This is a genomic window from Streptomyces sp. NPDC002779 (assembly GCF_042888685.1).
In the GTDB taxonomy this organism is placed as follows: Bacteria; Actinomycetota; Actinomycetes; order Streptomycetales; family Streptomycetaceae; genus Streptomyces.
This window is the reverse complement of sequence record NZ_JBIAQC010000015.1, coordinates 1-57483: the sequence shown is the minus strand read 5'-3', so window position 1 is coordinate 57483 and position 57483 is coordinate 1. Positions and strand designations below refer to the sequence as shown.

46 protein-coding genes (1 of these 46 only partly in view) are annotated in these 57483 nt (G+C 72.8%); 21 read left to right on the top strand and 25 right to left on the bottom strand.

The window, feature by feature from the left end:
- The 3 genes from ACFYW5_RS31475 to ACFYW5_RS31465 form a co-directional block, all read right to left on the bottom strand.
- Positions 1-513: the 5' portion of a LacI family DNA-binding transcriptional regulator gene (locus tag ACFYW5_RS31475; protein WP_389420521.1), read on the bottom strand. It extends 519 nt beyond the left edge of the window; the window shows 513 of its 1032 coding nt (coding positions 1-513); the start codon lies at positions 511-513; its stop codon lies beyond the left edge, outside the window.
- Positions 514-576: 63 nt separating this feature from the next.
- On the bottom strand, positions 577-2166 hold the full coding sequence (locus ACFYW5_RS31470) for an AMP-binding protein (RefSeq protein WP_389420520.1): 1590 nt from the start codon (positions 2164-2166) through the stop codon (positions 577-579).
- A complete protein-coding gene (locus ACFYW5_RS31465) occupies positions 2163-3830 on the bottom strand; it encodes an AMP-binding protein (protein WP_389420519.1) in 1668 nt (555 codons plus the stop codon). Before ACFYW5_RS31465 ends, ACFYW5_RS31470 begins: the two co-directional genes overlap by 4 nt.
- Positions 3831-3944: 114 nt before the next feature.
- Here ACFYW5_RS31465 and ACFYW5_RS31460 point away from each other — a divergent pair, with 114 nt between their 5' ends.
- The 3 genes from ACFYW5_RS31460 (at position 3945) to ACFYW5_RS31450 (ending at position 9183) form a co-directional block, all read left to right on the top strand.
- Positions 3945-4775: a response regulator transcription factor gene (locus tag ACFYW5_RS31460; RefSeq protein WP_389420518.1), complete on the top strand. Its 831-nt coding sequence runs from the start codon at positions 3945-3947 to the stop codon at positions 4773-4775.
- Between the two features lie 170 nt (positions 4776-4945).
- Positions 4946-8173, top strand: a complete 3228-nt coding sequence (locus ACFYW5_RS31455) for an AAA family ATPase (RefSeq protein ID WP_389420517.1) — start codon at positions 4946-4948, stop codon at positions 8171-8173.
- 215 nt (positions 8174-8388) lie between these two features.
- The gene (locus ACFYW5_RS31450) at positions 8389-9183 is read left to right on the top strand and encodes a S1 family peptidase (RefSeq protein ID WP_389420516.1); all 795 of its coding nucleotides are present in this window, start codon (positions 8389-8391) and stop codon (positions 9181-9183) included.
- A gap of 122 nt (positions 9184-9305) precedes the next feature.
- Here the strand turns inward: ACFYW5_RS31450 and ACFYW5_RS31445 are convergent, their stop codons facing one another.
- Positions 9306-10412, bottom strand: coding sequence for a winged helix DNA-binding domain-containing protein (locus tag ACFYW5_RS31445; RefSeq protein ID WP_389420515.1), 1107 nt, complete (start codon positions 10410-10412; stop codon positions 9306-9308).
- A gap of 115 nt (positions 10413-10527) precedes the next feature.
- Between ACFYW5_RS31445 and ACFYW5_RS31440 the strand changes: the two genes are divergently transcribed.
- The gene (locus ACFYW5_RS31440) at positions 10528-11655 is read left to right on the top strand and encodes a magnesium and cobalt transport protein CorA (protein ID WP_389420514.1); all 1128 of its coding nucleotides are present in this window, start codon (positions 10528-10530) and stop codon (positions 11653-11655) included.
- A 70-nt stretch (positions 11656-11725) separates the two neighbouring features.
- Here ACFYW5_RS31440 and ACFYW5_RS31435 read toward each other — a convergent pair whose 3' ends face one another.
- Positions 11726-12187, bottom strand: coding sequence for a hypothetical protein (locus ACFYW5_RS31435; RefSeq protein ID WP_389420513.1), 462 nt, complete (start codon positions 12185-12187; stop codon positions 11726-11728).
- Between the two features lie 342 nt (positions 12188-12529).
- Between ACFYW5_RS31435 and ACFYW5_RS31430 the strand changes: the two genes are divergently transcribed.
- The gene (locus ACFYW5_RS31430; protein WP_389420512.1) at positions 12530-12832 is read left to right on the top strand and encodes a hypothetical protein; all 303 of its coding nucleotides are present in this window, start codon (positions 12530-12532) and stop codon (positions 12830-12832) included.
- 24 nt (positions 12833-12856) lie between these two features.
- Here ACFYW5_RS31430 and ACFYW5_RS31425 read toward each other — a convergent pair whose 3' ends face one another.
- The 3 genes from ACFYW5_RS31425 to ACFYW5_RS31415 are packed head-to-tail and all read right to left on the bottom strand — an operon-like array spanning position 12857 to position 14671.
- Positions 12857-13711, bottom strand: coding sequence for an aminoglycoside phosphotransferase family protein (locus tag ACFYW5_RS31425; protein WP_389420511.1), 855 nt, complete (start codon positions 13709-13711; stop codon positions 12857-12859).
- An 11-nt stretch (positions 13712-13722) separates the two neighbouring features.
- Positions 13723-14196: an iron chaperone gene (locus ACFYW5_RS31420; protein WP_389420510.1), complete on the bottom strand. Its 474-nt coding sequence runs from the start codon at positions 14194-14196 to the stop codon at positions 13723-13725.
- A gap of 25 nt (positions 14197-14221) precedes the next feature.
- The gene (locus tag ACFYW5_RS31415) at positions 14222-14671 is read right to left on the bottom strand and encodes a carboxymuconolactone decarboxylase family protein (RefSeq protein WP_389420509.1); all 450 of its coding nucleotides are present in this window, start codon (positions 14669-14671) and stop codon (positions 14222-14224) included.
- 183 nt (positions 14672-14854) lie between these two features.
- Here ACFYW5_RS31415 and ACFYW5_RS31410 point away from each other — a divergent pair, with 183 nt between their 5' ends.
- From ACFYW5_RS31410 to ACFYW5_RS31395, 4 genes are all read left to right on the top strand, one after another.
- The gene (locus ACFYW5_RS31410) at positions 14855-17299 is read left to right on the top strand and encodes an ATP-binding protein (protein WP_389420508.1); all 2445 of its coding nucleotides are present in this window, start codon (positions 14855-14857) and stop codon (positions 17297-17299) included.
- Between the two features lie 74 nt (positions 17300-17373).
- Positions 17374-18144: a polysaccharide deacetylase family protein gene (locus tag ACFYW5_RS31405; protein WP_389420507.1), complete on the top strand. Its 771-nt coding sequence runs from the start codon at positions 17374-17376 to the stop codon at positions 18142-18144.
- A gap of 15 nt (positions 18145-18159) precedes the next feature.
- Positions 18160-18600: an SRPBCC family protein gene (locus ACFYW5_RS31400; protein ID WP_389420506.1), complete on the top strand. Its 441-nt coding sequence runs from the start codon at positions 18160-18162 to the stop codon at positions 18598-18600.
- A gap of 24 nt (positions 18601-18624) precedes the next feature.
- Positions 18625-19938, top strand: coding sequence for a lanthionine synthetase LanC family protein (locus ACFYW5_RS31395; RefSeq protein ID WP_389420505.1), 1314 nt, complete (start codon positions 18625-18627; stop codon positions 19936-19938).
- Here ACFYW5_RS31395 and ACFYW5_RS31390 read toward each other — a convergent pair.
- The 5 genes from ACFYW5_RS31390 to ACFYW5_RS31370 form a co-directional block, all read right to left on the bottom strand.
- Positions 19890-21041, bottom strand: coding sequence for an XdhC family protein (locus tag ACFYW5_RS31390; protein ID WP_389420504.1), 1152 nt, complete (start codon positions 21039-21041; stop codon positions 19890-19892). The genes ACFYW5_RS31395 and ACFYW5_RS31390 overlap by 49 nt on opposite strands.
- Before the next feature lie 40 nt (positions 21042-21081).
- Positions 21082-22539: an NCS2 family permease gene (locus ACFYW5_RS31385; RefSeq protein WP_389420503.1), complete on the bottom strand. Its 1458-nt coding sequence runs from the start codon at positions 22537-22539 to the stop codon at positions 21082-21084.
- Positions 22540-22725: 186 nt separating this feature from the next.
- Positions 22726-25122, bottom strand: a complete 2397-nt coding sequence (locus tag ACFYW5_RS31380; RefSeq protein ID WP_389420502.1) for a xanthine dehydrogenase family protein molybdopterin-binding subunit — start codon at positions 25120-25122, stop codon at positions 22726-22728.
- Between the two features lie 2 nt (positions 25123-25124).
- Positions 25125-25709: a (2Fe-2S)-binding protein gene (locus ACFYW5_RS31375; protein ID WP_389420501.1), complete on the bottom strand. Its 585-nt coding sequence runs from the start codon at positions 25707-25709 to the stop codon at positions 25125-25127.
- Positions 25709-26599: an FAD binding domain-containing protein gene (locus ACFYW5_RS31370; RefSeq protein ID WP_389420500.1), complete on the bottom strand. Its 891-nt coding sequence runs from the start codon at positions 26597-26599 to the stop codon at positions 25709-25711. Before ACFYW5_RS31370 ends, ACFYW5_RS31375 begins: the two co-directional genes overlap by 1 nt.
- Positions 26600-26986: 387 nt before the next feature.
- Between ACFYW5_RS31370 and ACFYW5_RS31365 the strand changes: the two genes are divergently transcribed.
- Together ACFYW5_RS31365 and ACFYW5_RS31360 are read left to right on the top strand one after the other, a co-directional pair.
- Positions 26987-28660, top strand: coding sequence for a PucR family transcriptional regulator (locus ACFYW5_RS31365; RefSeq protein WP_389420499.1), 1674 nt, complete (start codon positions 26987-26989; stop codon positions 28658-28660).
- 156 nt (positions 28661-28816) lie between these two features.
- The gene (locus tag ACFYW5_RS31360; protein WP_389420498.1) at positions 28817-29587 is read left to right on the top strand and encodes a hypothetical protein; all 771 of its coding nucleotides are present in this window, start codon (positions 28817-28819) and stop codon (positions 29585-29587) included.
- Between the two features lie 308 nt (positions 29588-29895).
- On the opposite strand, the gene ACFYW5_RS31355 is transcribed toward ACFYW5_RS31360, so the two are convergent.
- Entirely contained in the window at positions 29896-30681 is a 786-nt protein-coding gene (locus tag ACFYW5_RS31355; RefSeq protein ID WP_389420497.1) for a GntR family transcriptional regulator, read from the bottom strand.
- Positions 30682-30836: 155 nt separating this feature from the next.
- On the opposite strand from ACFYW5_RS31355, the gene ACFYW5_RS31350 reads away from it, so the two are divergent.
- Together ACFYW5_RS31350 and ACFYW5_RS31345 are read left to right on the top strand one after the other, a co-directional pair.
- A complete protein-coding gene (locus ACFYW5_RS31350) occupies positions 30837-31685 on the top strand; it encodes a (2Fe-2S)-binding protein (protein WP_389420496.1) in 849 nt (282 codons plus the stop codon).
- Between the two features lie 301 nt (positions 31686-31986).
- Complete coding sequence (locus tag ACFYW5_RS31345) at positions 31987-33039, top strand: DUF2637 domain-containing protein (RefSeq protein WP_389420495.1); 1053 nt, start codon at positions 31987-31989, stop codon at positions 33037-33039.
- Positions 33040-33119: 80 nt separating this feature from the next.
- Here ACFYW5_RS31345 and ACFYW5_RS31340 read toward each other — a convergent pair whose 3' ends face one another.
- Positions 33120-33503, bottom strand: a complete 384-nt coding sequence (locus ACFYW5_RS31340; protein WP_389420599.1) for an ATP-binding protein — start codon at positions 33501-33503, stop codon at positions 33120-33122.
- Between the two features lie 314 nt (positions 33504-33817).
- Complete coding sequence (locus tag ACFYW5_RS31335) at positions 33818-34435, bottom strand: hypothetical protein (protein ID WP_389420494.1); 618 nt, start codon at positions 34433-34435, stop codon at positions 33818-33820.
- Between the two features lie 191 nt (positions 34436-34626).
- On the opposite strand from ACFYW5_RS31335, the gene ACFYW5_RS31330 reads away from it, so the two are divergent.
- A complete protein-coding gene (locus tag ACFYW5_RS31330) occupies positions 34627-36204 on the top strand; it encodes a helix-turn-helix domain-containing protein (RefSeq protein ID WP_389420493.1) in 1578 nt (525 codons plus the stop codon).
- On the opposite strand, the gene ACFYW5_RS31325 is transcribed toward ACFYW5_RS31330, so the two are convergent.
- Together ACFYW5_RS31325 and ACFYW5_RS31320 are read right to left on the bottom strand one after the other, a co-directional pair.
- Complete coding sequence (locus ACFYW5_RS31325) at positions 36201-37943, bottom strand: pyruvate dehydrogenase (protein WP_389420492.1); 1743 nt, start codon at positions 37941-37943, stop codon at positions 36201-36203. The genes ACFYW5_RS31330 and ACFYW5_RS31325 overlap by 4 nt on opposite strands.
- A 71-nt stretch (positions 37944-38014) precedes the next feature.
- A complete protein-coding gene (locus ACFYW5_RS31320; protein ID WP_389420491.1) occupies positions 38015-39208 on the bottom strand; it encodes a PP2C family serine/threonine-protein phosphatase in 1194 nt (397 codons plus the stop codon).
- Positions 39209-39363: 155 nt separating this feature from the next.
- Between ACFYW5_RS31320 and ACFYW5_RS31315 the strand changes: the two genes are divergently transcribed.
- Positions 39364-39846 (top strand): DUF456 domain-containing protein, encoded by a 483-nt coding sequence (locus ACFYW5_RS31315; protein WP_389420490.1) that lies wholly within the window; start codon positions 39364-39366, stop codon positions 39844-39846.
- Positions 39847-39848: 2 nt separating this feature from the next.
- Here the strand turns inward: ACFYW5_RS31315 and ACFYW5_RS31310 are convergent, their stop codons facing one another.
- From ACFYW5_RS31310 to ACFYW5_RS31290, 5 genes are all read right to left on the bottom strand, one after another.
- A complete protein-coding gene (locus tag ACFYW5_RS31310; protein WP_389420489.1) occupies positions 39849-40373 on the bottom strand; it encodes a methylated-DNA--[protein]-cysteine S-methyltransferase in 525 nt (174 codons plus the stop codon).
- Complete coding sequence (locus ACFYW5_RS31305; protein WP_389420598.1) at positions 40370-41767, bottom strand: DNA-3-methyladenine glycosylase 2 family protein; 1398 nt, start codon at positions 41765-41767, stop codon at positions 40370-40372. Before ACFYW5_RS31305 ends, ACFYW5_RS31310 begins: the two co-directional genes overlap by 4 nt.
- 69 nt (positions 41768-41836) lie before the next feature.
- Positions 41837-42928, bottom strand: coding sequence for a ribosome small subunit-dependent GTPase A (rsgA, locus tag ACFYW5_RS31300; protein ID WP_389420488.1), 1092 nt, complete (start codon positions 42926-42928; stop codon positions 41837-41839).
- 237 nt (positions 42929-43165) lie between these two features.
- Complete coding sequence (locus ACFYW5_RS31295) at positions 43166-44665, bottom strand: cellulose binding domain-containing protein (protein ID WP_389420487.1); 1500 nt, start codon at positions 44663-44665, stop codon at positions 43166-43168.
- A 139-nt stretch (positions 44666-44804) separates the two neighbouring features.
- On the bottom strand, positions 44805-46124 hold the full coding sequence (locus ACFYW5_RS31290; RefSeq protein ID WP_389420486.1) for a radical SAM protein: 1320 nt from the start codon (positions 46122-46124) through the stop codon (positions 44805-44807).
- Positions 46125-46300: 176 nt separating this feature from the next.
- Here ACFYW5_RS31290 and ACFYW5_RS31285 point away from each other — a divergent pair, with 176 nt between their 5' ends.
- The 6 genes from ACFYW5_RS31285 (at position 46301) to ACFYW5_RS31260 (ending at position 54920) form a co-directional block, all read left to right on the top strand.
- Positions 46301-47551, top strand: coding sequence for an FAD-binding protein (locus tag ACFYW5_RS31285; RefSeq protein ID WP_389420485.1), 1251 nt, complete (start codon positions 46301-46303; stop codon positions 47549-47551).
- Between the two features lie 92 nt (positions 47552-47643).
- Positions 47644-48873 carry an ROK family transcriptional regulator gene (locus tag ACFYW5_RS31280; RefSeq protein WP_389420484.1) on the top strand — a complete coding sequence of 410 codons (1230 nt, stop codon included), beginning with the start codon at positions 47644-47646 and terminating at the stop codon, positions 48871-48873.
- A 137-nt stretch (positions 48874-49010) separates the two neighbouring features.
- Positions 49011-50276: an ABC transporter substrate-binding protein gene (locus ACFYW5_RS31275; RefSeq protein WP_389420483.1), complete on the top strand. Its 1266-nt coding sequence runs from the start codon at positions 49011-49013 to the stop codon at positions 50274-50276.
- Positions 50277-50298: 22 nt separating this feature from the next.
- Entirely contained in the window at positions 50299-51210 is a 912-nt protein-coding gene (locus tag ACFYW5_RS31270) for a carbohydrate ABC transporter permease (RefSeq protein ID WP_389420482.1), read from the top strand.
- Positions 51207-52049 (top strand): carbohydrate ABC transporter permease, encoded by an 843-nt coding sequence (locus tag ACFYW5_RS31265; RefSeq protein WP_389420481.1) that lies wholly within the window; start codon positions 51207-51209, stop codon positions 52047-52049. The genes ACFYW5_RS31270 and ACFYW5_RS31265 overlap by 4 nt, the downstream gene beginning before the upstream one ends.
- Before the next feature lie 12 nt (positions 52050-52061).
- Positions 52062-54920, top strand: a complete 2859-nt coding sequence (locus ACFYW5_RS31260; protein ID WP_389420480.1) for a glycoside hydrolase family 2 TIM barrel-domain containing protein — start codon at positions 52062-52064, stop codon at positions 54918-54920.
- A 15-nt stretch (positions 54921-54935) separates the two neighbouring features.
- On the opposite strand, the gene ACFYW5_RS31255 is transcribed toward ACFYW5_RS31260, so the two are convergent.
- Both ACFYW5_RS31255 and ACFYW5_RS31250 read right to left on the bottom strand, forming a co-directional pair.
- Positions 54936-55451, bottom strand: a complete 516-nt coding sequence (locus ACFYW5_RS31255) for a hypothetical protein (RefSeq protein ID WP_389420479.1) — start codon at positions 55449-55451, stop codon at positions 54936-54938.
- Positions 55448-57157, bottom strand: a complete 1710-nt coding sequence (locus ACFYW5_RS31250) for a PHP domain-containing protein (RefSeq protein WP_389420478.1) — start codon at positions 57155-57157, stop codon at positions 55448-55450. Before ACFYW5_RS31250 ends, ACFYW5_RS31255 begins: the two co-directional genes overlap by 4 nt.
- Between the last annotated feature and the right edge of the window lie 326 nt (positions 57158-57483).

The following is a 57483-nucleotide window of genomic DNA, read 5'->3' as shown; positions in this document are numbered from 1 at the left end:
GTTGTCCGCGTCCACGTAGGTGACGTGCTCGTCGCCCGAGCGGCGGCCGAGCAGCACCGTGGGCAGTCCGGCCTCGGCGAGCATGTCCGGCAGCCGGTCCTCGGCCCGTACGGACATCAGCAGGACCCCGTCCACCCGCCCGCCGCGCGCGAACTCCACGAAGCGCCGCCGCTCGACGTCCGTGCGGACCAGGGTGAGCAGCAGTTGCATCGAGGTGTCCGCGAGGGCGTCCCCGACCGAGCGGATGATCTCGGAGAAGAAGGGTTCCCCGAACTGCCGCCAGTCCCGTTCGGTCAGCGCCAGCGCCACCGCGTCGGCGCGCCGCCCGGCCAGTGAACGGGCCGCCAGATTGGGCACGTAGCCCAGTTCGTCGATGGCCCGCTCGACGGCCCGGCGCGTGGACTCCTTCACGCCCGCCGCGTTGTTGATGACCCGCGAGACGGTGCCGCGTCCGACACCGGCGAGAGCCGCGACTTCCTCCAGCGTCGGCGAACCGGGGCGCTGCCTGCCCATAACCACCCCCAAGGGCACCCGATCTTACGGGCCGCGCCCGCTGTGATCGAAGACCCCGCAGGATCAGCCGGTGTACCGCTCCCGCAGCTCGATCTTGCGCACCTTTCCGGACACCGTCATCGGGAAGGAGTCGAGCACCCGCACCCCGGCCGGGATCTTGTAGTGGGCCAACTGACCTTCGCAGAACGCCCGTACGTCCTCCAGCGTCGGCGGGTCGGCCGGATCGCGGGGGATGACGCAGGCCAGCACCTGTTCGCCGTACCGCTCGTGCGGCACGCCGATCACCTGGACGTCGGCGATCTTCGGGTGGCCGTGCAGGAACTCCTCGATCTCGCGCGGGTAGATGTTCTCGCCACCCCGGATGATCATGTCCTTGATGCGGCCGACGATCTCGACATAGCCGTCCTCGCGCATCACCGCCAGGTCGCCGGTGTGCATCCAGCGGGCGGGGTCGATGGACTGCGCGGTCTTGTCGGGTTCGTTCCAGTAGCCGAGCATCACGCTGTAACCGCGGGTGCACAACTCCCCTGCCGTGCCGCGCGGTCGGGTGACTCCGGTGGCGGGGTCGACGATCTTCACCTCGACGTGCGGCAGGACGCGGCCGACGGTTCCGGTGCGGTGTTCCAGGTCGTCGTCCATCCGGGTCTGCAGCGAGACCGGGGAGGTCTCGGTCATGCCGTAGCAGATCGACACCTGCTCCATGTGCATCTCGGCGACCACCCGTTTCATCACCTCCACCGGGCAGGGCGAGCCCGCCATGATGCCGGTGCGCAGCGAGGAGAGGTCGTACCGCGCGAAGTCGGGCAGGTTCAGTTCCGCGATGAACATGGTCGGGACGCCGTACAGCGAGGTGCAGCGCTCCCGCCGGACCGCCTCCAGGGTGGCCGCCGGGTCGAAGGAGGGGGCGGGGATGACGATGCAGGCGCCGTGCGTGGTGGCCGCCAGGTTTCCCATGACCATGCCGAAGCAGTGGTAGAACGGCACCGGCAGACAGATCCGGTCCTGCTCGGTGTAGGCGATCGACTCCCCGACGAAATAGCCGTTGTTGAGGATGTTGTGGTGGGAGAGCGTGGCTCCCTTGGGGAATCCGGTGGTGCCCGAGGTGTACTGGATGTTGACCGCGTCGTCGCAGCTCAGGTCGTCCGGCAGGGCGCGTGGGAGGGCGCGGCCGAGCAGCGCCTGCCAGCTCGGGTCGCCGAAATACACGGCCTCGCGCAGATCGGGGCAGTTGCCCCGCACCTCGTCCACCATGGCCCGGTAGTCGCTGCTCTTGTGGCCCAGGGAGGCGAAGAGCAGGCGGATCCCGGCCTGCTTGAGCACGTACTCGACCTCGTGCACCCGGTACGCCGGGTTGATGTTCACCATGATCGCGCCGATGCGGGCGGTGGCGTACTGCACGAGCACCCACTCCGGGCAGTTGACCGCCCAGATCCCGACCCGGTCGCCCTTGCCGACCCCGCTCGCCAGCAGCGCGTACGCCAGCTCGTCGACGTCCGCCATGAGCCGGGCGTACGTCCAGCGCCGCCCCGACGGGACGTCGGCCAGCGCCTCCCGCTGCGGCCAGGTGGCGGCGGTGCGCGCCAGGTTGTCCCCGATCGTCTCGCCGAGCAGCGCGGTCGCGCCGGTTCCGTGCGTGTACGACAGTGCGGTCACCGGAAGTCCTCCTCGCGGTACTCGTCGTGCGAACCGGCCGCGGTGGCCTCGCGCAGTTCGATCCGGCGGATCTTGCCGGAGACGGTCTTGGGCAGCGGCGCGAACTCCAGCCGGCGGATGCGCTTGTAGGGGGCGAGGACCTCCCGGGAGTGCTCGAAGAGGACCTTCGCGGTGCCGGCACCCGGCTCCCAGCCGTCGGCGAGGACGACATAGGCCTTGGGGACGGCGAGGCGCAGCTCGTCCGGGGCGGGCACCACGGCGGCCTCGGCGACCGCCTCGTGCTCCAGCAGGGCGCTCTCCAGCTCGAAGGGACTGATCTTGTAGTCGCTCGCCTTGAAGACGTCGTCACTGCGCCCGACATACGTCAGGTAGCCGTCGTCGTCCCTCGACGCGATGTCCCCGGTGCGGTAGTAGCCGCCCGCCATCGCCTCCGCCGTACGGTCGGCGTCCCCGTGGTAGCCGGTCATCAGGCCGACCGGGCGGGCCGACAGGTCGAGCGCGATCTCGCCCTCGGCCGCGCCGGGCGCGCCGGTCACCGGGTCCAGCAGCTCCACCCGGTAACCGGGGCTGGGGCGGCCCATCGCGCCCGTCTTCAGCGGCTGGCCCGGACTGTTGGAGACCTGCACGGCGGTCTCGGTCTGCCCGAAACCGTCCCGGACGGTGACGCCCCAGGCCCTTCGGACCTGCTCGATGACCTCGGGGTTCAGCGGCTCCCCCGCCGCCACGGCCTCGCGCGGAGGGGTGCGCAGGGCGGTCAGGTCGGCCTGGATGAGCATCCGCCACACCGTCGGCGGGGCGCAGAAGGTGGTGACGCCCGCCCGGTCCATCTCCGCCATCAGGCGGGCCGCGTCGAAGCGCGTGTAGTTGTGCAGGAAGACGGTCGCCTCGGCGTTCCACGGCGCGAACAGGTTGGACCAGGCGTGCTTGGCCCAGCCCGGCGAGGAGATGTTCAGGTGCACGTCGCCGGGGCGCAGTCCGATCCAGTACATGGTGGCGAGGTGGCCCACCGGGTACGAGACGTGGGTGTGCTCGACGAGCTTGGGGCGGGCGGTGGTGCCGGAGGTGAAGTAGAGCAGCAGCGGATCGTCGGCACGGGTGGGGCCGTCCGGGACGAAGCCGGCGGGGGCCGCGTAGGCGTCCTCGTACCGGTGCCAGCCCTCGCGGGCGCCGCCGACGACGACGCGGGTGCAGGTGCCGGGCACCTCGGCGAACTTGCCGGTGTCCGCGGACCGCACGATCACCTGCCGGACCCGCCCGCGCTCCACCCGGTCCCGCAGGTCGGCGGGGCCGAGCAGCGGGGTGGCCGGGATGACGACGGCCCGCAGCTTCATGGCGGCCAGCGCGGTCTCCCACAGCTCGGTCTGGTTGCCGAGCATGACCAGGATCCGGTCCTCGGCGCCGACGCCCCGCTCACGCAGCCAGTTGGCGACCCGGTCGGACCGGGCGGACAGCTCGGCGAACGACAGCCGCACCTCGGTGCCGTCCTCCTCGACGAGGTGCAGCGCGGTGCGGTCATTGCCGTCCGCGATGACGTCGAACCAGTCCAGCGCCCAGTTGAACCGCTCCGGCCGGGGCCACTCGAACCCTTCGTAGGCGGTGGCCCAGTCCTCGCGATGCGCCAGCAGAAAGTCCCGTGCCCCGCGGAAGTCGTCGGTGGCCGTCATGTGTCCTCCTCTGTCCCGGACCATTGCCCGGCGGCTCCCTGCCATCGTGTAATCCGTGATGCAGGTCTCACCACCCCCGAACGGGGGTGTACGCCGCAGAGGGAGGGCGGGCAGTTGGCAGCAGATGTCACCGCGGCCGCGGAGATCCGGGGTGCGCTGGTCCGGCTGCGGCGCTCGACCGGTCTCCCGGTCGCGTTCGGCGGCCTGATGGAGCCCGCCCGCCCGCGGATGCTCATCAGCGAACTCAACGGCACCGCCACGCACGCGCTGAGCCGGCTCACCGTCGCCTCCGGCAACGGCCTCGGCGGTCGTGCGGTCGCCCTGGCCCGCGCCTGCGCGGTGACCGACTACTCCTCCTCGCGGCAGATCAGCCATGAGTACGACACCGCCGTCGCCGCCGAGGGCCTGCGCTCGGTCCTCGCGGTCCCGGTCGTCGTACGCCGCCGGGTGCGCGGTGTCCTCTACGGCGCCCTGCGCACCCCGCAGCCGCTGGGCGACCGCACGCTGAGCGCTGCGGTGGCCGCCGCGCGCGAGGTGGAACAGGCGCTCGTCGTGCGGGAGTCGGCGCAGGAGCTGCTGGAGGCGGCGCGGCCGCGCCCGGAGCGGGACGGCGAGGGAGCCGTGCGGGAACAGGTGCGGGAGGCTCATGCGGCCCTGCGGGCGCTGGCACCGCGGATCTCCGATCCGGGGTTGCGCGCGGAGCTGCTGGAGGTGTGCGGGCTGCTGACGCCCGAGGGGCCGGTCGAGGGGGTGCGGCTGGCGCCCCGGGAGGTGGATGTGCTGGCCTGGGTGGCGGCAGGGGCGACCAATGCCGTGGCCGGCGAGCGGTTGGGGCTGCGGGCCGAGACGGTGAAGGGGTATCTGCGGTCGGCCATGCGGAAGCTGGGGGCGCACACCCGGGGGGAGGCGGTGGCCGCCGCGCGGCGGGCGGGGCTGCTTCCATAGGGCTTCCGCAGGGCTTCCCGGCCGCGCTGGCGTGCGCTCCCCCATTCATTCACCCGCACCCTGAATTTACCTATGCTCCCGGGCTGTTATTTCCCTCACCCGGCAGGCACTCCGAAATTCAAAGACCTGTTGCCTAATATTGGCCAGGACACGACACACGGAGGGGAGCGGTGACCGTGCCACGGGACTTCACGGAACCTGCCCGATCCCGCCCCGACCTGGTCATCGGCCGGGACGAGCCGTTCACGGCGGCGCGTCGGCAGCTCGCCCGGGGCGGCAGCGTCCTGCTCCACGGGCCCGCCGGAACAGGAAAGTCGACCGTCCTGCGGGCATTGGCCGCGGAATACGGCGCGGCGGCCCGGACGGTGTTGCGCTGCTCGGCGACCGAGTCCGAATCGCATCTCCCCTTCCTCGCCCTCGCCGACCTCCTCGGCCTGGTCCTGGACGACGTCTGCGGCCGGCTGCCCGCCGCCCAGCGCACCGCCCTGGAGTCGGCGCTCACCGGCCGCGGCGAGTCCACCCTGCAGCGCGACGGCCTCGCCCTGCGGCTGGCCGTCCTGTCCGCCCTGCGCGCCCTCGCCGCCGAGGGCCCCGTCCTGATCGTCGCCGACGACCTGCAATGGCTGGATCCGGCCAGCGCCGAACTCCTCGGCTTCGCCGCCCGGCGCCTCGGCGACACCCCCGTGCGGATGCTCTGCGCGGCGCGGACCGAGCACGAGGAGTACGACCGCCATCTGGGCGCGTCCCCGCCGGACACCCTGGCGCTCCGGCTCGGCCCTCTCTCCCGCACCCAGGTGGCCGCCCTGCTCGACCACCGCGGCTACACCGGGCTGTCCCGCTCCACAGTCCGCGACATCCACCGCACCAGCGGCGGCAACCCGCTCTTCGCCCTGGAACTCGGCCGTGCGCTCGCCGAGAACCCCACTCCGCCCCGGCCGGGCGAGCCGCTGCCGGTGCCGACCTCGCTGCGCGCCCTGGTGCTCAACCGGCTCGGGATGCTCTCCCCCGACGCCCGCCACACCCTCCTCGTGGCCAGCGCCGGCGCCCGCCCCACCCTGGCCACCCTGCGCGCGGCGGGGCGCGCCGACGCCGAGGCGGAGACCGCGCGGGCGGCCGAACTGGGACTGCTGGCGACGGAGACGGAGGGGCCGGCCGTACGCTTCGCGCATCCGCTGATCTCTGCGGCGCTGTACGCGGAGGCGCCCGCGCAGGAGCGGCGGGCCGCGCATGCCGCGCTGTCCACGGCCGCCTCGGACCCGATCGAACGGGCCCGGCATCTGGCGCTGGCGACCATCGGCACCGATCCGGAGGTGGCGGCCTCACTGGCGGAGGCGGCGGCCCTGGCCCGCGACCGCGGAGCGCCCGCGGTGGCCGCCGCCCTGGGCCGCCTGGCCGCCCGCCACGCACCCACGCCCACGGAGAGCCCGACGAAACGGACACGGCGCCCCGGCGACGCCGCCGCCATCGGGGGCACCGGGGGCACCGGGGGCACCGGGGGCACCGGGGGCACCGGGGGCACCGGGGGCACCGGGGGCACCGGGGGCACCGGGGGCACGGTCCAGGAAGACCACGACACCGCGGCGCCCGTCGGCGAAGCCCATGGCCCGGCCGCCGACGACCCCGAGTCCACGACCCCGGGAGAACGACGACACCGGGACCACGGCACCGAAGCCCATGCCCCGGCCCCAGGAGAGCCGCGACGCCCGGACCACGCCTCCCTCGAAGCCCACGCCGCCCACCCCGACACCGACGCGCGATCCCCGGCCCCCACAGAACCGCAACACCCCGACCCCGCCACCGCAGCACCCACCCCCGAACCCCCCGCCGAGCGGACACCCCCCGGTCCGCAGGATCTGCTGCTTCAGGCTGCCGAGGACGCCATCACCGCCGGGGAGCTGGACCTCGCCCGGGACATCGCGCGCGAGGTGCTGTCCGGCTCGACCGTGCCCGCGCAGCGGGTGCGGGCCTGGATCGTGGTGATCGAGACCGCGGGCCACGCCATGTCGGAGGTCGACGCCGTCTTCCCGCAGGCGCTGGCCGACGCGGGCGACGACCCGCGGCTGCTCGCCCTGATCCACTATCAGCTGGCCTGGCGGGCGCTGCTGGTGGACGGCGACTTCGACCCGGCCCGGGAGGAGGCCGCCTACTCCGCGGAGCTGGCCGCGCGGGGCGGTGACCGGTACACCGAGCTGATGGCGCTCGCCTTCGAGGCGCAGATCGAGACCCTGATGGGGCACCCGGACGCGCCCGCGACCATCAAGCGCGCCCTGCGGGAACCGCAGGACCCGCGGGTGGCCTGCCACCACAACGGCGCCGGGTACGCCCGCTTCCGCTGGCTGGTGATGAGCGACCAGCTGCCCGAGGCCCGCGCCACCGTCACCGCGCTGCTGCGCGAGGTGCGGCGGCGCGGCTCGGTGGAGAGCGAGGTGCACTTCCTGCGCGGTCTCGCCGAGACCGAGCTGCGCACCGGGCACTGCGCCCGCGCCCTCGACCTCGCCCGCGAGAGCCTGCGGCTGGCCCGGGACACCGGGATCGGCGAGGTCGCCTCGGCCGTGCTCACCTCCCTCGCGGAGGCCGCGGGCGGCGAGGTGGACCGGGCGCTGGCGCTGGCCCGGGAGGCGCTCGACCACGCCGAGCAGGACGGCGACCAGATGTACGTCTCCCGCGCCCTGGCCGCCCTCGGCCATGCCCAGCTGGTGGCCGGGGACGCCCCCGCGGCGGTGGCCTCGCTGCGCCGGGTGCGCGAGCTGGAGCAGGGCCTCGGCATCACCGACCCGGCACGCGGGCGCTGGCACGGCGATCTCGCCGAGGCGCTGGTCCGCGTCGGCGCGACCGAGGAGGCGCAGGACGTCATCGACACGGCACGGGCCCGCGCCCTGCGCCTGGGCCGGGAGAGCGTGCTCGCGGTGCTGGACCGCGCGGAGGCCCTGGTGTGCGCCGCCCGCGGCGAACGGGAGTCCGCCGCCGAACGGCTGACCTCGGTGCAGGACCGGCTCGCCAAGCTCGGCTACGGCCTGGAGGAGGCCCGGGCGGCCTTCGCGGCGGCGGCGCTGCGCACCGGCAGGCCCGGACCGGTCTCCTACGACGAGGCGGCCCGGCTGTTCCGGCGGTGCCGCGCGCTGCCGTGGCTGCGCCAGGTGGAGGCGGCCGCGACGGCGCCGGCGGCCGAACCGGCACCCGCGCCGGCCGCCGCCCTGGACGCGCTGGACTCCCTCGCCTCGATGGAGCGTCAGGTCGCGGCGCTGGTCATGGAGGGTGCGACCAACCGGGAGATAGCGGCGCGGCTGTTCATCAGCGTCAAGACCGTCGAGGCGACCCTGACCCGGGTCTACCGCAAACTCGGGATCCGGTCGCGCGTCGACATCGTCCGGCTGGCGGCGGGCCGTCCCGGCGGCTGAGATCCCGCGCGATTCACCGCAGCGGCGGGTTCGGCCGGGGCCGACCGAGGGTTTTCCCTGCCCAACTGCCCTAGGGGGTTCCCTCATTGGGAAGGTGACCTGCGGGTTCTAGCGTAAGGGCGTGCCGCTCGCCGGGCACACGGGGGCCTGTCCCGAGACCCCCGTGCAGCGCCCCCACCCGCGAGACCCCCACCGGCCACCCAATGAGGAGACTCATGCTCGGGCTCATCCGCGCCAAGAAGACCGCCACCGCGCTCGCGGCGACCGCCGCCGCCGCGGCCACCGCACTGATCGGCGTCGCCCCCACCGCCGCCGCGGCTCCCCAGCCCATCGTGGGCGGTTCGACGACCACCACGACCGCGTACCCGTTCATGATGCAGATCACGGACTCCGCGCAGAACCAGTTCTGCGGTGGCACGCTCGTCTCCGCCACCAAGGTCGTCACCGCGGCCCACTGCCTGGTCGGCGAGTCCATCGGCAGCGTCAGAGTGGTCGGCGGCCGCACCTACCGCAACGGCACCGACGGCACGGTGGCCCGGGTCAGCGGCATCTGGATCCACCCGGGCTACACCGACGCCACCAACGGCGACGACGTGGCGGTGCTGACGCTGTCGACGTCGATGCCGTACACCCCGGCGCCCTACGTCTCCGCCGCGCAGACGGGCGTGTACGCGGCCGGCACCACCGCCCGCATCCTCGGCTGGGGCACCACTTCCGCGAGCGGCAGCTCCTCGAACCAGCTGCGCACGGCCACCGTGCCGATCGTGTCCGACGCCGGCTGCGCGAGCTCCTACGGCACGGACTACCTCGCGTCCGACATGGTCTGCGCCGGTCACACCTCCGGCGGGGTGGACACCTGCCAGGGCGACAGCGGCGGTCCGCTGCTGGTCGGGGGCGTCCTGGCGGGGATCACCTCCTGGGGCGAGGGCTGCGCGGCGGCCGGCTACCCGGGCGTGTACACCCGGCTGACGTCCTTCTCCGGTCTGGTGGCCGCGCAGGTCGCCTCGTGACCCGTACCGACTCCTGAGTACCCCTCAGGTGCACTGCCAGGGGGCGGGGGGGGGGGGGGGGGGGGGGGGGGGCCGGCCCCCCCCCCCCCCCCCCCCCCCCCCCCCCCCCGATCCATGTCCGGCTACGGCAGCACGGTCCCGAAGCGGATGTCGTACGACGACTGCGGGTGCATGACGTCCAGCAGGTACGCGCCCTCCGCCAGGACCTCGGCGCGCTGGGTTTTGGTGAGGTCGTCGAAGGGCTCGATGACGAGGGCGTCGTCGATGATCCGCCAGACGCCCGCGAGGAAGCCGTCGACGAGGAACGGGCAGTAGACGGTGTTCACCTGCCAGGTGCGGCCCCGGTTCGCGGGCGGGATCACCCGGGTGCGGTCGGCGTGGGAGAGCAGGAGGTTGTCGAACTCGGGCAGGAAGCGGGGCGGGGCCGGGGTGTCGGGGTCGGGGCGCGGGGCGTCGGGGAGGTCGAAGAGCTCGACGCCGTTGTCGTCGCGGAAGGTGACCAGTTCCGGGCGGAGCCGCTCGAAGACGGGGCGCATCCGGGTCAGACCGCACCAGGTCTGCAGGTCCTTCACGGAGGCGGGCCCGAAGGCGGCCAGATAGCGCAGGACGGTGGCGTCCGGGGAGGCGGGCGGCTCGACGGGGCGGCCCAGCCAGTGCTCGACGGTGGTCAGGCAGACCTGGGCGCTCTTTCCCCACACACCGCGCGGGGTGATCTGGACCAGCGGCAGTTTGCAGCGGGCGGCGATGGCGAGGGCCGCCGGATCGGCGTCCGGCCATTCGGCGCCCAGCGCCTCGCGCAGCTGCTTCATGGTGCGCGGTGTCTCTTCGACGAGGTCGCGGGCGAGGGCGGCGAGCCGGTCCAGGTCGACGCCGACGAGGCCCTTGCGGAAAATGTTGATCTCCCGGTCCCGGGCGGGCTGCACCAGCGGGCGCAGCGCGAGGCTGTCGTCGGCGGTGTGCAGGTGGATGGTCGAGCGCATGCTGACGATCCGTACCGCCTCCCGCCGCTCCAGCAGCCCGGCCGGCTCCTCGGTCCGGAAGCCGTCGAGGCGGGCGGCGAGCGCGTAGTACGGCGGCTTGACCTCCTGGGCCTGGAGGCCGACCAGATGCTCCACCGCCGCCTTCGCCGACATCGGGGCGCGGCGCAGCAGCAACTGCCGTTCCAGGGTCGCGCGGTTGAGGGCGCGGGTGCCGAGAACGGGGCCCGGGGCGGTCGTCGTCTTCGTCATGACCCGCACGCTAGTAGGACTTGCGGACAGCCCGGGTCCGCAACTGTGGATCTCTTGCGAAGTGCCGCGTATAACCTGCTCGGAGATCACTGGCGTCGGCCGAGGGGCAGCCACGATGTCGAAGCGCAACCGGAAGTCCGTCTGGCGCCGCGCCCTGACACCGCAGTCCGGCCCGCCGGGGCCCCCGCGGCAACGAACCGGGCCCGCCCCCGAACCGGAACCGGCGAGCATCGTCCAGGCGGTCCTGTACCGGGACGGCGTGCGCGTGGCCTCTCCCGCCACGCTCGCCGACACCTACCGCGAGCTGCACGAACAGTCCGGCGGCATGGCCTGGATCGGCCTGGCCCGCCCGACCGAGTCCGAACTGCTGTCCCTGGCCGCCGAGTTCGATCTGCACCCGCTGTCCGTCGAGGACGCGATGGAGGCCCATCAGCGGCCGAAGCTGGAGCGCTACGGCGAGACGCTCTTCGTCGTCCTGCGCGCGGCCCGCTATCTCGACGCGGTGGAGGAGGTCGACTTCGGTGAGCTGCACGTGTTCGTCGGCCCCGACTTCGTGATCACGGTCCGCCATGGCGCGGCGCCCGATCTGTCGGCGGTCAGGCGCCGGATGGAGGAGACCCCGGAGCTGCTGAAGCGGGGCCCGGAGGCGGTGCTGTACGCGATCCTCGACGCCGTGGTCGACGGGTACGCGCCGGTCGTCGCGGGCGTGCAGAACGACATCGACGAGATCGAGACGGAGGTCTTCCGCGGCGACCCGGAGGTCTCCCGCCGCATCTATGAACTCTCCCGCGAGATGGTGGAGTTCCAGCGCGCCACCCGCCCCCTGGTCGGCATGCTGCACGGTCTGATGGCGGGCTTCGCGAAGTACGGCACGGACGAGGACCTGCAGACGTATCTCCGGGACGTCGCCGACCACGTCACGCACACCAGCGAGCGCGTGGACGGCTTCCGTCAGGCCCTGACCGACATCCTCACGGTGAACGCGACCCTGGTCACCCAGCAACAGAACGCGGAGATGCGGGCGTTGGCGGAGGCCGGTTTCGAACAGAACGAGGAGATCAAGAAGATCTCGTCCTGGGCGGCGATCCTGTTCGCGCCGACGCTGGTCGGGACGATCTACGGCATGAACTTCGACCACATGCCGGAGCTGCACTGGCTGTTCGGGTATCCCTTCGCCATCGGCTTGATGGGGGTGGTCTGCGTCAGTCTGTACGTGATTTTCAAGCGGCGCGACTGGCTCTAAGAACCTGACGGCCGGCAAGGAGGCCCTCGGCTGTCGATCCGCTTCTCGCTGCCCCTGGCCAGGCCCGTGTTCACCGGCCCTGGAGGAGGGAGATCTCGCTCGCGGAGCGCTGCAGGACCACCTCCAGGACGTCGGGCATGATCAGCGTGCCGGTGCCGTCGGGCGGGCACAGCCAGCGCACGGCGCCCCAGCGGCAGTGGGGTGCGGGAGCGGCGATCCACGCGCCTCTGCCCAGGTAGCGCAGACCGGTGCCGACCCACACCGCCTGGGGGTCCGGGGGCAGGAGGAATCCCACGTGATGGGTACGGGCGTCCAGCAGGCACGGTCCGGGCTGGATCAGCGGCAGTTCGTCGAGGATTCCGGCGACGCGCAGACCCAACTCCTTGGGGACGACCAGGACGTCCCAGAACCGGCCGGCGGCCAGCAGCGCGATCCCGGAGGGGCCGTTCTGCCACTCCTCCTTGCAGGCGCGGGGGTCCTCCGCCGCCGCAGCCAGCCACTCCATCGACCTCGTCCAGTGTGCGAGTGCCATCACAGCCTCCTTGGGGGTGCCGATGTCCGGGACGACGCGCAGGGAATGCGGGCGGCGAAGTCCGGAGCGTCGAACGGCTCGCGGCCATTCCGGTCAGCGTGATCGGTGGAGGACCCAGTGCAGCCGGATCGGCGACCTGTGGCCAGGAGGAAGCGGCTCAATTCGCCGTATGGGGCGAGCGCCGGAGCGCCCCGAGGGCAGATATATGCAGCCGCGCGCCCCTCTGCTCCCACAGCCCTACTGATTGCGGCATTCGGGGGATCGTCGCCGGGTGCCGCAACCGGAGTGCCCCGCCCCGCGACTTCACCGGGTGACAGACGCCCCGAGCGAGGGAGACCAGCGGTGAGCTCATACGGCGACACACTCGTCCCGTTCCAGGAGGTGTGGCCCATGTGCGACCAGTACGCCTCCCCCTGCGATCTCGACACCGGCGGCGACTACCCGCTGCCGCCCCCCGACCCGGCCCAGCGCCTGAACCTTCCGCTCAGCGCCGCCGACCACCGGCGCCTGGACCTGTACGCCGCGCTCACCGTCCGCGGCATCGCGCCGGTCCCCGACGACCAGCACGCCATCGACACCATCAGCACCCTCGGCGACGAGGTGACGACCGCCGTACTGCGCTGGGTCGCCGGCGCCACCGGGTGACCCGGGGACCATGCAGGCATCGGGTCAGCCGGACCCGCCCGGGGAACCGGAGCCCTGGACCGTCGAGGTGAGGCGGCGCAGCGCGGCCCGGGCCGGCGGGCCCCAGGTGGGCTTGCCGCCCGGCCGGCCGTGGATCCCCGCCTCCGCGATGAAGAGGCAGGCGAACGCCTTCAGCACCGCCCAGCCGCGCGCCCGACGTCGTGTCGCGGGGTCCGCGGTGGGCCGGTAGGCGGCGTGGAAGCGGTCGGCGGCGCCGTCCGGCAGCAGGATCCACGCGGCGGCCAGGTCGCAGGCCGGATCCCCCGCGAAGAGGTCGCCGAAGTCGATCACGCCGCAGAACGTGCCGTCCGCGGTGAGGACGTTGGCCGGGTGCAGGTCGCCGTGGAGCCACAGCGCCGGGCCCGTCCACGCGGGCGCGGTGACGGCGTCCTCCCAGACCGCGCGCACGGCGTCCGGGTCGGGCAGCAGGCCCAGTTCGGTGGCCGAGGCGAGTCCCCGCGCGAACGGTTCCGCGTAGTCGGCGAGCGGGCCCCCGCGGTCCCGGCCGGCGGGCGCCCCTTCGGGGGCGGGCCGGTGCAGGGCCGCCAGGAAGGCGGCCAGGGCGTCGGCCGCCTCCCCGGCGCGCACGGCGGGAGCCCGGTCGGCGGGCGCGCCCGGCACCCAGGTGGTGACGGTCCAGGGCCGCGGGAACCGCTCGGAGGGCTCGCCCAGCCGCTGCGGCACGGGCACCGGCAGCGGCAGGTCCGGGGCGAGGACGGGAAGCCACGCGTACTCCTTGCGCAGCAGCGCGTCCGCGGACGGTGTCGCCCAGGGCAACCGGACGGCGAGATCGTCGCCGAGCCGCCACAGTTGGTTGTCCCAGCCCCGTGCTCGTGACACGCGCCCCCCGGCTACTTGACGGCCCTCGCCACCAGCTCCCCGATCCGCGTCTCGTCCGCCGCCGTGAGCCGGGTGAGGGCGAAGGCGGTCGGCCACATGGTGTCCTCGTCGAGGTTCGCGGTGTCGTTGAAACCGAGGGTGGCGTACCGGGCGTTGAACTTCTGCGCGCTCTGGAAGAAGCAGACGACCTTGCCGTCCCTGGCGTAGGCGGGCATGCCGTACCAGAGCTTCGGTGCCAGCTCCGGGGCGCTCGTCGTGACGACGGCGTGGATGCGCTCGGCCATGACCCGGTCCGACTCCTGCATCTCGGCGATCTTCGCGAGTACGGCGGCCTCGTCCTGGGCCGCCTTGTCGGCCTTCGATCCGCGGCGGGCGGACGCCTTGACCTCCTTGGCGCGCTCCTTCATCGCGGCGCGCTCCTCGTCCGTCCACTGCTCGGACGCGGTGTTCTCGGTGCTCTTGGTGGACTGCTGTGCCTTCGTCATGACTGGTTCCTTACACGTGAGTTCGTCAGGTGGTGGAGCTCTGGCGGGTGGTGGCGCCGAGCCGGTTGAGCAGGTTGGTGACGCCGGTCAGCAGGACCAGCGCGGCGAGCTGGGTCTCGTCGTAGTGGGTGGCGGCCCGGTCCCACACCTCGTCGCTGACCGCGTCGGGGCGGTCGGCCAGCCGGGTGGCGGACTCGGCCAGGTCCAGGGCCGCCCGCTGCGCCGGGGTGAAGTGCGGGGTGTCCCGCCAGGCGGTGAGGGCGAGCAGCCGTTCGTCGCTCACTCCGGCCTCGCGGGCCGTCCGGGTCCCGTCGTCCACGTCGGCGGCGCACCCGTTGATCTGGCTGATCCTCAGGCGCACCAGTTCCAGCGTCCGGGGGTCCAGGCCGGCCGAGCGCACGGTCGTCAGGAGCTCCTGGAGGGGGGCTGCCGCGCCGGACAGGACGACGGCGGGGTTCCGCATGCGGGACCGCACGGGGCTCTCCTTCGCTTCCGGTTCGGTGCCCCGTTCCGTCGGGGCGTGACTCCATGACAGCCCGGCCCGCGCCGCCGGGCCATGACGGTGGGACGGCGTGGGACAGCGGAACGGGCCTTGACCTGCGGCGAACGGGGTGAGAAGACTTCTCGCACGGTGGGACGGACAGACGGGGGAACAGGGATGGACGCGTCCACAGCGGATCCGCAGGAGGAGCTGGCGGCCCGGCTGCGCATGCTCCAGGAGCTCTCCGGGCTCGGCGTACGGGCGCTCGCCCGCGACGCCGGACTGAGCTCCTCGTCGCTGTCGCGGTACCTCAACGGCCGTACGCCGCCGCCCTGGCCCGCCGTCGTCGCCCTGTGCCGCCTCGTCAAGCGCGACCCGCGGCCGCTGCGCCCGCTGTGGGAGCGGACCGCGCACCCGCTGCCGGCGCCGCCGAGGAGCAGCCGCCAGGTGAGGCCCGCGCCCCGCAACACACTGCCGCGCGACGTGGCCGACTTCACCGGGCGCGAGGAGGCGCTGGCCGCCGTGCTCGCGGCGGTGGACAGCCACCGGGCGGTCTGCGTCGACGGCATGGCGGGCGTCGGCAAGACCTCCCTCGCGGTGCACGCGGCGCACCGGCTGGCCGCGGGCTTCCCGGACGCCCAGCTCTACGTCGACCTGCACGGGTTCACCGAGGGCCGGCCCCCGCTCGACCCCGACTCGGCGCTGCGGATGCTGCTCGGGGCGCTGGACGTCCCCTCCGAGCGGGTTCCGCAGGAGGGTCTGGAGCAACTGGCCGCCTGCTGGCGGGCGGAGCTGGCCGGACGGCGCGCGGTCGTGGTCCTCGACAACGCCGCCGACGCCGAGCAGGTCCGTCCGCTGCTGCCCGGCGCCGGGGAGTCCGTCGCCCTGATCACCAGCCGCAACCGGCTGCTCGGCCTGGACGAGGTGCCCCCGGTCTCGCTCGACGTCCTCAGCCCCGAGGAGAGCCTGGAGCTGCTGGCCCGGGCCGGCGGCGACCCGGGCGGCCCCGGGGGCAGGCTGGCCCGTGATCCGGAGTCCACCGCCGAGGTGCTGCGGCTGTGCGGGCGGCTGCCGCTGGCCCTGCGGCTGGCCGGGGCACGGCTGCGGCACCGGCCGGGCTGGACCGTGGGCATCCTGGCCGAGCGGCTGGCCGAGGGCACGGACGAGTTCGACGCCGCGTTCGCCATGTCGGTACGGCAGTTGGAGCGGCCGCACGCCCGGCTGTTCCGGATGCTGGGGCTGCTGCCCGGGGCGTCCTTCGACGAGTACCTTGCGGCGGCGCTGGCGGACGTCCCGGTGCGCGCGGCGCGGGCGATGCTGGAGGACCTGGTCGACGCGCACCTGGTCCAGCAGCCGACGCCGGGCGGCTACCGTCTGCACGACCTGGTGCACCAGCACGCCCGCCGGGCCTCGGCGCGAGCGGACCCGGCGGCCGAGCGGGAGCGCGCCCTGGTGCGGGTGCTGGACTACTACGTCCACGCGGCGGCCGCCGCCGACGCCGCGATGCCGTTCGTGTCCCCCGCCCGTCCGGTCGCGGCGGGACCGGCCCCGGCGGAACTGCCCCGGTTCGCGGACAAGAACGCGGCCATGGGCTGGCTCGTCGCGGAGTACGGCAACCTGATCGCCGCGTTCGAGACGGCGGCGGCCGTCGGGTCCGACGTCCATGTGTGCGAACTGCCGCGCTTCCTGCGGGCGTACTTCGCGCGGCGCTGCGGCACGACCCACCTCAACGTCCTGTTCGAGCGGTCGCTGGCCGCCGCCGAGCGGCTGGGGGAACCGCTGCGGCTGGCGGAGGCGTACAGCGATCTGGGCTTCGCGCGCTACAACGCGGGCCGGACGGCGGAGGCGGCCGAGGCGTACGAGGCGGCCGGGCTGCTGGTGCCCGGGGCGGGGGACGCCCGGGTGGCGGCGGAACTGACGCTGCGCCGCGGCTATCTCGGCTGGGACGCCGGGCAGGTCGAGGAGCCGCTGGAGCTGTTCCGGCGGGCGGCGACGTCGTACGCGGACGCCGGCTGCCCCGAGGGTGCGGCGCACGCCGCCGCCGCGGAGGCCTGGGCGCTGCTGCAGCTGGGCCATCGCGAGGAGGCGGCGCGGCTGGCCCGCGAGGTGCTGGACGTCCCGCACACCGACGCGGCGTGGCCGCCCGCGCTGACGGCCCGGATCACGCTCGGGGTGGCGCTGGCCCGGGAGGCCCCGGACGAGGCGGCGCGGGAGCTGCGCCGGGCGCTGGAGTCGGCGCGTGAGGACGGGCATCTGCACAACCAGGCCTGGTGTCTGAACTGCCTGGGCGTGGCCCTGCGCCAGATGGGCCGGTACGACGAGGCGCTGGCCGGCCACCGGGCGGCGTTCGCCCTGCTCGACGAGCTGTTCGAGGAGCACTGGAAGATCCACTTCCTCAACGGCTACGCCGAGACCTGTCGTCTGGCGGGGCTGGACGAAGAGGCCCTGCGCCTGCACCGGCAGGCCCTGGACCTGGGCGCGCGGCTGGGCAACCGCCACCAGGAAGTCCTGGCCCACGAAGGCATCGCGGCCGTGCTCGACGCTACCGACCCGGCGGGGGCGGCCGAGCACCGGGAGGCGAGCCGGACGCTCCTGCGGGCGCCGGCCACCGGGGCTCGCTGAGGCGCCCTTTCCCGCGCGGGGGCAGCATCGACGCACTATACATCACGTGTATACACGCGACGTATAGTCTCGGCATGCCTTCTCCGACCAAGAAGATGAAGAAAACGGGGGCCGCGTTCCTCGCCGCCACGATGCTGTCCGCCGTCGTCACGCTGACCGGCTGCACCCGTCTGGAGACCACCTCACCGGCCGACGTCCGCGCCGATGCCACCGCCGTCCGGGCCCGGGCCGGGACCGTCGACTGCGAGGAGGTCAAGTGCATCGCGCTGACCTTCGACGCCGGACCCAGCGAGAACTCGCCACGCCTGCTGGACATCCTGAAGGAGGAGCGGGTCCCGGCGACCTTCTTCCTGCTCGGCGAGCGGCACATCGAGAAGTACCCGCGGCTCGTGAAACGGATGGCGGCCGAGGGTCACGAGGTGGCCAGCCACACCTGGGACCACAAGATCCTCACCGACCTGGAACCGGACGAGATACGCGAGGAACTGGAGCGCCCGAACGAGGAGATAGAGCGCCTGACCGGGCAGCGCCCGACCCTGATGCGCCCGCCGCAGGGCCGCACGAACGACACCGTGCACGAGATCTGCCGGGAGCTGGGGCTCGCGGAAGTGCTGTGGAGCGTGACCGCGAAGGACTACAAGACCAATGACTCGGCCCTGATCCACGAGCGGGTCCTCGACCAGTCGTCCCGGGACGGGATCATCCTGCTGCACGACATCTACGCGGGCACGGTGCCCGCGGTGCCCGGGATCATCAAGGACCTCAAGGAGCAGGGGTACGTGTTCGTGACCGTGCCGCAGCTGCTGGCGCCCGGAAAGGCCGAACCCGGCAAGGTCTACCGCTGAATCTAAAATCGGGCGGTGGTCAACTTTCAGCTGGAACGCACGGCGCCGCTCTCCCCCGACGAGGCCTGGCGCCGCCTCACCGAGTGGCCCCGCCACGGGGAGGTGGTCCCGCTGACCCGCGTCACCGTGGTCACCCCCGGGCCCAACCGGGAGGGCACGGTGTTCGTGGCGCGCTCGGGCCTCGGCCCGCTCGCCGTGGACGACCGGATGGAGGTCACCGTGTGGCGGCCGCCGGCCGAGGACTCGCCCGGACTGTGCCGGCTGGAGAAGCGGGGCCGGGTGGTGCTGGGCTGGGCGGAGATCGAGGTGCGCCCGGGCCCCGGCGGACGGGCCCGGGTGGTGTGGCGCGAGGAGCTGCGGGTCCGGCCGCTTCCCGGGCTCTTCGACCCCCCGCTGCGGGCGGCGGCGCGGTGGATGTTCGGGCGGGCGGCGAACCGCCTGCTGCGCGGCGCTTGAGACCTGCCTGACAGACTGGGCGTCATGATCTCAAATGGAGCCGCGGGACCGGCAGTTGACGAGGTCGAGGAGCTCGTGGCGGACGCGCTGCGCGGGCTGCTCGCACAGGCCCGGGAGGTGGGCGACGGCGGCCTCGGCTGGCCGGTGCGGCCGTCCGACGAGGCGCCGGACCCGATGTTCTACAACGGCACCGCCGGCATCGTCCCCGTCCTGCTGGAGGCCTGGCGGCACTTCGGCGACGACGCCTGTGCCGACGCCGCCGTGCGCGCCGCCCGGGGCCTGGCCGCGGCCGTCGAGGAGACGGAGGACTGCTCCCTGTACTTCGGGCTCACCGGCATGGCGCTCGCGCTGCGGGCGGTCGCCGACGACCTGGGCGAGCGAGCCGCCGCTGCCGCCGCGGACCGGGCCATGGCGCTGGTGCGGGCCCGCTTCGACGGGACGCGCTGGGGGGAGCTGTTCGAGCTGATGGGCGGCAACGCCGGGATCGGCCTCGGCGCGCTGGCGCTCGGGGACCCGGAGTTCGCCGTACGGGCCGTGGAGCCGTATCTCGACACGACGGAGCGGACCGCGGCCGGGGTGCGGTGGGCGTTCCGGCCCGGTGTGCCGGGGCGGATGCACCACATCTCGCACGGCACGCTCGGCATCGCCCTCGCACCGGCCGCGATCGGGGCGGCCGCCGGCCGCACGGACCTCACCGAACTGGCGCTGGCAGGTGCCGCGGACGTCGTCTCCCGGGACGAGGCGGGGCCCGACGGCTTCCTGGTCCCGCACTCCGACCCGCGGCACGGCGGAGAGCGGGCGGCCCGGTACAGCTACGGCTGGTGCCACGGTCCGGCCGGGGACGCCCAGGCGTTCCGGCTGCTGCGGGACGCCTTCGACGACTCCGCCTGGTCGGTGCTGGCCGACCGCTGCTGGCACACCGTCACCCGCTCGGGGCTGCCCGCGCGGGTCGGCCCCGGCTTCTGGGACAACAACGGCCGCTGCTGCGGCACCGCGGGGGTCCTGGCGCTGGCCTGCGACCGGATCGCCGAGCAGGGCGACTCCCCGGACTTCGCCGGCCTCCTGGTCGCGGATCTCGCCGCGCGCGCGACCCGGGGCCCGGACGGCGCCCACTGGTCGAACGTGGAGCACCGGGCCACGCCGAGCGCGCTGGAGCCGGAGACCGGCTGGGCGATGGGCACCGCGGGCATCGCGCGGGAACTGCTGCGCTGGGTACGGCTGAGCCGGGGCGGTGCCCCGGACTACGCATTCGCCTGGCCGGACCAGCCGGCCGTCCGCCGGGACCTGGCTCAGGCCACCGAGCCGATGCGCCGGGCCGGGGCCGAGGCCGTGTCGTGATGGATGGGCGTGTGGGCGCCGGTCAGTGAGGCCCCGCTGCCGCCCCGCCGGTTCGCGACGATCTCGGCGGCGATCGACAGGGCGGTCTCCTCGGGCGTACGGGCGCCGAGGTCGAGGCCGATCGGGGACCGCAGGCGGGCCAGCTCCATGTCGGTGACGCCGACCTCGCGCAGCCGTTCGTTGCGTTCGAGGTGGGTGCGGCGCGAGCCCATCGCGCCGACGTAGGCGACCGGCAGGCGCAGGGCGAGCCGGAGCAGGGGGACGTCGAACTTGGCGTCGTGGGTGAGCACGCACAGGACCGTGCGTGCGTCGACCCGGGTGCGTTCCAGGTACTGGTGCGGCCACTCGACGACGATCTCGTCGGCCTCGGGGAAGCGGGCCGGCGTCGCGAAGACGGGCCGGGCGTCGCACACCGTCACGTGGTAGCCCAGGAACTTGCCGATCCGCACCAGCGCCGAGGCGAAGTCGATCGCCCCGAAGACGATCATCCGGGGCGGTGGGACCGAGGACTCCACCAGCACCGTGAGCGGTGCTCCGCACCGAGAGCCCTGCTCTCCGATCTCCAGTGTGCCGGTGCGGCCGGCGTCCAGGTAGGCGCCCGCCTCGGCGGCCACGGTGCGGTCCAGTCCGGGATGGGCGCCGAAGCCGCCCTCGGGGGAGCCGCCGGGCCGGACCAGCAGGGCCCGGCCCATCAGTTCCGTAGGGCCCGAGACGATCCGGGCCACGGCCGCCGCCTCACCGCGGGCGGCGGCGGCCAGCGCCGCGCCGATCACCGGGCGGGCCGGATCGGCGGCCCGTACCGGGGTGACCAGGATGTCGATGACGCCGCCGCAGGTCAGGCCCACGGCGAAGGCGTCCTCGTCGCTGTAGCCGAAGCGCTCGAGGACGGTGTCCCCGTCCTGGAGCGCCTGCCGGCACAGTTCGTAGACGGCGCCCTCCACACAGCCACCCGAGACCGAGCCGATCGCCGTGCCGTCGGTGTCCACCGCGAGCGCGGCGCCGGGCTGGCGGGGCGCGCTGCCGCCGACCGCGACCACGGTCGCCACGGCGAAGTCACGGCCCTGCTCGACCCACCGGTGCAGCTCTTCGGCGATGTCCAGCATCTCTCGGTCTCCTTGAGGGGGTGGTGTGGAGGGCTCCCGGCTAGTGGACGCCGAGCCAGCTTTCGATCGGGTTGAGGGCGAAGAACACCAGGAAGATCACCGTCAGGGCCCACATGAACACCCCGATCTCCCGGACCTTGCCCTGAGCGGTCTTGATCGCGACGTACGAGATGACGCCGGCGGCGACACCCGCGGTGATGGAGTAGGTGAACGGCATGATCACGACGGTCAGGAAGACCGGGATCGCGGTGGCGCGGTCGCTCCAGTCCACGTGCCGGGCGTTCATCATCATCATGGCGCCGATGACGACCAGGGCGGCGGCCGCGACCTCCCCGGGCACGATCGCCGTGAGCGGGGTGAAGAACAGACAGGCGGCGAAGAACAGGCCGGTGACGACCGAGGACAGGCCGGTGCGGGCGCCCTCGCCGACGCCGGTCGCCGACTCCACGAAGACGGTCTGGCCGGAGGCGCCGGAGACGCCGCCGATCGCGCCGCCCGCGCCGTCGATGAACAGCGCCTTGGACAGGCCCGGCATCCGGCCCTTGTCGTCGGCGAGCTTGGCCTCGGTGCCGACGCCGATGATGGTGGCCATCGCGTCGAAGAACCCGGCGAGCACCAGCGTGAACACGATCATGCCGACCGTCATCGCGCCGACCTCGCCCCAGCCGCCGAACTCGACGTCACCGAAGAGGGAGAAGTCCGGCATGGAGACCGCGCTGCCCCGGAGTTCGGGAGCGCCGCTCGCCCACTGCTTGGGATCGATGACGCCGAACGCGTTGAGGGCGACGGCCAGGACCGTGCCGCCGAGGATGCCGATCAGGATCGCGCCGGGGACGCCCCGGGCCTGGAGCATGAAGATGCCGAGCAGGGTGACGGCGAACAGCAGCACGGGCCAGCCGGCCAGTTCGCCGGTCGGGCCGAGGGCGACCGGGGTGGCCTCGCCCTGGTGCACGAAGCCGGCCTTGTAGAAGCCGATCAGGGCGATGAACAGGCCGATGCCCATGGTGATCGCGTGCTTGAGCGCCAGCGGGATCGCGTTCATGATCATCTCGCGCAGACCGGTGACGACCAGCAGCATGATGACCACGCCGTACATCACGCACATGCCCATGGCCTGCGGCCAGGTCATCTCCGGGGCGACCTGCGAGGCGAGGACACCGGAGACGGAGAGGCCGGCGGCCAGGGCCAGCGGCACCTTGCCGAAGAAGCCCATCAGCAGCGTGGTGAGGGCCGCCGCGAACGCGGTGGCGGTGATCAGGGCCTGCTGCCCGAGGGTGTTCCCCGCCGCGTCCTTGCCGGACAGGATCAGGGGGTTGAGCAGCAGGATGTACGCCATCGCCATGAAGGTCGTGACGCCGCCGCGCACTTCGCGCGCGACCGAGGAGCCTCTCCTGGATATGTGAAAGTACCGGTCGAGCCAAGACCGTCCGGCCGGGACGAGGGTGCCTTCACCCGCGTCGTCGGCAACGGTCTTCGGCTCCAGTGACTGCTGGGTCATGTGGGCCTACTCCCAAGGTTCAAAGGGGCACCCGCATCGACAACCGCCTCTGCGGCTGCGGGATTTGGGAAGGTGCTTCGGCCGCACGACCCGGGGGACGGCCCGAGACGAACGATCTGGGTACTCCGGGCGGCGCGGCGAAGTGTGACGTTCCCGGCGCCGCCCGGAGAGACTTGCGGTGTGTGCCTACGCCGTACCGGTGAGGTGCTCCGGACGGACCGGCGTGCGGTTGAGCTCCAGCCCGGTCGCCGCGCGGATGGCCGCGAGCACGGCCGGCGTGGACGACAGGGTGGGGGCCTCGCCGATGCCGCGCAGCCCGTACGGGGCGTGGTCGTCGGCGAGTTCGAGCACATCGACCGGGATGATCGGCGTGTCGAGGATCGTGGGGAGCAGGTAGTCCGTGAAGGACGGGTTCCTGACCTTCGCGGTGACGGGATCGACGACGATCTCCTCCATCACCGCGATGCCCATGCCCTGCAGCGTGCCGCCCTGGATCTGGCCGAGGACGGACAGCGGGTTGAGGGCCTTGCCGACGTCCTGGGCGCAGGCCAGCTCGATCACCTTGACCAGGCCCAGCTCGGTGTCCACCTCGACGACCGCGCGGTGCGCGGCGAAGGAGTACTGGACGTGGCCGTTGCCCTGGCCGGTGCGCAGGTCGAAGGGCTCGGTCGGACGGTGCCGCCACTCGGCCTCCACCTCGACGGACTCCCCTTCGAGGACGTCCGCCAGGTCGGCGAGGACCTCGCCGCCGTCGGTGACGACCTTGCCGCCCTCCAGCAGCAGCTCGGCGGTGGCCCAGGCGGGGTGGTAGGAGCCGAACTTGCGGCGCCCGATCTGCAGGACCTTCTCCCGGACGAGCTCGCAGGAGTTCTTCACGGCGCCGCCGGTGACGTACGTCTGACGCGACGCGGAGGTCGAACCGGCGCTGCCCACCTGGGTGTCGGCGGGGTGGATGGTGACCTGGGTGACGCCCAGTTCGGTGCGGGCGATCTGTGCGTGGACGGTGACTCCGCCCTGGCCGACCTCCGCCATCGCGGTGTGCACGGTCGCGACCGGCTCGCCGCCCACGACCTCCATGCGCACCTTGGCGGTGGAGTAGTCGTCGAAGCCCTCGGAGAAGCCGACGTTCTTGATGCCGACCGCGTAGCCGACACCGCGGACGACGCCTTCGCCGTGCGTGGTGTTGGACAGGCCGCCCGGCAGCTGCCGTACGTCCGCGCCTTCGCTGGACTCCCACTGGCGTTCCGGCGGCATGGGCATCGCCTTGACGCGGCGCAGCAGTTCGGCGACCGGGGCCGGGGAGTCGACGGGCTGGCCCGTCGGCATGAGCGTGCCCTGCTCCATGGCGTTGAGCTGCCGGAACTCCACCGGGTCCATGCCGAGCTTCGCCGCCAGCTTGTCCATCTGCGCCTCGTAGGCGAAGCACGCCTGGACCGCGCCGAAGCCGCGCATGGCGCCGCAGGGCGGGTTGTTGGTGTAGAGGGCGACGGCCTCGATGTCCACGTCGTCGATCACGTACGGGCCGACGGACAGGGAGGAGGCGTTGCCGACGACCGCCGGGGAGGCCGACGCGTAGGCGCCGCCGTCCAGGACGATCCGGCACTTCATGTGCGTGAGCTTGCCGTCCTTGGTGGCGCCGTGCTCGTAGCTGAGCTTCGCCGGGTGGCGGTGGACGTGCCCGAAGAAGGACTCGAAGCGGTTGTAGACGATCTTGACCGGCTTGCCGGTGCGCAGCGCCAGCAGACAGGCGTGGATCTGCATCGACAGGTCCTCACGCCCGCCGAACGCGCCGCCGACGCCGGCCAGCGTCATCCGCACCTTCTCCTCGGGCAGGCCGAGGACGGGGGCGATCTGGCGCAGGTCGGAGTGGAGCCACTGGGTGGCGATGTAGAGGTGGACGCCGCCGTCCTCCTCCGGCACCGCGAGACCGGACTCGGGGCCGAGGAAGGCCTGGTCCTGCATGCCGAAGGTGTACTCGCCCCGGACGATGACATCGGCCCGCTTCGCGGCCTCGTCGGCGTTGCCGCGGACGATCGGCTGGCGGTGCACGATGTTCGGGTGCGGGACATGGCCGCTGTGGTGGTCGTCGCGGCCCTCGTGGACCAGGATCGCGTCCGGCGCGGTCGCGGAGGCCTCGTCGGTGATGACCGGCAGGTCGCGGTACTCGACGTGGATCTTCGCGGCGGCGCGGCGCGCGGTCTCCGGGTGGTCGGCGGCGACGATCGCCACCGGCTCGCCGTGGTGACGCACCTTGCCGTGGGCGAGGACCGGGGTGTCCTGGATCTCCAGGCCGTAGTTCTTCACGTCGGTCGGCAGGTCGTCGTAGGTCATGACGGCGTACACGCCCGGCATGGCGAGGGCCTGGCTCGTGTCGATGGACACGATCTCGGCGTGGGCGACCGTGGAGCGCAGGATCTGGCCCCAGAGCATGTCCTCGTGCCACATGTCGGACGAGTACGCGAACTCGCCGGTGACCTTGAGGGTGCCGTCCGGGCGGAGCGTGGACTCGCCGATGCCGCCCTTGGTCGGGGAGCCCTGGGTGACCTTGGTGGGAGCACCAAGGGGAGCGCCGTTGCTGGGCATCGTCAGACCGCCTCTCCCTGCCGGGCGGCCGCGAGGCGGACCGCGTCCATGATCTTCTCGTAGCCCGTGCAGCGGCACAGGTTGCCCGAGAGCGCCTCACGGATGTCCGCGTCGCTCGGGTTGGGGTTGCGCTCCAGCATCTCGTCGGCCGCGACCAGCAGACCCGGGGTGCAGAAGCCGCACTGGACGGCGCCGGCGTCGATGAACGCCTGCTGGATCGGGGAGAGTTCGGTGCCCTCGCCGGTGTGCGAGTCCTGGCCCTTGGCCTGCCAGCCCTTGGCCTCGTCGACCGAGGTGCCACAGGCACCGGTGGCGCAGCCGCCGTGCTCGGCGCGCTGCTTGGCGAAGTCCGCGAGCCCCTCGACGGTCACGACCTCCCGGCCCTCGGCCTGACCGGCGGCGACCAGACACGCACACACCGGGACGCCGTCCAGGCGGACCGTGCAGGAGCCGCACTCGCCCTGCTCACAGGCGTTCTTGGAACCGGGCAGGCCCAGCCGCTCGCGCAGGACGTAGAGCAGGGACTCGCCCTCCCACACGTCGTCGGCTTCCTGCGGACGTCCGTTGACAGTGAAGTTGACACGCATCAGGCGACTCCCTCCGTGCGGGCGGCGGTGCCGCGGTAGGACTCCCAGGTCCAGGTCAGCGTGCGGCGGGCCATGATGCCGACCGCGTGGCGGCGGTAGCTCGCCGTGCCCCGGACGTCGTCGATCGGGTTGCAGGCGGCGGCGCACAGGTCCGCGAACTGCTTGGCGACCGACGGGGTGATGATCTTGCCGTTGTCCCAGAAGCCGCCCTCTTCCAGCGCGGCGTTCAGGAACTCCTCGGCGGCCTTGGCCCGCACCGGCGTGGGCGCGGCCGAGCCGATGCCGGTCCGGACGGTCCGCGTCCGCGGGTGCAGCGCGAGCCCGAAGGCGCACACCGCGATGACCATGGCGTTGCGCGTGCCCACCTTGGAGTACTGCTGGGGCCCGTCCGCCTTCTGGATGTGCACCGCGCGGATCAGCTCGTCCGGCGCGAGCGCGTTGCGCTTCACTCCGGTGTAGAACGCGTCGATCGGGATCCGGCGGCTTCCGCGCACCGACTCGACCTCGACCTCGGCGCCCGCCGCGAGGAGCGCGGGGTGGGCGTCGCCGGCCGGGGAGGCGGTGCCGAGGTTGCCGCCGACGCCGCCGCGGTTGCGGATCTGCGGGGAGGCGACCGTGTGCGAGGCGAGGGCGAGACCCGGCAGCTCGGCGCGGAGGTTCTCCATGATCCTCGTGTACGGGACGGAGGCGCCGAGCCGTACGCTCTCCTCGCCGACCTCCCATTCGTAGAGGTCGCCGATGCGAGTGAGGTCGAGGAGGTACTCGGGCCGGCGGTGGTCGAAGTTGATCTCGACCATCACATCGGTGCCACCCGCAATCGGCACAGCGGTGGGGTGCGCTGCCTTCGCGGCGAGCGCCTCCTCCCAGCTGGCGGGGCGAAGGAAGTCCATGACCGGCTCTCTTCTTCGTCTCAGTGCTCTTGGAAGTCGTACAGATTGAGCCAATCCGTGTGCGGCGGGCGCGGCTCGTTCACGTGCTGTTAACGCGGAGTGGTGTCAGTACACCGCCCCGTCCTCCCACGGGGTCAGTCACGGAAACCATGAAGGAGTTGGCTGGCCAGGGTGGTCATCTTGTAGATTCGTATGAACGGAGGTCATCAGCAACCTCCTGGTTTTCCTCTGGAAACGTGAGGCACACACCACGTGACCTGGCACACAGCCGAATCGTGACCCCTGACCCGGCGTGTGTCACCCACCGGCCCGCCGGACGGGCCCGAGACCTCACCCCTCCACCCAGATCCATCGTAGATTTCGAGACAAGGAACGGCGGCGACGAGAATGCGGCTGCGCGCACTGCTGGACACCGACGCGCTGGGCCTCAGGCTGCTCGGCGGCGAAGAGGAACTCGACCGCACCGTCCGTGGCGTGATGACCACGGACCTGCGGGACCCCAGCCGCTACCTGTCGGGCGGTGAGCTGGTCCTCACCGGCCTGGCCTGGCGCCGGGACGCCGACGACTCGGAGCCGTTCGTGCGGATCCTCGCGCAGGCGGGGGTGGCCGCCCTCGCGGCCGGGGAGGCCGAGCTCGGCGATGTGCCCGAGGACCTGGTGACGGCCTGCGCCCGGCACCGGCTGCCGCTGTTCGGCGTGCACGAGTCGGTGGCCTTCGCGACGATCACCGAGCATGTCGTACGGCAGGTCTCCGGGGAGCGGGCCGGGGACCTCGCGGCGGTCGTGGACCGGCACCGGCGCATGATGACCTCGGGGCCCGCGGGGGGCGGTCCGGACGTCGTCCTGGACCTGCTGGGGTCGGACCTGGACCTGCGCGCCTGGGTGCTGTCCCCCACCGGACGGCTGATCGCCGGGTCGAAGGTGGGCGGCCCGGTCCTGGCCGCCGACCTGTGCGCCAAGCTCGCCGCCGAGCACCTGGCCGCCGCCCGCACCGGCCGGCGCGGCCCGCACCGGATCGTGCTGGACTCCACTCCGTACTCCCTGTTCCCGGTCCGCAGCACCGGCCGCTCCCCGCAGGCCTCGCGGGACGTGCGCGAGACGGTGCTGTCGGACTGGCTGCTGGCCGTGGAGGCGGACGCCGGGGACTGGCCCGAGGAGCGGCTGGACCTGCTCCAGGGGGTCACCCAGCTGATCGCCGTCGAGCGGGACCGCCGGGACGCGGCCCGCACGGTGCGCCGCCGGCTGGCGCAGGAGGTCCTGGAGCTGGTCCAGACGGGCGCCGCGCCCGCCGAGATCGCGGCCCGGCTGAGGGTGGCCGCACCGGTGCTGCTGCCCGGGCTGGGCGCGGCCCCGCACTGGCAGGTCGTGGTGGCCCGGGTGGAGTGGGAGGGCGGTGCGGTGGAGGGCGGCCCGGTGGCCCAGTCGCTGCTGGAGGAGATCCTGGTCGACCCGCTGACCACCGGTCCGGAGCCCTCCGACCGCATCGCGGTGGCACACACGGGCGACGAGGCGATCGCGCTGGTCCCGCTGCCCGCCGTCTCCTCCGAGCACGACGGCTCCGAGACGGGCCTGCTCGCCGACCAGCTCCTGGAGTCGGTCCGTGACCCGCTCTCGGCGGGCCTCGACGACGACGGCCGGGTCACGCTCGGCGTCAGCGCGGCGGTGCACTCCGCCGAGGGGCTGCGCGGGGCGCTGGAGGAGGCGCGGCACGCCCGCCGGGTCGCGGCCGCGCGGCCGGGGCGGGTGTGCGCGGCGGGGCATCAGGAGCTGGCCTCGCACGTGCTGCTGCTGCCGTTCGTCCCGGACGACGTGCGGCGCGCCTTCACCGCGCGCCTGCTGGATCCGCTGCGGGACTACGACCGCCGGCACCGCGCCGAGCTGATCCCGACGCTGGAGGCGTTCCTGGACTGCGACGGCTCCTGGACGCGGTGCGCGACCCGGCTGCACCTCCACGTCAACACACTGCGCTACCGGGTGGGGCGAATCGAGCAGTTGACGAGCCGGGACCTGTCCCGGCTGGAGGACAAGCTCGATTTCTTCCTGGCGCTGCGGATGAGCTGAGGTGGCGCGGGCATACCCCTGGTGGGGTCGCGGTCCCACGACTTTGTGAAATCCTTCACCTACCCTCTTGGCCTGCGTGGGCCGCAGATGCTGAAATGCGGCCACCACTCAAAGCTCAAGGGCGTGCTCGGGGAGGGCAACGTGGCGCATACCGCCATGTCTGGTAACGGAACGACCGCCGGTGACGATCCACTCCAGACCGCGGTATGGCGCTTGCGCTCGCGGGCCTGCTGGGCCGACGCGGCGGCCCTGCTGCGGCCCGAGACCCCGGCGGCCGCGCTGCAACGGGCGTCGCTGCTGGTGGAGCGGTGTCTGTACACCGAGCAGGGCTGGGAGGACGCGGAGGACGCGCTGCGTACGGCAGAGGCCGCGGCGCACACCGACGAGGAGCGCGGGGCGGCCGCTTGTGAACGGGGGCACCTTGCCTACGCCGCCACACTGCACACGGTCCGGGACCGGGCGGACGAGGCGCGGGCGGCGCTGGGGCGGGCGGCGGCACTGATCCCGCCGGGGGCGCCGGGCCGGGCGCTGCTGGACTTCCGGCGGGGTCTGCTGGCGGAGAACCTGGCGCACTCGCCGCAGGCGGCGCGGGCGGCCTACCGCCGGGCGCACGCGGCGGCGACGGCCCACCCGGATCCACTCCTGCTGTCGTTCACCTGGCGCCATCTGGCCGGACTCGCCCTGCGTGAGGGCGAGTTGGCGGAGGCGCGGCACGGCTTCGCCGAATCCCTGCGGATCCGCGAGGAGTTGGGCTACCTGGTGGGCACGGCCCCCGCGCTGGCCTCACTGGCGGACACCGAGCCCGAACCGGAAGCCTCCCGCCTCCGCGAGGAGGCCCGCCGCCTGTTCCGCCTCCTGGGCGGCGTACCGACCTGGCTCGCCCGCCACTTGACGACCCCACCGACGACGGACGCGGCAACGGCCTGACACGTCCGGCAGATCAACGCGCCCAGCAGCGCCGCCCGTTCGGCCGCGACGGCGGGCAGGCCGACGCGGGCGCGGAACACCGGCGGCGGCGCGATGCCGGGCGGCTACGAGGCCCCGGCGATGGGCTCGCCGGAAGGGCCGGGGCACTTCACGCACCGGGCAGCGCCGCCCGTTCGGCCGCGACTGCGGTCACGGCGGGGCGGGCGGCGATGCCGGGACGCCCGGGGGCGCCTACGAGCCCTCCGCGGAGTGCTCGCCCAGCAGGGCCCTGGCCATGCACGCGCCCACCAGCACCGGCCGTGGCCGGGCTACGAGGTCGCCGTGAAGTGTTCGGCTGTCAGGGTTCGCACCGTGTCCAGGTCTCGGGCGATCAGCGCGTCCAGCAGGGCCGTGTGTTCGGCCGCGTCGGTGATCAGGTCGACGCGGCCTCGGCCGGACTGGGGGCCGACCAGGGGCCACTGGGCGCGGCGGTGCAACTCCCCGGCGATGTGGACGAGTTGCTCGTTCCCGGACAGGGACAGCACCGCCGCGTGGAAGGCGCGGTCCGATTCGGCGTACGTCGCCCGGCAGCCGCTGGAGGCGGCCCGTACCGTCGCCTCCGCGAGCGGGCGCAGGCCGGCCCAGCGTTCGGGCGGGACCGTGCGGGCCAGCCGGAGCAGCACCGGGACCTCGATCAGGGCGCGCACCTCGGCCAGTTCAACCAGCTCCCGGGCGCCGCGCTCGACCACCCGGAAGCCCCGGTTGGGCACGACCTCCACGGCCCCTTCCAGGGCCAGTTGCTGCATCGCCTCACGGACCGGCGTGGCGGAGACACCGAACCGCTCGCCCAGCGCGGGGGCCGAGTACACCTGTCCCGGCGTCAACTCCCCCGCCATCAGCGCCCGGCGCAGCGCGTCGAGGATCTGCCCGCGCACCGAGGACCGCTGCACGACCGCCCGAGGGCGCGGCAGCAAAGGCTCGCTGTGGGTGTGTTCGCCCCGCGCCACGTCCGCGGCGCCGGGCTGGACGGGCACCCGGGCCTCGCCCCGGACCCGCGCGATCCCCGGCGTCCCCGCGGCCCGCGCCTCGGCGGAGCCCTGCGCACCCTGGTTCACGGGCTCCTCCTGCGGACGTGTCGGTCTTGGGGTCATTACGGCGGGTTGTTACTCATCCGTCAAGCACCATAAGCGCACCGGCCGCCAGTTCAAATCCAAGCGATCTTGGGTAAGGTAAGGCTTACCTGAAAACCGCACTGAATCGGGAGTCCCGGATGCCTGTGCCCCGTTCGGCCACCACGGACGCGTACACGCGGCTCACCGAGGTCCTCCCGTCACTCCGGGTGACCGAACTGGACACCGCGGACCCCACCCCGACCGGCTCCGGCTGGGTCACCGCCGCCGAGCTGGCCGCCGGGGGCGCCCCCCTCGACGCCTTCCTGGCCTGGGACGACGAGCAGGTCTGGCGCGACTACGCACAGCGGGCCCGCCCTGACGTCACCGCCGGCTTCGGACTGCACCGCTACGCCTGGCCCGCCTGCCTGCTGATCACCGTCCCCTGGTTCCTGCACCGCCGCGTCCCCCGCCTGCCCGTGACGCATGTCTCCTACGACCGCACCACCCCCGACTTCCCCATCGGCCGGATGGCGGTCCGCCCGACCGCCGGCTTCGCCTGTCTGCCCAGCGACCCGGCGGCCGGTCTCCCGGGCGCCCGGGTGGTCCCCCACGAGGAGGCCCTGCGCGCCGAGGTCCGCACCGCCGTGGCCGAGCACCTCGAACCCGTCCTCGCCGGCTTCGGCCCGCGCATGCGCCGCCGCGGCCGCGCCCTGTGGGGCATGGCGACCGACGAGATCGTCGAGAGCCTGTGGTACGTCGGACAGCTCCTCGGCGAGGAGGAGCGCGCCATGCGGGAGCTGGAGCTGCTGCTGCCGGGCTCGACCAAGCCGTACGCCGGTTCCGCCGCCTTCCGCGTGCTGACCGGGCCGGACGGGAAGCCGCTGTCCACCCGGGACCGGGTGAGCTGCTGCATGTTCTACACCCTGCACCCCGAGGACACCTGCGCCACCTGCCCGCGCACCTGCGACACCGAGCGCGTCAGCAGGCTGCTGGCCACGGCGAGTTGACCCGGCGCGGGGCACGAGCACCCCGCCGGTTCCCGTAAGATCAACCCCGCGGACCGCCCGCGGGGTTTCAGGTGTTTCACAACTTCCTCACTCGTCGCAGGAACTTTCCGTGGAACCACCCGTGCGGGTAGTCTTATTCGAACTCAACTCCCGCCCCTCACGCGGCAGTTCGAGCAGAACGCCGCCCTGGGCATCCCCTTGCACTTCCTTGGCGGCCTCTTGCCCCGAAACCCCCTGAGGGCCGGTGGGATTGGGCCACTATGGCGGGCGTTACGCCCTATCCCAATGCAAGGGACCCCAGATGAGACTGACCGACATATCGCTGAACTGGTTGCTTCCGGGCGCCGTACTGCTCCTGGGCACGCTGGCGGCGATGGCGGTGCTCACGCGCGGAAAGCGCTCCTCGGGGAAGGACACGAGTGCGGACGACTCGTGGGAGCGCAGCGAAGAGCGCCGCAGGCGCAAGGAGGCCATATACGGCACCGTCTCCTATGTGCTCCTGTTCTGCTGTGCCGCGGTGGCCGCGGCGCTCTCCTTCCACGGCCTGGTCGGATTCGGCGAGGAGAACCTCGGCCTCACCGGCGGCTGGCAGTACCTGGTCCCGTTCGGCCTGGACGGAGCCGCGATGTTCTGCTCCGTGCTGGCGGTGCGCGAGGCGAGCCACGGTGACGCGGCTCTCGGCTCCCGGATACTCGTATGGACGTTCGCGTTCGCCGCGGCCTGGTTCAACTGGGTGCACGCGCCCCGGGGGGTCGGCCATGACGGCGCCCCGCACTTCTTCGCGGGCATGTCCCTGTCCGCGGCGGTGCTCTTCGACCGGGCGCTGAAGCAGACCCGCCGGGCCGCCCTGCGCGAGCAGGGCCTGGTGCCGAGGCCGCTGCCGCAGATCCGCATGGTCCGCTGGCTGCGGGCGCCCCGGGAGACCTACAGGGCCTGGTCCCTGATGCTCCTGGAGGGTGTGCGCAGCCTGGACGAGGCGGTCGAGGAGGTGCGCGAGGACAAGCTGAAGAAGGACGAGCAGCGCAGGCGGCGCCGCGAGGCGCAGCGCGTGGAGCGTGCCCAGCTCAAGGCCATCAGCCGCGGCCACCGCGGGTTCGTCGGCCGGGGCGGCGGACGCCAGGTGGAGGTGGAGGTCCAGGCCGTGGAGCGCGGCGGCTCCGACCGGGTCACCGCGGAGCCTGCCATATCGTCGCCGGAGCAGCTGCCCGTACGCTCGCGTCCCTCACTTCAGCCCGCCCGCACCGGTTCTGAGCCGGTGACCGTCGACCTCACCGCGGAGGACGACACCATGGCCCTGCCGCGGCTGGACTCCCTGGAGCGCAAGCTCAAGGAGATGGAGCAGCAGTTCGGCTGAAAACCGCTCTCCTCGGACGAGCCACGGGAGGGGGTACGGCGTCAGGTCGTACCCCCTCCCGTCGTCGTGCGGGCCGCCGTTCAGGCGGCCTCCGCGTCGAGCTCGAACCACACCGCCTTGCCCACGCCGTGCGGTCGCACGCCCCACGCGTCCGCGAGGGACTCCACCAGCGCCAAGCCCCTGCCGTGCGTACCGTCGTCGGCGTCCGGTACGCACACCCTGGGCCGGTGCGCCACGAAGTCCCGTACCTCCACCCGCAGTCCACACGGTCCCAGAGTGGCGGTCAGGACCGCGTCATGGTCGGTGTGGACGAGTGCGTTGGTGACGAGTTCGCTGGTCAGCAGCTCCGCTATCTCCGATCGTCCCGGCCTGCCCCAGTGCCGCAGCAGCTCGCGCAGTTCCCTGCGCGTCTCGGGCACCGCCCTGAGGTCGGCGCGCCCCAGTCTGCGGCTGAGCCGGCACATCGGTGCCGGTTCCCCGCCGCCGTCGCCCTTGTCCTGAGCCGTGTCCGTCGGGAAGGCCCCGATCGCTACGGGACCGCCCCCTCGTACCTGCCTCTTCATGACCCCCCGCCCGCGTGCCGATGTGGTTCCCTCCTGCTCGAACACGTTCACGGGATCCATGCCCCGTCGGGCCCGGGGCAGTCATGTCGAATCGTCAACGACCAGGCGTTCGGCCACAAAGGGGGCGGCACGCGAGCGGCGGTACGGGGTGCGTGGGCCGCCCTCCCGACCCCCGTGGCGAGAGGGCGGCCCGGTTCCCCCCGGCGCCACCGCGGTCAGTACAGCTTGTTGACCGCCTTGGTGGTGGTCTTCTTGAAGGCGGACACCGGAGCGTCCGAGAAGTCGCCCAGCTGCGACCAGTCCACGACGGTGACGGTCCGGCCGTCCCGGCCGACGGAGAGCAGCCGGATGTCGGTGGCGCCCCAGGTGGTCTCGGTGTGCAGACCGTGCACGCGGGCGCCCTCCTCGACCGGCAGCGAGCCGTAGGACTTGTACGTGGCCTCGATCTCGGGGTCGGCCTCGATCCGTTCGGCGCAGGCCTTGAACTCCTTGTTCAGGCTGCTCGCCAGCGCCTTGGCCTTGGCGGCGGTGCCGACGACGATCGTCAGCTGCCGGGCGCTGGTGTCGAGGTCGGTGTGGAAGGGGCGGTACCGGGAGTCGTAGGCGAGCAGCGCCTCCTCCAGGCAGAACCGCATCTCGTCCGGGACTCCGTCGGTGACCTTGCCGGCGGTCCAGGTCGCGGAGGGGTGCGGCGGGAGCTGGGAAGCGGACAGGAAGCGGGGCGCGCTCGCCGTCTTCGACGCGGCTCCCGCGGGTACGGTGAGGGCCGCGCCGACGGTGAGGCCGGCGACGGCGAGTACGGTGATGGCGCCTGCTCGGGTGCGCTTGGGCATGAGTGTCCCCCCGTGGGTGAGTATGGGTGCGGGTCGTCGTCACCGCGCCGCCGGCTGGTCGGTCCGGCCGTCGTCGGTGCGACACCTCGAGCATCAGCGGTCACAGGCCCCGGAGGCAACAGGGGACGCGGCTTTCCCCGGGGTGGAACCATCCCAGGCCGTCTGACGTGCAGGTACATGGGGTGCCTGGGATGCCGTCCCGGGCGGGAGAACACGGGGGAAGGGTGTCGGCACAGGACGACGTCGAGGAGTTCGCCGCACTGCTGCGGCGGTTCAAGGAGCGGACCGATCGCAGTTACGGCTCGCTGGCCCGTCGGCTGGGCATGAACACCTCCACACTGCACCGCTACTGCGCCGGTGAGGCGGTCCCCCAGGACTTCGCCCCGGTGGAGCGCTTCGCCGCACTGTGCGGGGCGTCGGCGGAGGAGCGGATGGAGTTGCACCGGCGCTGGCTGCTCGCGGTGGCGGCCCGGCAGCGGCCCCGGGGCACGGCGGCACCGCAGACTCCTGCGGAGCAGGCACCCGTGAACGCGACACCCGACCCGGCGCCCGAGGACCCGACTCCGGAACCGGCGCGCGAGAAGGGCACGCTCGACCCGGCGCCCATGAACCCGACGTCCGCCCCGGCACCCGAGAACCCGACTCCGGAAGCGGCCCCCGAGCACGCGACACCCGGCCCGGCGCCCATGAACCCGACGTCCGCCCCGGCACCCGAGAACCCGACTCCGGAAGCGGCCCCCGAGCACGCGACACCCGGCCCGGCGCCCATGAACCCGACGTCAGACGCGACGTCCACCCCGGCGCCCGACGACGCGACTGAGGAACCGGCGCCCGTCCCGTCGGGCCGTCCCTGGTACCGCCGTCGGCGGAGCGCGGTCGCCGCGGCCGTGGTCTCGGTGCTCCTCGTCACCCTGGGCACCCTCTCCGCGCTGGAGACCGGCCCGGACTCCACCGTGAGCGACCGGCCCCAGGGCGCGGGCAAGCCCCGTACGACCGCACCCGCCACGACGTCGAAGAGCCCGTCCCCCAGGTCCCCGAGCCCCTCGGCCACCGGCGCCTCCCCCTCCGGATCTCCGACGGTGAAGCCCTCGCGGCCCGCCGCGGAGAAGAGCAGCGGCGCACCCTCCGCGCAGGGCGAGCCGAAGGAGGGTGTGCCGCTCACCTGGACCGCGGACTCGCACGTCTGGTCGGAGGGGTGCGGGCACGACTACGTCATCGGCGAGCCGCCCGCGCGGGTGCCGCCGCCGCCCGCCCCGCAGGACGCCAGGGTGTGGGCCGGGGCGCAGGGCGCGGTGCACGGGCGGGAGACCATGGTGCGGATCTCGGTGCAGGGGCGGACGTCCACGGCGGTGATCCTGGAGGCCCTGCGGGTCCGGGTGACCGGCCGCGCGGCGCCCGTCGAGGGCAACGCCTACGCCATGGACCAGGGCTGCGGCGGGGCGCTGACCCCGCGTTACTTCGACGTCGACCTGGACCAGGACCGGCCGATCGCCCGCCCGGTGGACGGCAATGACGCGGGTACCACGATCCCGGCGATGCGCCTGCCCTACCGGGTCTCCGCCGAGGACCCCGAGGTCCTGCTCGTCACCACCCGTACCGAGGGCTGCGACTGCCGCTGGTACCTGGAACTCGACTGGTCCTCCCAGGGCCGCACCGGCACCATCCGCATCGACGACCGCGGCACCCCGCTGCGCACGACGGGCATCAAGGGCCTGCCCCGGTACGCGTACGACACCTCGGCGCGCGAGTGGGGGCCGTACGCCCCCTAAGGCCGGGGCACGTTGCGGAGGTTGGAGCGGGCCATCTGAAGCATGCGGCCCACTCCGCCGTCCAGGACGATCTTGGAGGCGGACAGGGCGAAGCCGGTGACCATGTCGGCCTTGATCTTCGGCGGGATGGACAGGGCGTTGGGGTCGGTGACGATGTCGACGAGGGCCGGGCCCTTGTGCCTGAAGGCGTCCTTGAGGGCGCCCGCGAGCTGCTTGGGCTTCTCCACGCGTACGCCGTAGGCGCCGCAGGCCTGGGCGACGGCCGCGAAGTCGGGGTTCTTGTTCGTGGTGCCGTACGACGGGAGCCCGGCGACCAGCATCTCCAACTCGACCATGCCGAGCGAGGAGTTGTTGAACAGGACCACCTTCACCGGCAGGTCGTACTGGACCAGCGTGAGGAAGTCGCCCATCAGCATGGAGAATCCGCCGTCGCCGGACATCGACACCACCTGGCGGCGGCGGTCGGTGAACTGGGCGCCGATCGCCATGGGCAGCGCGTTCGCCATCGAGCCGTGGGAGAAGGAGCCGATGACCCGGCGGCGGCCGTTCGGGGTGAGGTAGCGGGCGGCCCAGACGTTGCACATGCCGGTGTCGACCGTGAACACCGCGTCGTCGGCGGCGATCTCGTCCAGCACCGCGGCCACGTACTCCGGGTGGATCGGGACGTGCTTGTCCACCTTCCGGGTGTACGCCTTGACGACCCCCTCCAGCGCGTCGGCGTGCTTCTTGAGCATCTTGTCGAGGAAGCGCCGGTTCTTCTTGGTCCGCACCCGCGGGATCAGGCAGCGCAGGGTCTCGCGCACGTCGCCCCACACCGCGAGGTCCAACTTGCTCCGGCGGCCGAGGTGTTCGGGCCGGACGTCGACCTGGGCGATCTTGACGTCGTCGGGCAGGAAGGCGTTGTACGGGAAGTCGGTGCCGAGCAGGATCAGCAGATCGCACTCGTGGGTGGCCTCATAGGCGGCGCCGTAGCCGAGGAGTCCGCTCATGCCGACGTCGAACTTGTTGTCGTACTGGATCCATTCCTTGCCCCGCAGGGCGTGTCCCACCGGGGACTTGATCTTCTCGGCGAACTCCATGACCTCCGCGTGCGCGCCCGCCGTGCCGCTGCCGCAGAACAGGGTGACCTTGTCGGCAGCGTCGATCAGCCGGACCAGCTTGTCGATCTCCTCGTCGCCTGGGCGGACCGTGGGCCGGGTGGTGACCAGGGCCGTCTCGACCGCCTTGTCGGGGGCGGGCCGGTCGGCGATGTCGCCGGGCAGGGAGACCACGCTGACGCCGGAGCGGCCGACCGCGTGCTGGATGGCGGTCTGGAGCAGCCGGGGCATCTGCTGCGGGCTGGAGATCATCTCGCTGTAGTGGCTGCATTCGCGGAACAGCCGGTCCGGGTGGGTCTCCTGGAAGTAGCCGAGGCCGATCTCGCTGGAGGGGATGTGCGAGGCGAGGGCGAGGACGGGGGCCATGGAGCGGTGGGCGTCGTAGAGGCCGTTGATCAGGTGCAGGTTGCCGGGGCCGCAGGAGCCCGCGCAGGCGGTCAGCTTCCCGGTGATCTGGGCCTCCGCCCCGGCGGCGAAGGCGGCGGTCTCCTCGTGCCGTACATGCACCCAGTCGATGCCGGAGTTGCGGCGTACGGCGTCCACGACGGGGTTGAGGCTGTCGCCGACCACGCCGTACAGGCGCTCGACCCCGGCGCGGACGAGGATGTCGACGAACTGCTCCGCGACGTTCTGCTTGGCCATGGCTGCGCATACCCCTTCGAATCGCCTGCTCCGGGTTCCATTGGAGGCACAGGGGCGCGTGGTTCGCTCGGTCAGTTCTCCCAGACGGCGGCGGCGGTACGGTCGTCGGCGTAGCCCTTGACGCGGACCTGGGTGTCGGCGAGGAACGCGGCGAGCCCCGGCGGGGTGGGGGCGGACCACCGGTCGGTCAGATGACGGACGAGGTCCGCCTCGCCGCGCAGGGGTTCGGCGAGGCCACCGGTGCACATCAGGAGCGTGTCGCCCGGACGGGCGACCGAGGCCCGGAAACGGAACGGCTCGCGGGGTGGTTCCGGGGCGGGCTCGTAGGGGCTCGGGGGCTTGGGGATGCCCAGGTCCATGGTGAGCCGGTCGCCCTCGGGGGTCTCGGACGGCGGCGAGCCGAAGCCGACCACGGGCTCGCCCACGACGTCCGTGACCCGCGGCTCGATGTCCTGCCACTCGCCGTCCCGCAGCCGGAACAGCCCTCCGGCGCCGACGCCGAAGAAGACGCGGGTACGGCACTCGGGGTCGGCGGGGAGCAGCAGGCAGCGCAGGGTGGCGGCGTACTCCTCCGGGTCCACGCCCAGTTCGGCCGCGCTGGCGCGGAGCTTGCCGAGGCTGCGGGCGGTCAGCCGGTGCAGTCCGGACTTCAGGTCGCCGCGGCGGGCGGCGCGGATGTCCTCGGCGAGGCGGGCGTGGCTGCGGCCGACGGCCCTGCCGATCCAGTGGCAGGCCTCGGCGGCGGCGCGGTGGGCGCCGGGGGTGGCCCGGGCGCCGGTGGCCATGGCGACCAGGACGAGCGCGGTGTCGCCGGTGCCGAAGCGGGCGGTGAGGAGGGAGTCGCGGCGCGGTTCGCCGCGGTAGCGGGCGGAGTCGCCGCGGACGGAGGCGGCGCGCAGGGTGCAGGTGCCGTACTGGGCGCCGTCGAGGACGGTGTCGGCGACCAGGTCGTCCAGGTCGTCGGGGTCCGCGGGCGGGAGGGCGGTGGGTTCGGGCTCGTAGGTGGGCGGGCCGGAGCCCACGTACGCGACGGTCGGAGGGGCCGGGTCGGCGGTGACCGGGGGTGCCGTCACCATCACCGTCGGCGGTGGCTGCGGCGGTTCGGAGGGGGCCCGTTGCTTGTTCACCGTGGTCGAAGCCGAGGCGAACCGGTCGTCCAGGGAATCCGGGGCGGCCGCGGGACCCGTGTCCTCGGTCCTGTCGTCGTACAGCTCCATCCACCAGTCGTCGTCCCGACCGGTGGGCCTTCCCCCCTGCTGGCTCATGCCCCTAATTGTCCACCGCCGGGGCCGGATGAAAACGGGGCATCCCGAAAATCGGGTGAAGCACAGAACGCGGGTGCGACCTCCGCGCGCCCGGGCGGCGACCGGTCCGCAAGCGCTGACCTGCGGGTCCGCCCGGGCTCCTGCACTCTGGTCAGATGGGAGTGGCGGACACCCTGCTGGTCGGCATGGTCATCCTGCTCGGCCTGTGCGGAGTGCTGGCGCCCGGCGTACCGGGGTCGTGGCTGGTATGGGCCGCGATCATGTGGTGGGCGCTGCAGGACCCGCGGCCGGTGGCGTGGTGGCTGCTGGTCGGGACGACCATCGCCCTGTTCCTGTCCCAGGTGGTGCGCTGGGCCCTGCCGCCCCGGCGGCTGCGGGCGAGCGGCGCCACCCGCCGGATGGGCGTGTGGGCCGGGGCGGGCGCGTTGCTCGGGTTCTTCCTGATCCCCGTGGTCGGCGCGATCCCCGGCTTCATGGCCGGTATCTACCTGGAGGAACGCCGGCGCCTGGGCCGGCACGCGGAGGCCCGGGCGGCCCTGCGCACGGCGATGCGGTCGGGGGGCTCCAGCGTGCTGGCGGAGCTGTTCACCTGTCTGCTGATCGCGGGGGCGTGGCTGGGCGTGGTGATCTGGGGGTGAACTCAGCGCGCCGAGGGCTCCGGTCCGGTGGTGCCTGCCACCGCGAGTGCCCCTTCCAGGGTCAGCAGTGCCGTCTTGCGGTCCAGGCCGCCCGCGTACCCGGTCAGGGTGCCGTTGGCGCCGATCACCCGGTGGCAGGGGCGGAGGATCAGCAGCGGGTTGGCGCCGATCGCGCCGCCGACGGCCCGGACGGCCGCCCGGGGAGCGCCGATCCGCGCGGCGATCTCGCCGTACGTGGTGGTCCCGCCGTAGGGCACGCTGTCCAGGGCCTCCCACACCCTCGCGCGGAACGCGGTGCCCTCGGCGCGCAGCGGCAGCCGGAACTCCTTCAGCTCCCCCGCGAAGTAGGCGGTGAGCTGCTCCTGGGCGTCCCGGAAGGCGTCCGGCTCGTGCCGCCAGCCCTCCTGGACGCTCCGGCCGCCCTTCTGGCCGGGCACGGACAGTGAGGTGAGAGCACCGCTCACGGGGTCGGCGGTGACCAGCAGGGGGCCCACGGGGCTGTCCAGGTTCGTCCACAAGGTGGTCATCGGGCTTGCTCCAACTCCCCTGCTGCGCGCAGGTGTTGCCAGGCGTACGAGCGCCAGGGGCGCCAGCTGTCGGGGACGTCGGCGCCGGGCGGCGCGACGTCCGGGTCACCGAGGGCGCGGGTGCGCACCACGGCGACGGTACGGGCATCGAGGCCGGGCAGGGCGAGCAGCGCCCGCTCGGCGTCGTCCCGGTCGGCGCCCGCGTCCAGGCGTACGGCGCCGTCGGCGAGGGCGGCCGTGAGCGCGCCCAGGGGGCCGTGCGGCTCCGCCCCGGCGAGGACGGCCGGTTCCGGGAAGAGGTGGGTGAGGCTGCCGCAGGGCGCGTCCAGCGCCTTGCCGTACGCGTGCACCAGCCGCTCGGCAGCGGCGGTCCCCACCAGCGCCCGTACAGCGAGTTCCTCGGGGTCGGCGGCCCCGGGCGAGCGCAGGCCCGGGCGGGCGGCGATCAGGGGGGCGAGCCGGGCGTCGGCGCCGAGCCGCTCGTCCACGGCGTAGGGGTCGGCGTCGAGGTCGAACAGGCGGCGCAGTCGCTGGACGGCGGTGGTGAGGTCGCGGGGGTCGGTGAGGTGGAGCCGGGCGTCGAGCCAGCCGCCGGGGTGGGTCCCGGTGCCGGGTGCGCTGCCGCCGGGCCGCTCGTCGACGGCGACGATGCCCGTGCCGTGCGGCAGCCGCAGGGTACGGCGGTAGGTGCGCCGGCCGGGGGTGCCGCTCACCTCCTCCACGCCGGGCACGGCCTCGGCCTGGAGCAGGTCGAAGACGGCGCCGGACCGGTAGGGGCCGCGGTGGGCGAGCCGGAGCGGGATTCCGGCGGTCGGGGTGCCGCCGCGCCGGGCGGACCGGGCGGCCTCGGCGCGCAGGGCACTCGGGGTCCGGGCGTAGACCGCCCGCATGGTGTCGTTGAACTGCCGCACACTGGCGAATCCGGCGGCGAAGGCGATCTCGGTGATCGGCAGATCGGTGGTCTGGCACAGGACGCGCGCGGTGTGCGCCCGCTGGGCGCGGGCCAGCGCGACCGGGCCCGCGCCGAGCTCGCCGGTCAGCTGGCGCTGCACCTGCCGGGGGCTGTAGCCGAGCCGGCCGGCGAGCCCGGCGACGCCCTCCCGGTCGACGACGCCGTCGCCGATCAGCCGCATGGCCCGGCCGACGACGTCCGCGCGGACGTTCCACTCGGCCGAGCCGGGCGCCGCGTCCGGCCGGCACCGCCGACAGGCCCGGAAACCCGCGCCCTGCGCGGCGGCGGCGGTCGCGAAGAAGCGGACGTTGCGGCGCTTGGGGGTGACGGCGGGGCAGCTGGGCCGGCAGTAGATGCCGGTGGTCTCGACGGCGAAGAAGAACTCGCCGTCGAACCGGGCGTCCCGGCTGCACACGGCCTCGTACCTGGTGTCTTCGTCCATCACGCGTCCCAGTCTCCGGCAGTCACCGGGACAGGGCCAGCGGGATTCGGACGTGACGGTCGGTGCGGCCTAACGCCAGCCGTTGCGCTTGGCCTGCATCGCCGCGCGCCCCTCCGCCCCCCTTCGCTTCCAGTCGCGCCGGATCTCGGCCCGCAGCCGGGCGTCGGTCTTGGCGACGATCCGCTGGTTCTCCCGCATCAGCTTCCGGTAGCTGTCGAGCCGCCGCACGGCCAGCTCCCCGGAGTCGATGGCGGCGAGGACGGCGCATCCCGGCTCCGCCTCGTGCGCGCAGTCGTGGAAGCGGCAGCGCGCGGCGAGCTCCTCGATCTCCGCGAAGACCTGCCCGACGCCGGTCCCCGCGTCGAACAGCCCGACCCCCCGCAGACCGGGGGTGTCGATCAGGACGCCCCCGCCGGGCAGCGCCAGCAGATTGCGGGTGGTCGTGGTGTGCCGCCCCTTGCCGTCGATGTCCCGGGTGGCCCGGACGTCCATGACCTCCGCCCCGAGCAGCGCGTTGGCGAGGGTGGACTTGCCCGCGCCGGACTGCCCGAGCAGTACGGACGTACCGCCTCCGACGACGGCGGCGAGGACCTCGAGCCCTTCGTCGAGATGGGCGCTGACGGTCAGCACCGGTACACCCGGCGCCGTCGTCTCGACGTCCTGCACGAGATGCGCGAGCGTCACCGGGTCCGGCACGAGGTCCGCCTTGGTGAGCACGACCACGGGCTGGGCGCCCGATTCCCAGGCGAGCGCCAGGAACCGCTCGATCCGGCCGAGGTCGAGTTCGACGGCCAGCGACACGGCGATGACGGCGTGGTCGACGTTGGCCGCGAGGATCTGCCCCTCGGACCGCTGGGAGGAGGTGGAGCGCACGAAGGCGGTACGGCGCGGCAGATACGTCCGTACGTAGCGCGGGTTGCCGCCGGGTTCGACGGCGACCCAGTCACCGGTGCACACCACGCGCATCGGGTCGTTGGGGGTGACGAAGGCGGTGTCGGCGCGGAGCATCCCGTCGGCGGTGACGACGTCGCACTGCCCGCGGTCGACGCGCACGACGCGCCCGGCGAGCAGGCCTTCGGCGTCGTAGGGGGCGAACTCGTCCGCCCAGGCGTCGTCCCAGCCGTAGGGGAGGAGCGAGGTGAAAGCGGAGCTGGAAGTCAAGGGTGACCCTTCACAAGGGCGGCCCCGGCGCGCGTCGCTGGACGCGAGGGAGAGTGGGTTTCAGCCGGTGGCCACGGAGGTGGACTTGATGGATTCCTGGATGCGGGCAGCGCCCATCGCAAAGACAGCCATCGGTCGACACCTCCTCGTCCACTCTCGTCGGTTCACACGCGATCGGTGTGATGCGCCGTCACTGTAGCCCGGCCCCGCGGCCGGGCGTCAACGTATTTTTTCCGCTCAGGTCGTGCCGCACTCCCGGCCGTTCAGCGCGAAGTCGTGCGCCGGGGAGTTCTTGCCCTGCCAGGAGGCGGTGAAGCCGAAGGTGAGCGTGCCGTCGGCGGGGACCGCCTTGTTGTAGGCGGTGGCGGTGGCGGTGACCCGGGAGGCGTTCTGGGTGAAGTCCGCGTCCCACATGTGGCCGACGCGCTGGCCCTCGCGGAAGGACCAGGCCACCCGCCAGGTGTCCAGGGGCTGCTCGGTGGTGACGGTGACGGTGGCCTGGAAGCCGTCGGGCCACTGGTTGACCAGGTGGTAGCGGACCCGGCAGGTCTCCGGGGCGCTGGGGGCGGCTGCGGAGGTGGTGATGGTGGCGGTGCCCTGGGGTCCGGGGTCGGGGTCCTCGCGCTCCGGGGTGCGCTCGGGGGTGCGCTCGCCGGGACCGGCGGAAGGCCGTGCGGACGGGCTCGCGGCAGTGTCCTCGGCCGAGGGCTCGAAGGACGGGCCGGACTGGCCGGCCACCGGCTGACGGCCAAAGTCGCCGGCCGCCGTGTCGCCGCCGGAGCCGGAGCCCGAGCCGGAGCCGCCGAACGGCATCAGCGACACGGCGAGCGCCAGCAGCGACACCAGGACGGCCGCGGCGAGCAGACCGCCGCGTACCGTCTTCGCCTTCCGCGCCGCGGGATCGGCGTCCACGCCGTCGGCGACCGCCGGGCCGGGGCGTCCGGCGCCGAGCCGGACCTCGGCGGCGCGCCGGCGGCGCTCCAGGTAGGCGAGGCCGCCCCAGCCGATGACCCCGCCGGCGAGGGCGGCGGGCAGACCGACGCCGTGCAGCCGCAGACAGGCGGCGGCCTCGGCGCAGTCCACGCAGCGGGCGAGGTGCTGGGAGAGGTCGGCCGGCACCTCGGTGACGGGTGAGCGGGTGACCGCGTCGAGCAGCCGGACATAGCCGCGGCACTCGGGGGCCTGCGGCGCGTCGAGGAGGTTGCGGTGGCAGCGGTCCCGGAACAGGCCCCGCACCTGGACGAGTTCCTCGGAGACGGTGGCCGGGTCGAGGCCGAGCCGGCGGGCCACGACGGACAGCGGCAGCGCCTCCACCTCGGCCAGCCACAGCAGTTCGGCGTCGGGCTGCTGCATGTCCCGCAGTCCGCGCAGCGCGAGCGGGCGCCCCTGCGGCGGTCCGGCGTACCGGGCGGCCTTGCCGGAGTTGAGCCACAGCCGCAGATCGGGGTCGAGACGGCTGCCCCGGCCGCTGACCTCCCAGTCGGCGGCGGCGGTGCGTACGGCGGTCAGCAGCAGGGGTATCCGGGGCAGCCGCGGGGAGCGGCGGCCGGCGTACCGGGTGCCGTGCGACGCGGCGGCACGGACCTCGCGCATGCCGGCCGAGAACGCCTCCCTGGCCAGGTCGGTGGCCGCGGTGGAGCCGGCCGTGCACAGGTCGGCGTACGAAAGCACGGCGTCCCAGCACTCGGAGAACAGCGCGGCCTCGGCGGCGTCCTGAGGGCTCGGCAGGTCGGGCATGGGTCTCCTGCATCCACAAGCGAAGTCAACTCACCATAGGGGCAATGGAGTTGGGGGAAACCTCGCGGCAGAGGACGAGCCTTTCACGTCGTCGACACACCTGACAAGCGCGCTCTTCACCTCTCACGGGCCACTGCCGTCACGCCGTGGCCGACTGCTCCTCGGGCAGGCTGTCCATGAAGGAACTGACCGAGAACACCGCGCGGCCGGGTCCGGGCGGGCCGTAGCCGGGGGGCGAGGAGAGCCCGAAGTCCTCCATCGTCCGACGATAGGCCTGGAGCAGCCGGATGTGGTACTCCAGGGGCGCGCCCTGCGGGTTGGCCTTGCCGAGCGGGGTGGTGGGCTCCGGGCACCAGGTGGTGAAGCGGGGCGTGATGCCGTGCGACATGAAGAAGCGCAGGCCCTCGGTGGTGGACTCGATCGCCTCGTCGACCGTGGTGAAGCCGAAGGGCTCCGCCATCTCCACGCCTGCCACGAAGTTGGGGATCACATTGCGGGCGCCGAAGATTTCCGCCGAGTCCAGGATCCGCCTGTGCCACTCGTCGCGGCCGACGTAGCGCTCCTTGCCGGGGCAGTACAGCTCGAACAGGCGGCGGTCCCACACCTCGTAGTTGGGGTGGTAGATCTGCACGCCGTAGTCCTTGAAGCGCTGCACGTCGTCACGGGGCAGCGCCTGGGCGACGACCTTGCCGATCCACCGGCCCGGGAAGCGCTCCTCGATGGCCTTGGCGTAGTGGCCGTAGAAGTCGGCCTCGTCGCGCCCGGCGACGGTCCTGGTGATCGCGCCGCCGGTGAGGGTGTAGGCGGTGGACACCTTGGCGGTGTCGTACCGGTCGATGATCTCCAGGGCTTCGAGGACCTCCTCGACGTCCTTGACCCCGGTGTACGGCCGCCCCGCCGCCTTGTGCTGGCGCCAGTTGTGGTTGATGTCGCAGTACTGGCACTCCTCCTTGGCGCCGAAGTACTGGCAGACGCGGAAGACGGTGAGGTAGATCAGGTAGCCCCACTGGATGGTCGGGGCGACCTCCATGACCGACTTCCCGCTGGCGAGGGTGTGCCGGTAGTACTCGGGCATCGGCGGGACCCCGACGTCCGAGATCCGCCTGCCGTCCAGGTAGAGGCCGAGCACGCCGTCCTCGTCGGCGGCCACCCGGTAGGGCGAGGCCGGGTTCACCCGCACGGAGACCACGGTCCGGCGCAGGTCGTAGGGACCGCCGGTGAGGATGATCTCCTCCGGCGGCCGCCGCAGCGCGGCCTCGCCGAGCTCCGGCAGGGTGCCGTGGTCGAAGGAGAAGATGAAGTACGACTTCGGCTTGACCTCGCCGGACTCGTTGTCGCTCAGCGCGGACGGGTCGAAGGCGACACCGCCGCGGAGCAGGTCCTCCTTGAAGACGGCCTCCCGCGGTACGTGCGGAAAGCGCTCCATCAGATCCTCGACCAGCGCGGTACGGCTGCCCATCCCGTGTCTCCTCCCGGCTCAGGCGTTCGACTCCTCACGGTATGCCCCTGCCTGCGCGTGATCCGTGCCGGGTCCCCTCGTGCCGCGGATCCGTCCGGTATGCACCACTGTGCCCCAGGGCCCGGACGGGCGGATGAGAGGCTCGGCGCACACGCACTCTCCGGGAGGGACGACGGATGACGGAGACGGTCACCAACTGGGCCGGCAATATCACCTACGCCGCCAAGGAACTGCACCGCCCGCACTCGCTCGACGCGCTCAGGGCCCTGGTGGCCGGGAGCGCCCGGGTGCGGGTGCTGGGCAGCGGGCACTCCTTCAACGAGATCGCCGAGCCGGGGGCCGGGGGGGTGCTGCTGTCGCTCGCCGGGCTGCCCGCCCCGATCGACGTGGACACCGCCGCCCGGACCGTGCGGGTCGGCGGCGGGGTGCGGTACGCGGAGCTGGCCCGGGTGGTGCACGGACACGGACTGGCGCTGCCGAACATGGCGTCCCTGCCGCACATCTCGGTGGCCGGGTCCGTCGCCACCGGCACCCACGGCTCGGGGGTGGCCAACGGCTCGCTGGCCGCGCCCGTGCGCGAGGTGGAGCTGGTGACGGCGGACGGGTCGACGGTCCGGATCGGGCGGGAGGACGCCCGGTTCGGCGGGGCGGTGACCTCGCTCGGCGCGCTCGGCGTGGTCACCGCGCTCACCCTGGACCTGGACCCCGCTTATGAGGTGGAGCAGCATGTCTTCACCGAACTCCCGCTGGAGCGGCTGGAGTTCGAGACGGTGACCCGGGCGGCGTACAGCGTCAGCCTGTTCACCGACTGGCGGGCGCCGGGCTTTCGGCAGGTGTGGCTGAAGCGGCGCACCGACCAGCCGCTGCCCGCCTTCCCCTGGGCCACGCCCGCGACGGAGAAGATGCACCCGGTGCCGGGCATGCCCGCGGTCAACTGCACCGAGCAGTTCGGCCTCCCGGGTCCCTGGCACGAGCGACTGCCGCACTTCCGGGCGGAGTTCACCCCGAGCAGCGGCGCCGAGCTGCAGTCCGAGTACCTGCTGCCCCGGCCGTACGCCATGGACGCGCTGCGCGCGCTGGACGCGATCCGTACGACCGTGGCGCCGGTGCTGCAGATCTGCGAGGTGCGGACGGTGGCCGCCGACGAGCAGTGGCTGAGTCCGTCGTACGGCCGGGAGACGGTGGCCCTGCACTTCACCTGGATCGCGGACCCGGCGGCGGTGCTGCCGGTGGTGCGGCGGCTGGAGGAGGCGCTGGACGGGCTCGACGCGCGGCCGCACTGGGGGAAGGTGTTCACCACGCCGGCCGGCACCCTGCGCGAGCGGTACCCGCGGCTCGGTGACTTCCGGGAGCTGGCCCGGTCGCTGGACCCGGGCGGCACCTTCACCAACGCCTTCCTGAGCGACTTCCTCCAGCCCCTTTCCTAACCCCTTGTCGAACCTCCCCCGGGGCCCATAGCCTGGCGCCGCGCCGGTGCCGCTGCCGACCGGCCAGAGCGAGAGGGACAGGGGCCGGCCCGGTGAAGCGCACCTCACGAGACATCCGCACCGCGAACCGCTACGAGGTGTTGCGGCAGATCATCGCCGCGTCGCCCACCTCCCGGCAGGAGCTGGCGGCCGCCACCGGGCTGAGCCTCGCCACGGTCGCCACGCTCGTCGGGGAACTGCTCGACCTGCGGATGATCACCGAGGTCGGCTTCGAGGACTCGGCGGGCGGCCGGCCCCGGGGACTGGTCGCGGTCAACCCGTCGGGCGGCGCGCTGATCGGCGTCGACATCGCGGAGACGTACGTCCATGTCGAGCTGTTCGACCTCGCGCTGAACGTCCTGGCCCGCGCCGAGGAGGACGTCCGCCCCGGCGAGAGCCTGCCCGAGCAGGTGGTCGGGCATGTCGCCGCCGCCGTCGGCTCGGTGGTCGCGCAGGCCGGGGTCGAGGGGGCGCGGGTGCTCGGCGTGGGGGTCAGCGTGCCGGGCCAGGTCGACCGGGCCACCGGCGTCTCGGAGTACGCGCCGAACTGGGACTGGCACGAGGTGCCACTGCTGGACCTGCTCACCGAGCACATCGCCTACCCGCTGCACCTGGACAATCCGCTGCGCGCCTCCGCGGTGGCCGAGCTGTGGTTCGGGGCCGCGCGCGGGCGCGGGGACGCCGTGGTGGTCAACCTCGGGACCGGCGTGGGCGCCGGGCTCGTCCTCGGCGGCGCGCTGCACCGGGGGGTCAGCAACAGCGCCGGCGAGTGGGGCCACACCACCATCGTCCTGGACGGACGGCTGTGCCGCTGCGGCAAACACGGCTGCGTGGAGGCGTACGTCGGCGCCTCCGGAATCATGCTGACCCTGCGGGAGCTGAGCCCCGGGAGCACCCTGCTGCACCCGGAGGACCAGACGGCCACCATCGCCGCGCTGGCCCGGGGCGTACGGGCGCAGGACCCGGTGGCGCTCAAGGTGCTCCGCGACACCGTGCGCTACCTGGGCACCGGCATCGCCGACCTGGTCAATGTGTTCAACCCCGAAGTGGTCGTGCTCAGCAGCTGGGTGGCGACCGCCCTCGGCGAACCGCTGGTCGCCGAGGTGCGCGAGGCCGTCGCCCGGCACGCGCTGCCGCGGCCGATGGCCGCCACCGAGATCGTCCTGTCGCCCATCCCCACCGACCCGGTGTGCCTGGGCGCGGCCACGTTCGCGCTGGAAGGGGCCCTCCAGTCCGCCGGACGCAGGCAGCCCAAGAGGACCCGTACCGCCTCACCGTCCTGACGACGGACGGGAGTTGTACGGCATCCCGAACGCCGCACAACTCTTCGCACCGACTTCGTCCAACCCCTTGCCGAAGGATTGGCCGAAGGTTAACGTCCCGCTCCGCAAGCGCAGCCGTCTAGAGACAAGGACGTCAGATGTCGGCAACGAGGAACAGCAACTGGGACCGCCGCACCGTTCTGCGCGCCGCCATGGGCCTGGCCGCCGGCGGCGGCCTCGCGGCGTGCGGCGGCAACAACGGCCGTGGTGGCGGCTCCGGTTCGGGCGCGCGCCTGGTGCAGTACTTCCACGCGTACGGCGAGGCCGGCACCGAACAGGCCATCAAGCGCTACGCCAAGGCGTACCGGGAAGCCGACGTCACCACGCAGTGGATCACCGGCGACAACTTCGAGAGCAAGCTGTTCTCCGCGCTGCTCACCGACAAGGCCCCGGACCTGTTCGAGTTCCATCCGCAGATCCAGCTCGTCAGGAGCGGCCAGGTGGCCGACCTGACCGACATCGTCGGCCCGGTCAAGGACGACTTCAACCAGGCCGACATCGCCTCGCACACGGTCGACGGGAAGATATACGGCGTCCGGATGATCGACGACCCGCAGTTCTTCTACTACCGCAAGTCGCTGCTGGAGAAGGCGGGCGTCGGGGTGCCGCAGACGCTGGAGGAGCTGATCGAGGCCGCCGCGAAGCTGACCACGGACAAGGTCAAGGGCCTCTTCCTCGGCAATGAACTCGACGCGATCATGCGGCCGTTGATCTGGGCAGCCGGCGCCGACACCCTCGACGAGAACAACGAGATCGCCTACCACACCGACGGGGTCAAGGACGGCCTCGTCCAGTTGCGGGGGCTGTTCAAGAGCGGCGATCTCCTGCTCGGCGCCCCGACCGACTTCTGGGACCCCTCCCCGCTCAACCAGGGCCTGACCGCCATCCAGTGGTGCGGGATGTGGGCCATGCCGCAGATGCAGCAGGCGCTCGGCGACGACCTCGGCATCTTCCCCTTCCCGAAGGTCGGCGACGCGGGCAAGCCGTCGGTCTACAACGGCGGCTGGTCGATGTTCGTCAACGCCAAGGGCAAGAACGTCGAGGCGGCCAAGGAGTACGTGAAGTGGCTGTGGATCGACCAGAAGGAGTACCAGGAGGACTGGTCGCTCTCCTACGGCTTCCACATCCCGCCGCGCACCTCGCTCGCCGAGTCCGCCGACAAGCTCAAGTCGGGCCTGCCCGCCGAGGGCGTCAAGCTCTTCAACGAGTACGGCCACTTCGACAACATCGGCTTCACCCAGGCCATGCTCGACGCCGTCGAGGACGTCCTCGCCGACTGCGTACGGCAGGACGGGGACCCCGAGGGGGCTCTGGACAAGGCGGACGGCAAGGTCGACCGCGAGCTGAAGAAGCTCTTCGGATAGCCGCCGGTCAGGTATCCGCGACATGGCGACCATCACGCGACGGCTGCGGGGCAACCCCACCGCCGCCTTCTGGCTCTTCACCGGCCCGTTCCTGATCGGCCTCGGGCTCTTCGTCTACGTCCCGATCGGCTGGAGCCTGTGGCTCTCCTTCTTCGACGCCCGCTTCACCGTCACCCCGAGCGAGTTCATCGGGTTCGACAACTACCGCTACATGCTGTCGAACGACGACTTCACCGGCTCGCTCGTCACCTTCACCGTGTTCGCCGCGTTCATCGTGCCCACCACGTGGGCGTTCTCGCTCGGCCTCGCGCTGATGGTGAACCGGCTGCGGTTCATGCGGGCGTTCTTCCGGTCGGTGTTCTTCCTGCCGACGGCGGTCAGTTACGTCGCCGCCTCGCTGATCTGGAAGATGTCGATCTTCAGCGGGGTCCGGTTCGGCCTCATGAACACCGTGCTCGGCTGGTTCGGCATCGACGACATCGCCTGGCTGGCCAGCCCCGACCCGCCCTGGTACTGGCTGGTCATCCTCACCGTACGGCTCTGGCTGCAGGCCGGCTTCTTCATGATCCTGTTCCTGGCGGCCCTGCAGAACATCCCGCAGGAGCTGTACGAGGCCGCCGCCATCGACGGCGCCAAGCGGGGCCCGCAGACCTTCCGGTACATCACGCTGCCCCAGCTCAGGGCCACCTCGACGGCGGTGATCCTGCTGCTGTTGGTGCAGGCGTACCAGGCGTTCGACGAGTTCTTCAACCTGCTCACCAACTCCACCTGGGGCCGCCCGCCCCTGGTCGAGCTGTACTACATCGCCCTGGGCGAGAACCAGGACTACGGCGCCGGCAGCGCGGGCGCGATGATCCTGACCCTGCTGATCTGCGTCGTCACCCTGCTCCAGGGCAGGTTCCTGGGCTTCGGCAGAAGGGAGGGATCCACGTGAGCAAGGCCAGGCGTGGCGGGGTCCTCGGCTCGGCGGGCCTCTACGCCGCCACCGGCGTCGCCGCCTTCCTCTTCCTCGTCCCCTTCTATCTGATCGTCCGCAACGCCCTGATGACCGACCCGGAGATCACCGGCGAGGACTGGAAGTTCTTCCCCACCGACATCCAGTGGGGCAACATCACCGAGCCCTTCGACGACCCGACCGTCGACTTCGCCCGCGCCCTCGGGAACTCGGCGATCGTCGGCGTCCTGCACACGGTCGGCACCCTGCTGGTGTGCTCGCTCGCCGGCTACGCCCTGGCCCGCATCCCCTACCGGCACGCCGACAAGGTCTTCTACGCCGTGCTGGTGACCTTGATGGTGCCGACCGCGGTGACCTTCGTGCCCAGCTTCGTGCTGGTCTCCTCGCTGGGCTGGGTGGACACCTACCGGGGCCTGATCGTCCCCGGTCTGTTCAGTGGTTTCACCTGCTTCCTGTTCCGGCAGTACTTCCTGGGATTCCCGAAGGAACTGGAGGAGGCGGCGCGCGTGGACGGGCTCGGCTACTGGGGCGCGTACTGGCGTGTCGTGGTGCCGAACTCGCTGAACTTCTTCGCGGCCATGGCCACCATCACCTTCATCAGCGGCTGGAACTCCTTCCTGTGGCCGCTGGTCATCGGCCAGGACCCCAGCGCCTGGACGGTGCAGGTGGCGCTCTCCTCGTACATGACCAACCAGACCGTCAACTTCCATCTGATCTTCATGGCCACCGCCCTTTCCATCCTGCCCCTGGTGTTCGTGTTCCTGTTCCTGCAGCGCTGGCTGGTGCAGGGGATCGCGCAGACCGGCATCAAGGGCTGACCGAGGAGACCGATGACTTTCCGCACCACCGACGTCAGCTATGTCGAGGACGTCTCCCCCGGCCGCGGTGCCCTGCCGCCGCGGGCCTGGTACGCCGCTTCGGACGCGAGATCACTGTCCCTGAACGGCAGTTGGCGCTTCAGGCTGTCGGCCACCGCGGACGCCGAGGACGACTCGTTCGCCGCGCGGGGCTACGACGCCGGGGACTGGGCCGAGGTGTCGGTCCCCGGCCACTGGGTCCTCCAGGGACACGGCGCGCCCCACTACACCAACCACCTCTACCCCTTCCCGGTGGACCCGCCGCACGTCCCGACCGAGAACCCGACCGGCGATCACCTGCGCGTCTTCGACCTGCCCGGCGACTGGCCCGCGGACGGTGACACCACCCTCCGCTTCGACGGCGTCGAGTCCTGCGCCCGGGTCTGGCTGAACGGCACCGAGCTGGGCGAGTTCAAGGGCTCCCGGCTGCCGCACGAGTTCGCGGTCGGGCGGCTGCTGCGGCCGGGCGGCAATGTGCTGGCCGTCCGGGTCCACCAGTGGTCGGCGGGCTCGTACCTGGAGGACCAGGACCAGTGGTGGCTGCCCGGCATCTTCCGTGATGTCACCCTGCTGTACCGCCCGCCGGGCGCCGTGGGCGACTTCGCCGTACACGCCTCCTACGACCATCTCACCGGCGAGGGCACGCTCCGGGTGGACTCCGAGGTCGCCGGGCGGGTGACGGTGCCCGAGCTGGGCGTCGACGCGGCGACCGGCGAGGCGGTGACGGCCGTGGTGGAGCCGTGGACCGCGGAGACACCACGGCTGTACGACGGCGTCCTGGCGACCGGGGGCGAGCGCGTCCCGTTGCGGATCGGCTTCCGCACCGTCGTCCTCCAGGACGGCCTGATCAAGGTCAACGGCCGGGCGGTGCTGTTCAAGGGCGTCAACCGGCACGAGTGGCACCCGGAGAAGGGCCGCGCCCTGGACCCGGGGACCATGCGCGAGGACGTGCTGCTGATGAAGCGGCACAACATCAACGCGGTCCGCACCTCCCACTATCCGCCGCACCCCGCCTTCCTCGACCTCTGCGACGAGCTGGGCCTGTGGGTCGTCGACGAGTGCGATCTGGAGACCCACGGCTTCACCGAGCAGGACTGGCGGGACAACCCCGTCGACGACGACCGGTGGACCCCGGCCCTGCTGGACCGCGTGGCCCGGACGGTCGAGCGGGACAAGAACCACCCGTCGGTCGTGATCTGGTCGCTGGGCAACGAGGCCGGCACCGGACGGGGCCTGACCGCGATGGCCGAGTGGATCCGCGCCCGCGACCCCGGGCGCCTGGTGCACTACGAGGGCGACCGGGACTGCCGGGACACCGATGTGTACTCGCGGATGTACGCCTTCCACGACGAGGTCGAGCGGATCGGGCAGGGGCTCGACGGCGGCACCCGCAAGCGGCGTGAACTGCCCTTCATCCTCTGCGAGTACGGACACGCCATGGGCAACGGACCGGGCGGACTCGCCGAGTACCAGGCGCTGTTCGAGCGGTACGACCGGCTCCAGGGCGGTTTCGTCTGGGAGTGGATCGACCACGGCATCAGGCATCCCGGGTTCGGTTACGCCTACGGCGGCGACTTCGGGGAGGAGCTGCACGACGGCAACTTCGTCTGCGACGGGCTGCTCTTCCCGGACCGGACGCCGTCGCCGGGGCTCGTGGAGTACAAGAAGGTCATCGAGCCGGTCCGGTTCGAGGGCGACGGCGCCGACGGCACCGTACGCGTCGTCAACCGGTACGACTTCGCGGACCTGTCGTCGCTCACGCTGGAGTGGTCGTACCAGGTGGACGGCGAGACGGTTCAGGCCGGTGTGCTGGCGATGCCGCAGCCGGCGCCGGGCGCGTCGGCGGACGTGAAGCTGCCCGAGCCGCCCGCCGGCACCCGGGACGGCGAGGCGCGGTGGACGCTGCGGGCGGTGCTGGCCGAGGACACCGCGTGGGCCCCGCAGGGGCACGAGGTGGCGTGGACCCAACTCCCGGTCACCGGGCGGGTGAGGCCGACGGTGACCGCGAGCAGCCGTCCCGTCCTCGCCGAGGGGCTGATCCGCCTCGGTCCGGCGGTCTTCGACGCCCGCACCGGATCGCTGCTGAGGGTCGGCGCCGTGGAGATGAGCGCGCCCCGCCTCGACGTGTGGCGGGCGACCACGGACAACGACGACGGCGCGGAGTGGCAGACGGGCCTGCGCCACGGACCGCTGTGGCGCACGCTCGGCCTGCACCGGATGCAGCACCGGCGGGACGCGGTGGAGTGGGATTCCGGGGCGCTGACGGTCCGCACCCGGGTGGCCCCCGCCGCCCGGGAGATCGGCCTGCGCACGGTCTACCGCTGGAGCGCGGACGGGGACCGGCTGCGGCTGGCCGTGTCGGTGACCCCGGAGGGCGACTGGACGGTGCCGCTGCCCCGGCTCGGCATCCGCTTCGGGCTCGCCGAGGCGGACCCGGTGAGCTGGTTCGGGGGCGGGCCGGGCGAGGCGTACCCCGACTCCAGGTCGGCGTCGCGGCTCGGCCGCTGGCGGTCCACGGTGGACGCCCTGCAGACGCCGTACGTCCGCCCGCAGGAGAACGGCGCCCGCTCCGACGTCCGCTGGGTGGAACTGGGAGGTCTGCGCATCGAGGGCGACCCCGAGTTCTGGTTCACCGCCCGCCGCTGGACGAGCGAGCAGCTGGACGCGGCCCGCCACCTCACCGACCTGACGCCGGGGAAGGGGGTGTGGGTCAACCTGGACCACGCCCTGCACGGCATCGGCTCCCAGTCCTGCGGGCCGGGCCCGCTGCCGCGGTACGTCCTGCGGGCCCGGCCGGCACAGTTCGGCTTCGTGTTCTCGGAGGCCGGCTGAGCCCCTGGGGCCCCTTCAGTGGTCCGCGCAGCACGGCGTCGGATCCGGTACCTCGAAGGGGACCAGGACTCCGCCCGCCGCGGGCATCGTGGCGAGGACCAGGGTGCCCGCCTGCCACTGCGGGCGGACGTGGTCCCGGGTGACGAGGCGGGTCTCGGGGGGCGGGGGCTCCGCGGTGCCGAGGACCGTCACCGTGTCGATCGCGGAGCGGCCGAGCAGTTCCGCGACCGTCAGCGTGCCGGTGAGCGCGGTGCAGCCGGGGTACGCCACGGCCCGGCCGACCGGGTCCGGCAGTCCGGGCGTCACCGCGTACCCCTGGCCGGTGAGCGCCTCCAGGGCGGTGCGCAGGAGGGGTTCGGTCGGCAGGGCGAAGGACAGGGCGACGCGGGGCCGGTCGTCGCGCACCAGGTGCGTGCAGCCGAACATGTCCTCGGGGAGGGCGAGTTCGGCCGCCAGCTTCAGGAGCAGATGATCGGCCGCGCGCAGGTCCCGCAGCTCCGGGTCGACGGTGACGGCGTACCCCGGGGTCACGACGGCAGGACCCACACCGGGTTGGAGTAGAACCACAGGTCCACCCACGGGTCGGCGTCACCGACGACGTCGATGGCCGGGCCCGCCGGGTCGACCGCGGCGCCCATCGCGCCGACGGCGGACCGGTTGCCGTCGCTGCCGCGCAGCCGGACGTACAGCGGCCGGTCCACCCGGCCGAGCTGGTAGGTCAGCCGCACGGTGCCGGACACCTTGTCCACTTCGTACGACTTGACGACCTTGGCCGTGGGCGCCGTGAGGGTGTCCTTGTCCGCCGCCGCGCCCGTCATGTCGCCCTGGATGACGTCGACGCGCGCCAGCTTCGGCGTGAAGCCCGCCCAGTTGGGGCCGCCGGCCAGGGCGATGTCCACGCTCAGGGTGACCTGGGTGCCCTTCTTCACGTGCAGCGCGCCGCCCAGGGTGGCCCAGCGGCTGCCGCCGGAGACCCGCACGTCGAGCCCGCTGATGAGCTGGCCGTGGTCCACCCAGATCCGTCCGGCGCGGATACCGTCCATGACGGCGGCGTAGGAGAAGCCGTCGGCGCCGACGTGGGTACGGCTGTACTGGCCGGGCCAGTAGTCGCCCTGGGTGACGTCGATCTGGCCGGCGTAGACGGGGTCGTCGTAGCGGCCGTTGGCGGTGAAGTCACCGCCACCGCGCGCGGCGGTGTCGGCGTAGACCTGGTGGGAGTCGGAGTTGGCGGTGATCCACCACGGCTTGCCCTCGGCGAGGAGGCTGTCCCACAGGCCGCCGACGGTCGCGGTCATCCAGTCGAAGCCGCCCCAGGTGCGGTAGCTCTCCGGCGGGTACCCGGCGAAGGAGTTGGCGCCGGGGTTGTTGTCGTAGATGCCGCGGGCGCGGGCCATGCCGAGCGGCGCGGGCAGACCGGCGGCCTGGTGACCGGGGGCACCCTCGAAACCGACGGCGATCTGCCGGTCCGCGCCGGTCGCGTCCCGCCAGCCGCGGATCTCGTGCGGGGAGTCGACACCGCGCCGCGCCGGGTGGTTGGCGAGCATCAGCGCGTCCTTGACCTTGCGCCGCTGCACCTGCTCCGCGAGGAAGTTCAGGCCCGCGATGGCGAGGGCCTCGTTGGCGGGCGTGGAGTCGGAGGCGCCCTTGACGCTGCCGTCGTAGTCGGTCTCGAACTGCTTGAGGACGGAGACCTCGTTCTTGCCCGGGTGGACGAAGACCGTGCCGTGCTCGGCGGCCGGGATGTTCCACTCCAGGCCCTGGAAGACGAGGGTGTCCTCGTAGGCGGACCGGGCCTGCTGGATGTCCGGGTTGACCTTCTCGACGCCGATCCTGGCGTGCGTGGCGCTGCCGTGGTCGGTGATGACGAGCCAGTCCATGCCGTGCTTGGCGCCCTGGCGGACCTGGTCGACGACGCGGTACTTGCCGTCGCTGCTGTACTGGGTGTGGATGTGGTGGTCGCCGGCCAGCCACAGGAAGCCGTTCGTGCGGCGCCCCGCTGGGGCGGCGGCCGCGGCGGGCGTCGCCTGGGAGGCGAGGACGCTGCCGGCGGCCAGGCCCGCGCCGAGCAGGCCGGCGCGGCGCAGCAGCGAGCGGCGCGACTGCTGCTCGGGGGTGAGGGCCTCGTCGGGGACGTCGATGTCGAAGGCGGCGGGCAGCGCCGTGACCTCCGCGTGGTCGTGGTCGTGTCCGTGGTGATGGTGGTGGTGATGGTGGTGGTGATGATGCCCGTGTCCCATGACGCCCTCCCGGTTGCCGCCGACTGTCCGCGGCTGCCTTCCGCGGCGCGACCACGCCGCCTGTGGAGGATCGAGCCGAAACATGAACGTTGAACAAGCACCGCGTTGCCGCCGCATGCCCCGCACACGGCGGATCACCACGCCTTGCACAGTTTTCCCAACGGGCCTTGCACGTCAGGTCAGTTGACGCCGAACCTGAACTGTGTTCAGGTTCCACCGCAGCCGCCCGCTCCCCCCCGTTACCTTCTTCGTGGCTCCGCAATGGGGCCTCCGGCCTTCGGGTCCGGCATGACTTCCCCCCCTTGTTGCGGTTGATGATCCGGGGG

Excerpts from the sequence above, each read along its gene's own strand:
- ACFYW5_RS31405 (WP_389420507.1), top strand. The coding sequence starts at position 17,374 with ATGCCTTCTCCGACCAAGAAGATGAAGAAAACGGGGGCCGCGTTCCTC.
- ACFYW5_RS31395 (WP_389420505.1), top strand. The coding sequence starts at position 18,625 with ATGATCTCAAATGGAGCCGCGGGACCGGCAGTTGACGAGGTCGAGGAG.
- ACFYW5_RS31360 (WP_389420498.1), top strand. The coding sequence starts at position 28,817 with ATGTCTGGTAACGGAACGACCGCCGGTGACGATCCACTCCAGACCGCG.
- ACFYW5_RS31330 (WP_389420493.1), top strand. The coding sequence starts at position 34,627 with ATGCCGTCCCGGGCGGGAGAACACGGGGGAAGGGTGTCGGCACAGGAC.
- ACFYW5_RS31350 (WP_389420496.1), top strand. The coding sequence starts at position 30,837 with ATGCCTGTGCCCCGTTCGGCCACCACGGACGCGTACACGCGGCTCACC.
- ACFYW5_RS31290 (WP_389420486.1), bottom strand. The coding sequence starts at position 46,124 with ATGGGCAGCCGTACCGCGCTGGTCGAGGATCTGATGGAGCGCTTTCCG.
- ACFYW5_RS31410 (WP_389420508.1), top strand. The coding sequence starts at position 14,855 with ATGGACGCGTCCACAGCGGATCCGCAGGAGGAGCTGGCGGCCCGGCTG.
- ACFYW5_RS31315 (WP_389420490.1), top strand. The coding sequence starts at position 39,364 with ATGGGAGTGGCGGACACCCTGCTGGTCGGCATGGTCATCCTGCTCGGC.
- ACFYW5_RS31285 (WP_389420485.1), top strand. The coding sequence starts at position 46,301 with ATGACGGAGACGGTCACCAACTGGGCCGGCAATATCACCTACGCCGCC.
- ACFYW5_RS31325 (WP_389420492.1), bottom strand. The coding sequence starts at position 37,943 with ATGGCCAAGCAGAACGTCGCGGAGCAGTTCGTCGACATCCTCGTCCGC.
- ACFYW5_RS31250 (WP_389420478.1), bottom strand. The coding sequence starts at position 57,157 with ATGGGACACGGGCATCATCACCACCACCATCACCACCACCATCACCAC.
- ACFYW5_RS31385 (WP_389420503.1), bottom strand. The coding sequence starts at position 22,539 with ATGACCCAGCAGTCACTGGAGCCGAAGACCGTTGCCGACGACGCGGGT.
- ACFYW5_RS31295 (WP_389420487.1), bottom strand. The coding sequence starts at position 44,665 with ATGCCCGACCTGCCGAGCCCTCAGGACGCCGCCGAGGCCGCGCTGTTC.
- ACFYW5_RS31340 (WP_389420599.1), bottom strand. The coding sequence starts at position 33,503 with ATGTGCCGGCTCAGCCGCAGACTGGGGCGCGCCGACCTCAGGGCGGTG.
- ACFYW5_RS31310 (WP_389420489.1), bottom strand. The coding sequence starts at position 40,373 with ATGACCACCTTGTGGACGAACCTGGACAGCCCCGTGGGCCCCCTGCTG.
- ACFYW5_RS31435 (WP_389420513.1), bottom strand. The coding sequence starts at position 12,187 with ATGGCACTCGCACACTGGACGAGGTCGATGGAGTGGCTGGCTGCGGCG.
- ACFYW5_RS31440 (WP_389420514.1), top strand. The coding sequence starts at position 10,528 with ATGTCGAAGCGCAACCGGAAGTCCGTCTGGCGCCGCGCCCTGACACCG.
- ACFYW5_RS31320 (WP_389420491.1), bottom strand. The coding sequence starts at position 39,208 with ATGAGCCAGCAGGGGGGAAGGCCCACCGGTCGGGACGACGACTGGTGG.
- ACFYW5_RS31270 (WP_389420482.1), top strand. The coding sequence starts at position 50,299 with ATGGCGACCATCACGCGACGGCTGCGGGGCAACCCCACCGCCGCCTTC.
- ACFYW5_RS31345 (WP_389420495.1), top strand. The coding sequence starts at position 31,987 with ATGAGACTGACCGACATATCGCTGAACTGGTTGCTTCCGGGCGCCGTA.
- ACFYW5_RS31380 (WP_389420502.1), bottom strand. The coding sequence starts at position 25,122 with ATGCCCAGCAACGGCGCTCCCCTTGGTGCTCCCACCAAGGTCACCCAG.
- ACFYW5_RS31445 (WP_389420515.1), bottom strand. The coding sequence starts at position 10,412 with ATGACGAAGACGACGACCGCCCCGGGCCCCGTTCTCGGCACCCGCGCC.
- ACFYW5_RS31335 (WP_389420494.1), bottom strand. The coding sequence starts at position 34,435 with ATGCCCAAGCGCACCCGAGCAGGCGCCATCACCGTACTCGCCGTCGCC.
- ACFYW5_RS31420 (WP_389420510.1), bottom strand. The coding sequence starts at position 14,196 with ATGACGAAGGCACAGCAGTCCACCAAGAGCACCGAGAACACCGCGTCC.
- ACFYW5_RS31450 (WP_389420516.1), top strand. The coding sequence starts at position 8,389 with ATGCTCGGGCTCATCCGCGCCAAGAAGACCGCCACCGCGCTCGCGGCG.
- ACFYW5_RS31275 (WP_389420483.1), top strand. The coding sequence starts at position 49,011 with ATGTCGGCAACGAGGAACAGCAACTGGGACCGCCGCACCGTTCTGCGC.
- ACFYW5_RS31375 (WP_389420501.1), bottom strand. The coding sequence starts at position 25,709 with ATGCGTGTCAACTTCACTGTCAACGGACGTCCGCAGGAAGCCGACGAC.
- ACFYW5_RS31370 (WP_389420500.1), bottom strand. The coding sequence starts at position 26,599 with ATGGACTTCCTTCGCCCCGCCAGCTGGGAGGAGGCGCTCGCCGCGAAG.
- ACFYW5_RS31390 (WP_389420504.1), bottom strand. The coding sequence starts at position 21,041 with ATGCTGGACATCGCCGAAGAGCTGCACCGGTGGGTCGAGCAGGGCCGT.
- ACFYW5_RS31260 (WP_389420480.1), top strand. The coding sequence starts at position 52,062 with ATGACTTTCCGCACCACCGACGTCAGCTATGTCGAGGACGTCTCCCCC.
- ACFYW5_RS31365 (WP_389420499.1), top strand. The coding sequence starts at position 26,987 with ATGCGGCTGCGCGCACTGCTGGACACCGACGCGCTGGGCCTCAGGCTG.
- ACFYW5_RS31465 (WP_389420519.1), bottom strand. The coding sequence starts at position 3,830 with ATGACGGCCACCGACGACTTCCGCGGGGCACGGGACTTTCTGCTGGCG.
- ACFYW5_RS31305 (WP_389420598.1), bottom strand. The coding sequence starts at position 41,767 with ATGGACGAAGACACCAGGTACGAGGCCGTGTGCAGCCGGGACGCCCGG.